At 57.7% G+C, this 57,671-nt stretch carries 48 protein-coding genes and 1 pseudogene (1 of these 49 running past the window's edge); 17 read left to right on the top strand and 32 right to left on the bottom strand.

The genetic code is table 11. The features are described from left to right. The 3 genes from CBB91_RS06035 to CBB91_RS06025 all read right to left on the bottom strand — a co-directional run. Positions 1–564: the 5' portion of a DUF2285 domain-containing protein gene (locus tag CBB91_RS06035; protein WP_273012811.1), read on the bottom strand. 261 nt of this gene lie to the left of the window's left edge; only the first 564 of its 825 coding nucleotides appear in the window; its start codon is at positions 562–564; its stop codon lies off the left edge, out of view. 52 nt (positions 565–616) lie between these two features. Then, positions 617–1,444, bottom strand: coding sequence for a DUF2285 domain-containing protein (locus tag CBB91_RS06030; RefSeq protein WP_273012809.1), 828 nt, complete (start codon positions 1,442–1,444; stop codon positions 617–619). Between the two features lie 185 nt (positions 1,445–1,629). Continuing rightward, positions 1,630–2,229 carry a cation transporter gene (locus tag CBB91_RS06025; RefSeq protein WP_013301506.1) on the bottom strand — a complete coding sequence of 200 codons (600 nt, stop codon included), beginning with the start codon at positions 2,227–2,229 and terminating at the stop codon, positions 1,630–1,632. 544 nt (positions 2,230–2,773) lie between these two features. Here CBB91_RS06025 and CBB91_RS06020 point away from each other — a divergent pair. The 6 genes and pseudogenes from CBB91_RS06020 to CBB91_RS05995 all read left to right on the top strand — a co-directional run. Continuing rightward, complete coding sequence (locus CBB91_RS06020; protein ID WP_273012807.1) at positions 2,774–3,238, top strand: helix-turn-helix domain-containing protein; 465 nt, start codon at positions 2,774–2,776, stop codon at positions 3,236–3,238. Between the two features lie 506 nt (positions 3,239–3,744). Beyond that, complete coding sequence (locus CBB91_RS06015) at positions 3,745–5,040, top strand: TolC family protein (protein WP_273012805.1); 1,296 nt, start codon at positions 3,745–3,747, stop codon at positions 5,038–5,040. Continuing rightward, complete coding sequence (locus tag CBB91_RS06010; RefSeq protein ID WP_273012803.1) at positions 5,037–6,341, top strand: efflux RND transporter periplasmic adaptor subunit; 1,305 nt, start codon at positions 5,037–5,039, stop codon at positions 6,339–6,341. The genes CBB91_RS06015 and CBB91_RS06010 overlap by 4 nt, the downstream gene beginning before the upstream one ends. 12 nt (positions 6,342–6,353) lie before the next feature. Continuing rightward, on the top strand, positions 6,354–9,467 hold the full coding sequence (locus tag CBB91_RS06005; protein ID WP_273012801.1) for a CusA/CzcA family heavy metal efflux RND transporter: 3,114 nt from the start codon (positions 6,354–6,356) through the stop codon (positions 9,465–9,467). Beyond that, on the top strand, positions 9,451–9,699 hold the full coding sequence (locus tag CBB91_RS06000) for a hypothetical protein (protein ID WP_034813609.1): 249 nt from the start codon (positions 9,451–9,453) through the stop codon (positions 9,697–9,699). Before CBB91_RS06005 ends, CBB91_RS06000 begins: the two co-directional genes overlap by 17 nt. Before the next feature lie 72 nt (positions 9,700–9,771). Continuing rightward, positions 9,772–10,178: pseudogene (locus CBB91_RS05995) on the top strand (cation transporter); the annotation flags it as partial. A gap of 9 nt (positions 10,179–10,187) precedes the next feature. Here CBB91_RS05995 and CBB91_RS05990 read toward each other — a convergent pair. Further along, the gene (locus tag CBB91_RS05990) at positions 10,188–10,604 is read right to left on the bottom strand and encodes a helix-turn-helix domain-containing protein (RefSeq protein WP_034798637.1); all 417 of its coding nucleotides are present in this window, start codon (positions 10,602–10,604) and stop codon (positions 10,188–10,190) included. 80 nt (positions 10,605–10,684) lie between these two features. On the opposite strand from CBB91_RS05990, the gene CBB91_RS05985 reads away from it, so the two are divergent. The 5 genes from CBB91_RS05985 (at position 10,685) to CBB91_RS05965 (ending at position 13,682) form a co-directional block, all read left to right on the top strand. After that, positions 10,685–11,059 carry a mercuric transporter MerT family protein gene (locus tag CBB91_RS05985; RefSeq protein WP_034813607.1) on the top strand — a complete coding sequence of 125 codons (375 nt, stop codon included), beginning with the start codon at positions 10,685–10,687 and terminating at the stop codon, positions 11,057–11,059. A 14-nt stretch (positions 11,060–11,073) separates the two neighbouring features. Further along, positions 11,074–11,397 (top strand): heavy metal-associated domain-containing protein, encoded by a 324-nt coding sequence (locus CBB91_RS05980; RefSeq protein ID WP_034798642.1) that lies wholly within the window; start codon positions 11,074–11,076, stop codon positions 11,395–11,397. 43 nt (positions 11,398–11,440) lie between these two features. After that, positions 11,441–11,875 carry an FAD-dependent oxidoreductase gene (locus CBB91_RS05975; protein ID WP_084333201.1) on the top strand — a complete coding sequence of 145 codons (435 nt, stop codon included), beginning with the start codon at positions 11,441–11,443 and terminating at the stop codon, positions 11,873–11,875. Beyond that, the gene (gene merA / locus CBB91_RS05970; protein WP_273012798.1) at positions 11,832–13,283 is read left to right on the top strand and encodes a mercury(II) reductase; all 1,452 of its coding nucleotides are present in this window, start codon (positions 11,832–11,834) and stop codon (positions 13,281–13,283) included. Before CBB91_RS05975 ends, merA begins: the two co-directional genes overlap by 44 nt. Before the next feature lie 60 nt (positions 13,284–13,343). After that, positions 13,344–13,682: a YnfA family protein gene (locus CBB91_RS05965; RefSeq protein WP_084419943.1), complete on the top strand. Its 339-nt coding sequence runs from the start codon at positions 13,344–13,346 to the stop codon at positions 13,680–13,682. A gap of 70 nt (positions 13,683–13,752) precedes the next feature. Here CBB91_RS05965 and CBB91_RS05960 read toward each other — a convergent pair whose 3' ends face one another. The 19 genes from CBB91_RS05960 to CBB91_RS05870 form a co-directional block, all read right to left on the bottom strand. Then, on the bottom strand, positions 13,753–14,196 hold the full coding sequence (locus CBB91_RS05960; RefSeq protein WP_345906740.1) for a copper-binding protein: 444 nt from the start codon (positions 14,194–14,196) through the stop codon (positions 13,753–13,755). A gap of 100 nt (positions 14,197–14,296) precedes the next feature. Further along, on the bottom strand, positions 14,297–14,797 hold the full coding sequence (locus CBB91_RS05955; RefSeq protein WP_084419942.1) for a copper-binding protein: 501 nt from the start codon (positions 14,795–14,797) through the stop codon (positions 14,297–14,299). Between the two features lie 94 nt (positions 14,798–14,891). Next, on the bottom strand, positions 14,892–15,107 hold the full coding sequence (locus tag CBB91_RS05950) for a hypothetical protein (RefSeq protein WP_013301490.1): 216 nt from the start codon (positions 15,105–15,107) through the stop codon (positions 14,892–14,894). After that, entirely contained in the window at positions 15,104–18,319 is a 3,216-nt protein-coding gene (locus tag CBB91_RS05945; protein ID WP_273012792.1) for a CusA/CzcA family heavy metal efflux RND transporter, read from the bottom strand. The genes CBB91_RS05950 and CBB91_RS05945 overlap by 4 nt, the downstream gene beginning before the upstream one ends. Then, complete coding sequence (locus CBB91_RS05940; RefSeq protein WP_273012790.1) at positions 18,312–20,174, bottom strand: efflux RND transporter periplasmic adaptor subunit; 1,863 nt, start codon at positions 20,172–20,174, stop codon at positions 18,312–18,314. Before CBB91_RS05940 ends, CBB91_RS05945 begins: the two co-directional genes overlap by 8 nt. Then, positions 20,171–21,385, bottom strand: coding sequence for a TolC family protein (locus CBB91_RS05935; protein ID WP_273012788.1), 1,215 nt, complete (start codon positions 21,383–21,385; stop codon positions 20,171–20,173). Before CBB91_RS05935 ends, CBB91_RS05940 begins: the two co-directional genes overlap by 4 nt. Before the next feature lie 72 nt (positions 21,386–21,457). Further along, on the bottom strand, positions 21,458–21,877 hold the full coding sequence (locus tag CBB91_RS05930) for a hypothetical protein (protein ID WP_273012786.1): 420 nt from the start codon (positions 21,875–21,877) through the stop codon (positions 21,458–21,460). A gap of 53 nt (positions 21,878–21,930) precedes the next feature. Then, positions 21,931–22,206, bottom strand: a complete 276-nt coding sequence (locus CBB91_RS05925) for a metal-sensitive transcriptional regulator (protein WP_273012784.1) — start codon at positions 22,204–22,206, stop codon at positions 21,931–21,933. A gap of 106 nt (positions 22,207–22,312) precedes the next feature. Further along, positions 22,313–23,668 carry an MBL fold metallo-hydrolase gene (locus tag CBB91_RS05920; RefSeq protein WP_034827466.1) on the bottom strand — a complete coding sequence of 452 codons (1,356 nt, stop codon included), beginning with the start codon at positions 23,666–23,668 and terminating at the stop codon, positions 22,313–22,315. A gap of 54 nt (positions 23,669–23,722) precedes the next feature. Further along, a complete protein-coding gene (locus CBB91_RS05915; protein WP_034827488.1) occupies positions 23,723–24,277 on the bottom strand; it encodes a DUF305 domain-containing protein in 555 nt (184 codons plus the stop codon). A 78-nt stretch (positions 24,278–24,355) separates the two neighbouring features. Continuing rightward, positions 24,356–24,805, bottom strand: a complete 450-nt coding sequence (locus tag CBB91_RS05910; protein ID WP_034827464.1) for an ion channel — start codon at positions 24,803–24,805, stop codon at positions 24,356–24,358. Then, positions 24,802–26,145 carry an APC family permease gene (locus CBB91_RS05905; RefSeq protein WP_273012782.1) on the bottom strand — a complete coding sequence of 448 codons (1,344 nt, stop codon included), beginning with the start codon at positions 26,143–26,145 and terminating at the stop codon, positions 24,802–24,804. Before CBB91_RS05905 ends, CBB91_RS05910 begins: the two co-directional genes overlap by 4 nt. After that, on the bottom strand, positions 26,142–26,642 hold the full coding sequence (locus CBB91_RS05900; RefSeq protein WP_034827461.1) for a DUF411 domain-containing protein: 501 nt from the start codon (positions 26,640–26,642) through the stop codon (positions 26,142–26,144). Before CBB91_RS05900 ends, CBB91_RS05905 begins: the two co-directional genes overlap by 4 nt. 17 nt (positions 26,643–26,659) lie before the next feature. After that, complete coding sequence (locus CBB91_RS05895; RefSeq protein ID WP_084419937.1) at positions 26,660–28,885, bottom strand: copper-translocating P-type ATPase; 2,226 nt, start codon at positions 28,883–28,885, stop codon at positions 26,660–26,662. A 53-nt stretch (positions 28,886–28,938) separates the two neighbouring features. Beyond that, positions 28,939–29,193 (bottom strand): hypothetical protein, encoded by a 255-nt coding sequence (locus CBB91_RS05890; RefSeq protein WP_034798659.1) that lies wholly within the window; start codon positions 29,191–29,193, stop codon positions 28,939–28,941. A gap of 135 nt (positions 29,194–29,328) precedes the next feature. Continuing rightward, positions 29,329–30,423, bottom strand: a complete 1,095-nt coding sequence (locus tag CBB91_RS05885; RefSeq protein ID WP_034827457.1) for a DUF2231 domain-containing protein — start codon at positions 30,421–30,423, stop codon at positions 29,329–29,331. Positions 30,424–30,432: 9 nt separating this feature from the next. Next, a complete protein-coding gene (locus tag CBB91_RS05880) occupies positions 30,433–31,236 on the bottom strand; it encodes a copper resistance protein B (protein ID WP_034813580.1) in 804 nt (267 codons plus the stop codon). After that, positions 31,233–33,074, bottom strand: coding sequence for a copper resistance system multicopper oxidase (locus tag CBB91_RS05875; protein ID WP_034827486.1), 1,842 nt, complete (start codon positions 33,072–33,074; stop codon positions 31,233–31,235). The genes CBB91_RS05880 and CBB91_RS05875 overlap by 4 nt, the downstream gene beginning before the upstream one ends. A 58-nt stretch (positions 33,075–33,132) precedes the next feature. Further along, a complete protein-coding gene (locus CBB91_RS05870) occupies positions 33,133–33,519 on the bottom strand; it encodes a hypothetical protein (RefSeq protein WP_034813575.1) in 387 nt (128 codons plus the stop codon). Between the two features lie 617 nt (positions 33,520–34,136). Here CBB91_RS05870 and CBB91_RS05865 point away from each other — a divergent pair. Both CBB91_RS05865 and CBB91_RS05860 read left to right on the top strand, forming a co-directional pair. Beyond that, positions 34,137–34,730, top strand: coding sequence for a hypothetical protein (locus CBB91_RS05865; protein ID WP_084394437.1), 594 nt, complete (start codon positions 34,137–34,139; stop codon positions 34,728–34,730). Next, entirely contained in the window at positions 34,727–35,668 is a 942-nt protein-coding gene (locus CBB91_RS05860; RefSeq protein ID WP_013301472.1) for a nucleotidyl transferase AbiEii/AbiGii toxin family protein, read from the top strand. The genes CBB91_RS05865 and CBB91_RS05860 overlap by 4 nt, the downstream gene beginning before the upstream one ends. Positions 35,669–35,810: 142 nt before the next feature. Here the strand turns inward: CBB91_RS05860 and CBB91_RS05855 are convergent, their stop codons facing one another. The 3 genes from CBB91_RS05855 to CBB91_RS05845 form a co-directional block, all read right to left on the bottom strand. Next, on the bottom strand, positions 35,811–36,245 hold the full coding sequence (locus CBB91_RS05855; protein WP_273012775.1) for a hotdog fold thioesterase: 435 nt from the start codon (positions 36,243–36,245) through the stop codon (positions 35,811–35,813). Positions 36,246–36,349: 104 nt separating this feature from the next. Continuing rightward, on the bottom strand, positions 36,350–37,216 hold the full coding sequence (locus tag CBB91_RS05850; RefSeq protein WP_273012773.1) for an SDR family NAD(P)-dependent oxidoreductase: 867 nt from the start codon (positions 37,214–37,216) through the stop codon (positions 36,350–36,352). 45 nt (positions 37,217–37,261) lie between these two features. Next, positions 37,262–38,737 (bottom strand): NAD(P)/FAD-dependent oxidoreductase, encoded by a 1,476-nt coding sequence (locus tag CBB91_RS05845; RefSeq protein ID WP_273012771.1) that lies wholly within the window; start codon positions 38,735–38,737, stop codon positions 37,262–37,264. An 85-nt stretch (positions 38,738–38,822) separates the two neighbouring features. Between CBB91_RS05845 and CBB91_RS05840 the strand changes: the two genes are divergently transcribed. Continuing rightward, on the top strand, positions 38,823–40,019 hold the full coding sequence (locus CBB91_RS05840; RefSeq protein WP_273012769.1) for a helix-turn-helix domain-containing protein: 1,197 nt from the start codon (positions 38,823–38,825) through the stop codon (positions 40,017–40,019). A gap of 84 nt (positions 40,020–40,103) precedes the next feature. On the opposite strand, the gene CBB91_RS05835 is transcribed toward CBB91_RS05840, so the two are convergent. From CBB91_RS05835 to CBB91_RS05810, 6 genes are all read right to left on the bottom strand, one after another. Continuing rightward, positions 40,104–42,212, bottom strand: coding sequence for a glycoside hydrolase family 3 C-terminal domain-containing protein (locus CBB91_RS05835; RefSeq protein ID WP_273012768.1), 2,109 nt, complete (start codon positions 42,210–42,212; stop codon positions 40,104–40,106). Between the two features lie 133 nt (positions 42,213–42,345). Then, positions 42,346–45,006: a TonB-dependent receptor gene (locus CBB91_RS05830; RefSeq protein ID WP_273012766.1), complete on the bottom strand. Its 2,661-nt coding sequence runs from the start codon at positions 45,004–45,006 to the stop codon at positions 42,346–42,348. A gap of 238 nt (positions 45,007–45,244) precedes the next feature. Further along, positions 45,245–47,062: a carboxylesterase family protein gene (locus CBB91_RS05825; protein WP_273012764.1), complete on the bottom strand. Its 1,818-nt coding sequence runs from the start codon at positions 47,060–47,062 to the stop codon at positions 45,245–45,247. Between the two features lie 166 nt (positions 47,063–47,228). Further along, positions 47,229–47,837, bottom strand: a complete 609-nt coding sequence (locus CBB91_RS05820; RefSeq protein WP_273012762.1) for a TetR/AcrR family transcriptional regulator — start codon at positions 47,835–47,837, stop codon at positions 47,229–47,231. Positions 47,838–47,883: 46 nt separating this feature from the next. Next, positions 47,884–49,989, bottom strand: coding sequence for a glycoside hydrolase family 3 C-terminal domain-containing protein (locus CBB91_RS05815; RefSeq protein ID WP_273012760.1), 2,106 nt, complete (start codon positions 49,987–49,989; stop codon positions 47,884–47,886). Between the two features lie 18 nt (positions 49,990–50,007). Continuing rightward, positions 50,008–51,396: an MFS transporter gene (locus tag CBB91_RS05810; RefSeq protein ID WP_273012759.1), complete on the bottom strand. Its 1,389-nt coding sequence runs from the start codon at positions 51,394–51,396 to the stop codon at positions 50,008–50,010. Positions 51,397–51,569: 173 nt separating this feature from the next. Between CBB91_RS05810 and CBB91_RS05805 the strand changes: the two genes are divergently transcribed. The 3 genes from CBB91_RS05805 to CBB91_RS05795 all read left to right on the top strand — a co-directional run. Continuing rightward, the gene (locus tag CBB91_RS05805) at positions 51,570–53,426 is read left to right on the top strand and encodes a long-chain-acyl-CoA synthetase (protein WP_273012757.1); all 1,857 of its coding nucleotides are present in this window, start codon (positions 51,570–51,572) and stop codon (positions 53,424–53,426) included. A gap of 74 nt (positions 53,427–53,500) precedes the next feature. Beyond that, complete coding sequence (locus CBB91_RS05800; RefSeq protein WP_273012755.1) at positions 53,501–56,599, top strand: glycosyl hydrolase; 3,099 nt, start codon at positions 53,501–53,503, stop codon at positions 56,597–56,599. A gap of 29 nt (positions 56,600–56,628) precedes the next feature. Continuing rightward, on the top strand, positions 56,629–57,671 hold a 1,043-nt coding region (locus CBB91_RS05795; RefSeq protein ID WP_273012753.1), incomplete at its 3' end, for a hypothetical protein.

Below are 57,671 nucleotides of genomic sequence, written 5' to 3'. Positions count from 1 at the left end.
AATACGCTGAGCCTTGCCGATGACTTTAAGTGTTTCGTCCATGCTCGACACATTATCGATGATCAGTTTCATGCGGACGGGTTCGACGCTGAGTAGTGACAGACCAGAACAAGCGACCTGGATGCTGTGGCCGTGCCCACGGATCATCAGGTATTCCCGGCCGACGCGATCTGTGAGGTGGGTGACTTCACACACATTGATCGTCTGATCGAAAATATCGTCGCGCTCGCTCGGATGACGCGGTACGACCTGCATGGTCAGGGCGCGAGCATAGAGGGCAGGGATCCAGAAGACGTCGGCCTCATAGCCATTCGCGTCTATGTCGGGAAAGAAAACCAAGCCGAATTTCTCAGCGTCGATCTGGTCGCATAGCGGCCGGAGCAGCCGGATGCCATGACAGGCTGGCTTTTCAGATATCTGTGAGTCGCCAGCCCGCAGGGCGGCTTGCCTGAATTCGCTATTTCGCCGAAGAAATTCCCAAGCCCAGCGACTTCTGGAGAGTCGGCAAGTATAGGCGTAGTCATCCAGATCAATACGGACCGAGGGTGTGTCGGCGGGACTCATCAGGTGCCTCCTTCACAAGCGGGTGCTGCAAAAGAGGTGCCAAAATTCTACTTCAGGCTAAAAGAAGCGCGTTTTCGACGGGTCCGAGAAGCGTTGCATAACCGCCGTCCCGCAGGTCACGGCCGCGGGCAAGGGCACGTCTCATCTCGTCTTTCATCGCTCGGCTTGGGCTGTCCCAGGCTTCGCGGGCCCGTTCTTCGCCATATATAAACCGCGCCGTCTCAAAATATGAGAGTTGGGCATCATGACAATCGAGTGCGACCAGTGCATTGCGAAGGGCCAAGGAATGGCGAGTCCATTCCGGGATATCCGCCTCTGCTTGCGGGTCATAGACACGCTGGGCGCGCTGGAGCGTTTTCAGCTTGGCCTGGAATTCGTCGAGACTGTCGATGATGAAGCTGAGCTTGACAGGTTCGCGGGCCAGAAGTGACATGCCCGTGCAGAATACCTGAATGACGCAGCCATTTCCCTTGAGAAGAAATTGTTCGCGGCCGGCGAGGTCGGTGAAGTGCGTTATCCTGCAGATGCCAACAGTGCGATCATAGAATTCACAGGATTCATTAGGACCACTCGGAGAAACTTGCATGTGAACCCGCCTCGGATAGAGACCTCCCGACCAGAACGCGTCGGCTTCAAGGCCGCTATCCTCTGGATCCGGGAAGAAGGCGAGCCCCCATCGCTCAGCAAGCGCCTGAGGGGCTCTAGGGCGCACGAGGGTGATCTGATGGCAGGCGGGAGCGAAACTAAGCTCACTCGCGGAAGGAAGCGACGAGTCCTCAAGAAACCGGCGGTTTCGGCGCAGGAACTCCCAGGCCCATCTGCTGTCTGACAACAACCATGTGTAGTCATAAGCACTTATATGATCTGCCAGCCGGGACATTTGTCCTCGTTTCCCAAGAGATATTCAACTCAACAGGGAAAGCAAATTCAATGCCGGAATAGAAAGTTGATCGAGTAAATATTTGTTACGGTAACGCTTGGGAACCCATCATGCGAGGCCCAGTGACGCTGCGCGCGCACCATTTTGAGAATTTTACGCACTTGTTTCATTCCGGGTTTGGGGCATCATCCTGACTGATGCTTATCAGCATGCGCATCGCGCAGAATATCGATTCCACCATATACCGCAATCGCCGCGACTCCCAATCCGACAAGCAGATCTGGCCAGTTGGACCCAGTCCACAGTACGATTACGCCCGCGAGAATGATCCCCCCATTCGAGATGAAGTCATTGAAACTAAATGTTGTAGCGGCTCGCAGGTTTACATCCTTCTTTTCTATTTTTTTCAAAAGCCAGAGACAGATCAGATTTACAACACCTGCAATCGCGGCCATTGCCAGCATGATGAGACCGAGGGGTTCAGATCCTTCAAAGTATCGACGGATTGCGTCGCCGGCGACGCCGACGGCAAATACAAGAAGCATTCCACCTGACAGTCGAGCGGCGTTGCGTTTCCAGATCTGCGAACGTGTAAGTGCAAGCAGGCTCAAGCCATACACAATCGCGTCCGAGGAATTATCCAGCCCGTTCGCCAGGAGGGCATTGGAGTCGCCGAACCAGCCTGTGACAAAAAAGCCAATGGCTATGAGTATGTTTAGCCATAGTACGATTTGAAGAGTTCGGCGCTCGTCTGACGTCTCGATTTTCAAGTCTTCGCTACCCATCCTATGATTTTACCATGCGTTGTCNGTGAGGGGAGATGCACCGTAAGAATTTTATCGAAGCGTCTCCGTTAGAAAGCTTNGTATTGCGAGCGTATTGAGGATAGCTGGAGTAGCGGTAGGGCCCTGNGGTGGCAAGTGTGCCCTTGGCTCCTGGTGTCTCGTCGAAACCGAACCGGAAATCTGCGCGCCAAACCACCATATTCGCGATGATGAGAGGGGCAAACCCGAGGCCGAATATCGCCCAGCAGGGTACGGGAGCGGTTNCCCTACCTGAAGCCCCAATCGACAGCGCCGCTCCGAAATTCGTGATCGTACCCTTCCAGATGATTGGTGCCACGAAACGCGAATAACGCTGCGGGAGCCAAATTCTCTGCGCGGGGAAGGCTGCAGACCAAATAGGAATCACAGCAACTGCGCCACCTGTGGCAATGCCGAGTATCTGGATTGTCGTATCACCACTCATGTTGCCTCCTGCGCTTGTGTTTTCAGCCGTCAGGGTTATTTCCTGCAGTCTACAGTAACTAGAGGGGCAAGGGGCGCTATCATGGCCTTGATGACGATCGGAAAACTGTCAGGGGCGACGNCCGTAAAAGTCACGACAATCCGCTATTATGAATCCATTGGCCTGCTCGACGAGCCGCAACGCAGCGCAAGCGGACAGCGGTTGTACGCAGGGGCCTCTGTAGAGCGTCTCCGTTTTATACGTCATGCAAGGGATCTGGGGTTTCCCGTCTCAGCGGTAAGGGAACTGATTTCGCTGCAGGTAGAGCCAGGCAGGGAGTGCGTCCTGGTTGACCAGATTGCACGTCGCCAGCTTGACGAGGTTCGCCGCAGGCTGACCCAATTGNAGGCGCTCGAGGCCGAGCTCAAGCGCATGATCCGCGCCTGCGAAGGCGGCAAGATCGGGACCTGCTCTGTACTCGCTGCCCTTGGCCAGCACGAGAATTGCTTGCACGAACAGCATGATGGCGCCGAGGTGCTTGCAGGGCTTCCGTCAAAAGGCGCTTGACCCTCCAGTGACTGGAGGTGCTAAAAAGAGAGTGAGCCTGTTTACCCGATCATAAAAGAAAGTAGCTAGCCCAGCAATCATGTTTCCGTTCCAAGTCATAACGTGTTTACGAAGGTTGCTCGTCATGGTGATGGCGATAGCTTTTGTTATTGCGCCGATGACGGCTGCGGCGGATATCATGCATCCGGGCGATCAGGCCGCAGAGGAATGTTCTACGAGTGAGCTGGCCCAAGATGCCCCTGATAAGGAGCCATCGCATGAAGGTCATGACCATACCGCGCATCAGTGCGGAAGCTGTCATTTCCATCTGATAGGCGGCGGCGATCTAAGCGGCGCTCCGAAGTCTGTCGTGCAGACAAAACATTTGTTGCCTGGCGGTTCTTTTCTCGAGAACCTCCGCCCAGACGGTCTTTACCGTCCTCCTCGCGCCTAGACCAACGACACAGGAATATTTTGCGTGGCTACGGCCTCGCTGTCGTTGAATCTGGACGAGGAAACCAGCAAAAATGAAAATTCTTATATGCAGCGCGATCACCGCGCTCGCCCTGCCGGTCATGGCCGGTACGGCCTATGCGCAAGGGTGTAGTTCTGTCTATGTCGGCGCGACTGACTATGATCAATCCCGACCACTGACGCTCGACGCGGCTATTGCTCGCGCCGCCAATGCTTCGCCTGAAGTTCTGACGGCGGCTCTCGAGGCGAAAGCTTCATCGGCCGACGCCGATCAGGCGAGCCGTTGGCTTAATCCATCTCTGTCTGTCGAAACCGAGAACTTTGCCGGCAGCGGATCGCTTGAAGGCTTCAATGCCTACGAGACGACCCTGGTAGTGGCGCAGACCTTACAGCTTGGCGATAAACGAAGACTTTCCGAGCGGGCCGCCAGAGCTGAAGCCGCATTGGCGAGTGCCGAATGTTCTGTACGAAGCCTNGAAGCTCAGAAACTCGCAGGGGAACTCTATCTGGAACTTCGTGCCGCTTACGACATGGCCGAGGTCGCTCAGGCCTCAGCCGATCTCGCATCCGAGTTCTCCGGCGTCGTCCAGCGCCGCGTGGACGCTGGAGCGTCGGCTCCGCCTGAGTTGCTGCGCGCGCGGGCTGAAGCAGCAGCGCTTCAGGCGGTTGCGGATGGTGCGCGGGGCCAGGTCGAAGCCAAAGGGCTAGCGCTTGCGTCCGTTTGGGGTAGTCCAGAGATCGACTTTGTCTTGTCTGGCACTGCGGAAATCGTAACAGATCCGGCGGGTGGGTCGGCTCAACCAGATTCTGGCGTTCATCCGTCACTTGCGGCGGCTAAGGCCGGAGCGACGGCTCGTAGCGCGGCGACGGACCGGGCCCGCGCCGGCGCATGGCCTGATATAACCGTATCGGCTGGTGTCCGAAGATTTGAGGACACGGGCGATAGCGCGTTTCTGGCGGGTGTCAGTGTTCCTTTGCCGGTCTTTGACCGCAATCAGGACGCAACGCGGGCGGCGGGATTACGTACCCAGAGTGCCGAGCTATCAGCACAGACTGTTGAGGCAAGGTTGCGGGCCGAGCAAGCGAGCCTCGCCGCGCAGGTGCGGGCTGCGAAGTCTCGCTTGCAGCGTCTCGAGGGCGAAGCGCTGCCGCTCGCAGAAGAAGCCTATACAGCTGCGGCAGAGGGCTACCGGGTTGGCAAGTTCGACCTGACCGCCACGCTCGACGCGCGGCGCAGTCTGATTGAAACCCGCGCCGCCGTAATCNATGCCCGGCTGGCGCTCCAGACATACACGCTGCGGTTGCGTGCGCTGATTGGCGCCGCGCCGTTCGAAGGAGAGATCCAATGAAACTGAATTTATTCTATGCGGCGCTGCTTTCGCCAGCGCTTTTGTATCTTNGTGCTTGCGGCAGTGACGCCTCCGATTCGTCTGGTGCAAACCGGACGCCCCCACAAGCCGAAGATGGCCATGACGACCACGAAGACGGTAGTGATGAGGAGCATGAAAGCCATGATGAGGCCGATGGCGACGATCATGAGGGACATGAAGAAGGAGGCGGTCATACCGAACACGAAGGTGAAGGCGGCGATCATGTCGAGCTGACCGCCGAGGAGGCGGAAGCTGCCGGTATCCGGACCGGGCGAGCCCANACCGGAGCGGTTTCGGGCCAGCTGGAACTGCCGGCCGAGATCCGTTTCGATGCGGACCGTGTCGCAAGGGTCTCGCCACAGGTCGAGGGCACCGTTGCCCAACTTTATGCAGGCGAAGGCGATATCGTGAAAGCCGGCGCCACGCTTGCCCGGCTGACCAGTCGTGAACTCGCCGGCNTAAAGGCCGATTATCTGAATGCCCTGAGCGCCGAGCGCCTCGCGCAAGCCGAGCTTGAGCGTGAGGAAAACCTCTGGGAGCAGAAAATCACCGCCGAGGCCGATCTGCAGTCGGCGCGTGCGGCATTCGCCGCAGCCAATGCCGGCCGGGAAGCTGCTGAAAACAGGCTTCATGCGATCGGCATTGGTCATGGCACACTGGACAAGCTTAATGAGGCTGCGGATGGGTCGCTTGCACAAGCCTATGTGACGGCTCCCCTTGCCGGAGAGGTGATTCAGCGGAGCGTTTCTCTTGGAGAAACCGTATCGGCTGGCGGCGCGCCCATCTTTGTCATCATCGATGATAGCGTCGTCTGGGCCGACATCGCCGTCTACAAGGAAGATCTCGGCAAGGTCAGCGAAGGCCAGACTGTGACATTCCAGCAGGAAGATGGCCGCGTCCTGGCCGAAGGGACAATTTCAAATGTCCTGCCTGTCATCAGTGAGGCATCCCGCACCGCGACCGCGCGGGTCATTGTCGACAATGCCGAACACAGGCTGAAGCCCGGTCAGTTCGTAACGGCGCGGATCGACACGGGAGAGGGGCGCCCCGTCGTGCGCGTTCCCTCCGATGCGATTGTCAGTGTTGAAGACAGGATGTCGGTCTTCGTCCCGACGGATGACGGGTTCGAACCGCGCGAGGTCCGGACAGGAGAGAGTGCAGGCAGCTATACCGAGATCATTTCCGGGCTCGAGGCCGACGAAGCATTCGTTGCCGAGGGCGCCTTCACCCTGAAAGCGCAGCTTGAAAAAGACGCTTTCGGCGACGGCCACGCACACTAGGAGACCCGCAAAATGATCAATTTGATGCACCGCCTTGCGGGTGGCCGGCTGCTTGCCGCCATTGCCGCACTCGCCCTNTCGATCGGGGGNCTGTTTGCCTTTCGCAGCCTGCCTGTCGACGCTTTTCCCGATCCCTCACCTTCTCTGGTCCAAGTCTTCACCGAAACTGAAGGCCTGTCGCCCGAAGAGGTCGAACGCTATGTCACCTATCCGATCGAGACGGCCATGTCCGGCCTCCCCAAGGTCGACGAGATCCGCTCGACATCCAATTTTGGCCTGTCTGTCATCAATATCTATTTCGAGGACGGCACGGACGTCTANTTTGCCCGCCAGGTCGTCGGTGAGCGCCTCGGCGAGGCCGCCGACGCCATTCCCGACGGTTTCGGCACACCCAAGATGGGGCCGATTTCGACCGGCCTTGGTATCATCATGTACTATCGGCTCGTCGATGAGACCGGCGAGCGGTCGCTGGTTGAGCTGCGCGAGATTGCCGACTGGATGATCAAGTATCCGCTCCAGTCGGTTGAAGGGGTGACGGAGGTTCTGTCACTAGGGGGTTTCGAGAAGCAGTACCAGGTCCGCCTCGATCCCGATCAGCTGACATCCTATGACCTCAGCGTCGGCGAGGTGATTGCCGCCCTGGAGAGCGCCAATCGGACGGCCGGCGCGCAATTCATCGAAATTGGCGCCGAACAGTACACGGTGCGCGGGGTCGGGCTCGCTCGATCTCTCGATGATCTGCGTGAAACGCCGGTCAAGACCGTGGATGGACGAACCGTCCGCGTCAACGACCTCGGTGAAGTCGCCATCGGCGGCGGCGTCCGGCAGGGGCTCGCAACTGCCAATGGCGAAGGGGAGACCGTCGCCGGTCTCGTCCTGAAACTTTATGGCACAAACACGTCTGAGGTGATCGAGAACGCGCAAGCGCGCTTCGACGAGATCAACCAGTCGCTTCCGGATGGCGTCAAAGCCGTTCCGTATTATGATCAGGGCACGCTGGTGAAAAAGGCGGCTGCGACCGTGACGACCGCGCTCTGGCAGGGCGCGCTCCTGGTCGCCGTCATCGTCTTCCTGTTCCTCGGCGGCTGGCGTCCAAGCCTCGTGGTTGTCATGGCCATACCCTTCTCGGTCGGCTTTGCCTTCATCGCGATGAAATTCCTCGGCATCGGGGCCAATCTGATGACGCTGGGCGGGGTGGCGATCGCCATCGGGATGATGGTCGACGGCGCCATCGTCATCGCCGAGAACGTGGATCGCGGCTTGCGCGAACGACGCGAGGGTGAAGATAGCCGCACGACGGTCGCGCGAGCGAGCGCCGAAGTGATCGCGCCGCTGATTGCTGCCGTCCTCGTGGTGATCATTGTCTTCCTGCCGCTCTTTTCGCTACAGGGCACTGAAGGCAAGACGTTTCGGCCGCTCGCCGCTTCTGCCGCGCTCGCCATGACAGGGTCGCTGATCTATGCCGCGCTCATCGCTCCGGCGATGGCGCTCGGCCTCATGCGTCCGCCCAAGAGCAATAGCCAGGAGAGCGACAGCCGGCTTGTTTCGCTGATCAAGCCGCTTGCGGCCTTCTTCGTCCGGCGACGTCTCGCGGCGGTCGGGCTAGCAGGCGTCCTGCTTCTGGTTGGGGGCCTCTCAGCGACACGCCTTGGCTCGGAGTTCACGCCTGCGCTGGAGGAAGGCGATGTCCTGTTGCGTGTGACGATGGCGCCGTCCATCTCGCTAACCGAAGCAAAGGAAACGTCGACCCGCATCGAGACAAGACTGCTTGAAGCCTTCCCCGAGATCAGTTCCATTGTCAGCCGGATCGGCCGTGGGGAAGTCGGCGCGCATGCCGACCCGGTGAACAGNATCGAGGCCTTCGTGGCGCTCAAACCCCGAAGCGAATGGCGCAATGGCATCAGCCCGGATGAACTCCGGGCGTCGATCTCCGAGAATCTCGGCGGCTTTCCAGGCGTCAGGGTTAATGTCGGCCAGCCAATCGCCATGTCGGTTGATGAGCTCCTGACCGGCACAAAGGCGCAGCTGGCGGTCAAGATCTTCGGTCCGGATACGGAGGTCCTGCTCGAAGGCTCGCAGGACTTGCAGTCCATTCTTCAGGAAATTCCTGGGGCGACCGACGTCCAGGCCGATCAGATCACCGGCGCGCCGCAGCTTGTGGTCTCGCTCAACCGTCCTGCGCTCGGCCGGTATGGACTGAGCGTGGAGGAGGCGCTCGATGCCTTGCGTTCCGGCGTCGGCGGGGCAGAGGCTGGTGCCGTTTTTGAGGGAGTGCGCCAGTTTCCCGTCATCGTGCGCTATGCCGAAGAGGACCGCAACACGCCCGCGGCCATCGGACGGATTATTCTGGAATCGTCCAGCGGCGCACGGGTTCCACTCGAAAGCGTGGCAAACATCAGGGAGATTGTCGGTCCACGTCAGATCACGCGCGAGAATGGTGAGCGATTCATCACCGTTCAGCTCAATGTGAGAGGACGCGATATTGGCAGCTATGTCGCTGATGCGCAGCAATCGGTCGCCAGCCAGCTCGACCTGCCGGCTGGTTATCGCGTCGAATGGGGCGGACAGTTCGAACTCCAGCAGGAAGCGAATGCGCGGTTCGCGGTCGTGATCCCGATCACGCTCGGTATCGTATTCCTGATCCTGCTATTGACGTTCGGGCGCATGAAATCGGCCATCCTGATCCTGCTCAACATTCCGCTGGCGCTGACCGGCGGGGCGATGGCGCTCTGGATTGCAGGCCTGCCGATCTCGGTGCCTGCGACGGTCGGCTTTATTGCCCTGTTCGGTATCGCGCTCGGCAATGGCATGGTGCTGGTCAGTTTCATGGATGATTTTGCCAGGGAGGGCCGTGGTCGCGATGAACTTGCCGTCGAGGCGGCAGGCTTGCGGGCACGTCCTGTGCTGATGACCGCCCTTACGACGGCGCTCGGCCTTGCGCCGCTGCTCTTCGCAAGTGGTGTCGGTGCTGAAGTGCAGCGGCCACTGGCCACGGTGGTCATGGGCGGGCTGGTCTCCTCGACCGTGCTAACTTTGCTGGTGCTACCCGCCCTTCACCGCTGGTTCGCACCAAAGCCCGACGCGCACCATTCCTTGTTGGAGGCCGAGCATGTTCATCCATCGTGAACTTCGCTTCGCGGTCATGTCCGTTTCTCTCGCAGCCCTGGCCGGCTGCGAGAGTCTCGACAACGTGATGGGGGCCCTTTCAAGTGAGCAGGCGGCCAAGGTGCAGGAGGAATGCGGCCTGATACCACCAAAGAGCCGCGTAAAAAACGCGGTACACGCGCGGCGACGCGCGTATCTCGAGTGCAAGCGCAAGGTGCTGGAAGAGGAGGCCGATCCTGAGCCACGCACATGATCATGACGATCTTGATCCCGCGAGCGATGATCGTCGGGTCTCCATTGCCATCTGGTCAATAAGACTGTCATACGGATCACTGATCCGCCCGCCGTTGGTGGCTGGACGATCGTTATTCTTGGCGGTGTTGCGCTGGTCATTGCAGAGCTTACAGCCCTCCTGATCTATTCGGTGCAGAATGGGAGCGTGAATATCCGGGCGCTCCTCCTTCACAATCTGTCCGACGCACTCGCATCTGTAGCCGTGGTTGCGGGCGACGCGCTCATCCTCATCTATGACTGAATACTGTTCGATCCGTTCGTGACGATCGGTATCGCGGTAACATTCTCTGCCTGTCGTTCCGCGAAATCGGCGGGCCGATCCACATGTTGTGGCTAGGCAGTCCGCCGGACATTGACATCGGTACCGTCATTGAGGCGATGCGGAGCGGTGATGGTGTCGTGGATGTCCATCATTTGCATCTCCGGCAGATGCAGGAGCCCCTTTTGTCAGCTATCTTCGAACAGTTTGTCGGTGAGTGCGCAATCGGGTGTTTCAGCGCCGGTGCAACCAGCCATGATCTCGCCGAGCCGTCGATCCATCTGCTTCAGATCGGCGATGCGTTTACGGATATCGCCCCGATGTGCTTCTGCCAGCGCCCTGACCTCCGCGCAGCTCGGCCTGCCATCATTGATGCCAAGTAGCGAGCGTACATCTTCCACGGAGAAGCCGAGGCTGCGGGCTCGCAATATGAAACGCAGTCGTACCTGATCTTCATTCGAATACAGCCGGTGGCCACTTGCCGTGCGGGCTGGTTCGGGCAGCAATTCGATCTTTTCATAATAGCGGATCGTTTCAAGATTGCAGCCGAGCCGCCCGGCCAGTTCAGCCCGTTTGAGTGCTGCTCGCGGCGATGTGATGGCCATGATGAAATACCCGCTTGTGTCTGTACCAACTACAGAGCGTAACGTGATCATGATCAATAAAGCAATGGGAACAGCTGGTCATGGCAGGTACGGAAAACAGCCCAGCAAATGAGCGTCGCTCAAGGTGGCTTGTTGCCGGTGGCATGCTGGGGGCATTCCTTGCATCATCCTGCTGCATCGTGCCGCTTGTGCTGATCAGTCTCGGTGTTTCCGGAGCGTGGATTGGCCAGTTGACGGCGCTGGAACCCTACAAGCCCCTTTTTCTTCTGGTCGCGATCGGATTTCTCGCGGCTGGGTTCTGGGATGTCTATTTTCGAAAAACCAGTGTCTGCGAGGATGGTAGCTATTGCGCCCGTTTGCAGTCGTCAGTCGTCAAGCAGGTCGCCCTGTGGAGCGGCGCGCTTGTCGTGCTGGCGGCCTTGACCATCGATGTATGGGCACCGTTATTTTACTAGCCAGGGAGACAAGTATGAAACGCACATGGATGATCGCCGGACTGGCAGGTCTGGCACTCGCGGGGGGGCTCGCAGTCGCCGGCGCGCAGAATGCTCCGGATGCCTCGGTGGAGGTCGAACAGGCGACAGCCCGTTTTACGATCGGAAACATGACCTGCGCGACATGTCCGATTGCTGTCAGGAAAGCGATGATGCGTGTCGAGGGCGTTAAATCTGTCGATATCGATTATGCGGCCAGGACCGCAGAAGTGGTTTACGATACGGCGGCGACAACGCCTGAGCTGATCGCTGCGGCTTCAACCGATGTAGGATACCCGGCAAGCGTTACGGACGGTTGAACACGCAGCATCTGGAATATCCTGATGAGGCACCTGCCAGTCGATGTTCGCATACATCGTCAGATTTTCACACAAGGCTTTCACTTTGATGTCAAAATGGACTGACCGAAAACTGCTGATAACGGGTCTGGCCGGTACCGTCATTGCGACACCTTCTTGTTTTGCATCAATGAGCATGTGCCTCAGCCCCGGCCGGGTACCAAAAATGGACAGGCTGAACCTTGAAGCTGCCTGCGCCGAGTGCACTCGGCGGGGCATCCAGGTGAACACATCGATGCGTACGAGCGATCCCGCGGTCTTCGCCGCAGGCGAATGCGGCGACAGCGGCCTCAACCTGATCCCGGCCACGCCTCCGACATCGGGTCGATGGTGTGATTTTGAATACTTGATCGAGGCCGCGTCGCCATGCCTGGTCACAAGCCAAGGAAGAAATAATGAATCAAACCGTAAAGACAGGCGATTGCTGCTCCGTCAATAAAAACGGCGACGACAGCTATGACCTCATCGTCATAGGTGCTGGCTCGGCCGGGTTTTCGGCTTCGATTAGCGCGGCCGAGGCCGGCAGGCGCGTGGCCATGGTTGGGCATGGCACCATCGGCGGCACCTGCGTCAATGTCGGCTGCGTGCCGTCCAAGGCGATGATACGGGCCGGTGAAGCGGTGCATGCTGGTACAGCGGCGGCACGGTTTCCGGGCATTGAGCCCTGTGCGCAGAGCGTGGACTGGTCGGCGGTCGTCAAGGGCACGGCCGATCTGGTCGACGAGATGCGCCAGAAAAAATACATCGACCTGCTGCCTTCCTATGAGAATGTCACCTATATCGAGGAAGGTGCCGCACGCCTGATCGAAGGTGGGATTGAGGTCGGCGGGCGGATCATCGCTGCACCGAAGGTTCTGATCGCCACCGGCTCGCGCCCTTTCTTGCCGGAAATTGACGGGATCGAGACCGTGGAGGCGCTGGATTCCTGGGACCTTCTCAGCCTGCCCGATCAGCCCGAAAGCATCCTGGTCCTGGGCGGCGGCTATATTGGCTGTGAACTGGCGCAGATGGCGTCGCGGCTGGGCGTCAAGGTTACACTGGTCACGCGTTCGCGCCTTCTGCCCGGCGTGGAACCGGAAGTGGCCAAGGCGTTGACCGACGCGTTGAAGGCTGAGGGNGTCGCGGTCGAGACCGGCCTGTCCTACCGATCGGTGAGACGGAGTGACGGCGGCGTCACGCTGACAATCGAACGGNGTGGAAAGCCTGTGACCCTCTCCGCGCAGCGGCTTGTGGCCACCACAGGCCGGGTGGCCAATTCCGAAGACCTCGGCTTGCGCGAGTTCGGCATCGAGACCGATGCGCGTGGATCGATCAAGGTCGGAGCCGACATGGCCACAACGCGGCCTGGCGTCTGGGCAGCGGGTGATGTCACCGATCGCGACCAGTTCGTCTACATGGCCGCTTATGGGGCCAAGGTGGCGGCCAACAATGCGCTCGGGCTTCAGGATTTGCGCTATGACAATGCGGCCATGCCCTGGGTCGTGTTCACCGATCCGCAGGTCGCCGGCGTCGGCCTTTCCGAGGTGCAGGCGAAGGCAGCCGGTCATGACGTCAAGGCCAGCGTGCTGACGCTGGACCACGTGGCACGCGCCGCCGCCGCCCGCGATACCCGCGGCGTCATCAAGCTGGTCGCGGATGCGAAGACCGACCGCCTCCTGGGCGGACAGATCGCGGCGCCCGAAGGGTCTGATGCGATTCAGACGCTGGCTATGGCGTTGAAGTTCGGCATGACGAGCAAGGCGCTTGGCGAGACAATTTTTCCATACCTGACAACTGTTGAAGGGTTAAAATTGGCGGCACAGACGTTCGACAAGGACGTGGCGAAGCTTTCATGCTGCGCAGGCTGAAACCAATTTTAACCGCAACGGGGCCTCGCCAGTCCAGCCAGATCAGGAAACGTCCCAGCCATGGATATTCGCGCGACGTTGTTGATCTATGCTGGCGCGGCAGCCGCCGAAATCGCCGGTTGTTTTGCATTCTGGGCCTGGCTGCGGCTTGGAAAGTCCGCTTTCTGGCTGGTTCCGGGGATGATATCCCTTGTTGTATTCGCTTGGCTGCTGACACTGGTGGAAGCGTCTGCAGCCGGGCGCGCCTATGCCGCCTATGGTGGGGTTTACATAACTTCCTCGCTCATCTGGCTATGGACCATTGAGGGGGTTCGTCCCGACCGCTGGGATCTGATAGGGGTTGTAACCTGTCTGATCGGGGCTGCGGTTATTCTTTTTGGTCCGCGCATGCCAGTTTGACACTATGGCGAAACGGGTCTTTATCGTCTTCCCTTTAGCTCGATCGGGGACAGTGCCGGAGTATGCCGCCTTACTGATCTGGAGGGTTGTCCGGATAGACCGTTTCTTGGTCCGGGCAGTCGCGGCCATTCGCGGGAATGCTGCAAATTTCCATGATGCGATGAGAACCGTCCCGGCCCCGTTTGACCTGGAAGATCACGTCATCGCCTTCAGAGAGGTCAGTCAGCTCAAGATCGCCCATTAAAGCGAAACTCATGGTCATCGCGCCCATGGCGATGCCTTCGAAGGGGCCATGGTCGATGGTGACCCGGCCGTCGTCGCGATCAAGGGATGTGATCCTGCCCGTGGCCCGTCCAGTATCGCCGGGCATAGCTTCATCTGCCTGTTCGAACGGTTCAGGCCTGGTCTGGTCCGCAGGGCCGGATGCTGGCGGCGTTCGGCTTTCGGGGTCACTGCAGGCTGTCAGGGAAACGGAACCTAACAAGAAGGCGGTAATCAGAATTCTTTGAGTCATTGGGATTTCCTGGTGAACTAATCGGGAGACGCAGGCATTCCGGCCGCGGAACGCGGCCGGAACCTGATTTACGAATTTTTTGCTTGAAACAGAGGACCGGCTAGTGATCGGTGTCGTCATGATCCTTGCCTGACATGCCGGACATGGATCCGTGTCCGCCCATGTTGCAGTCCATCATGCCGTCGCCTTTCATCATCGACATCATGGATTGCTTGAAAGCATCCGGATCGCCGCCGATCGGCATCATCATGGCGATATCATAATTGTCGCTGTCGTCCTGCTTGAGCATGAAATGGACGTTGTCGCCATTCTCGAATTTGTCGAGCGCAACCATTCCGCCGACCTCGAAGTCCATTGTCATTTCACCCCAGCCGATCTTCTTGATCGGATCGTGTGAAATATTGACGGTTCGGGCATCCAGATCGACGCCGTTAATGACGCCAAAGCCGGGCGCCATGTCGCCGCAGCAGCTCATGCCGGACATGTCCATGTCTTTCATGCTGTCCATTTTCATGCCGGCCTCCTGGGCGAGCGCCGGACCAATCAGGGCCAGTCCGAGGATTGCGCCTGTGACTGCTGTCTTTCTGACGAGGGTTTTCATCGTTTTCTTCCTTTTTGATTGTCAGGCGCGGCTTTCAACAGAGGCCCCCGATGCGCGCCGGGACGGGGGAATAGGGTGGATGGACACGGGACTATTATTTCGACCTCAGATATTTGATGAGGGCAGCGATCCCGAGCAGGAGGAGGAGCACAGCAAGCAGCATGAACACCGTGCCGAACAGGCCGCCACCCATCATGCCGCCGTCGATCATCATTCTGCCTGATGAGCGATCCTGCGCGGCCGCCGGCAGCATGGCGCTACTCAGAAGCAGTGGAAACAAAAGCGGAATTTTCAACAGGTGTCTCGTCATGGTTTTTCTCCTTCGGGGGTGAATGAGCCGGCCCGGTTATCCGGTTCGGCCCGGGGTAAATCTGATGGAATCTGCAGCCCGACCCGGATGTAGTAGATGGCCGGGATCACGATCAGGGAGAGGATGAGGGTTGAGGCCATGCCGCCAAGCATGGGCAGGGCAATCCGGCGCATGACGTCCGATCCGAGGCCGTCGGTCAGGAAGATCGGGGCAAGACCTGCAAAAATGGTCGTGACCGTCATCAACTTCGGCCTGACGCGCATGGCCGCGCCCTTGCTGACAGCTGCGAAAAGCTGGCTCCTGTCAGACGGGTTCGCCTTGCGGACTTCCGCGTCGATATAGAGCAGCATCACGACGGCTGTCTCGACCGCGATGCCGCCCAGGGCGATGAAACCGACCGCGACGGCTACTGACAGATTGTAGCCTGCCAACCAGACGGCCCACATTCCGCCGACCAGGCCGAATGGCAGGCTGGCCATGATGATCAGGGTCCGGTCGAGCCGACCGAAATGTAGCATCAGCAGCAGGAAGATCAGTGCAATCGCAGCTGGAATGGCGATCTTCAGCCGCGCATTCGCTTCCTGCATCTGTTCATACTGTCCGGAGAACTCCACCGCATATCCCGCAGGCAGGTCGACGGCGTTGGCAATCACCTGTCCGGCGTCTGCAACATAGCTGCCCATGTCCCGGTCCGCGATATCGACGAAAACCCAGCCAGTCAGCCTGGCATTTTCCGATCGGATCATTGGCGGGCCTTCCGCATAGGAAATGTCCGCCAGTTCGCTGAGAGGGATATGGGCGCCGGACGGGGCGGGCACGAGTATCTCTTCCAGGTCTGTGGCACTCTCACGAAATGGCCGATCATAGCGCAGGATGATGTCATAGCGTTCCCGGCCCTCGACAGACTGGGAGAGTGTCATGCCGCCCAGGGCGGTTTGGATCACGGACTGGAAGGCTGCCATGTCGATATTCCGCCGGGCGAGTTCGCCCCTATCCGGCGTGATCTCGAGATATTTTCCGCCCATGACCCTGTCGGCGAAGGCCGAGCGCGTTCCGGGTACGTCCGAAATGGCCGCTTCTATGTCCCGGGCAATGGTCTCAATCTCTGTCAGATCATCGCCCGTAACCTTGATGCCAATGGGCGTGCGCACACCTGTTGAAACCATGTCCATGCGAATCTTGATCGGATAGCCCCATGAATTCACGAGGCCGGGCATTTGCAGCTTGGCATCGAGCTCATCGGTGATGTCCTCGACCGTCACACCTGGCCGCCAATCCTCCTTCGGTTTCAGCTTGATCCAGGTCTCGATCATGGTGAGTGGCGCTGGATCGGTTGCGGTATCGGCGCGCCCGGCCTTGCCGAAGACACGATCGACTTCTGGCACGGTCTTGATGACGCGGTTTGTCTGGCCAAGAATCTCCCGCATCTTGGTGGATGACACGCCGGGCAGGGTGGTCGGCATGTAGAGGAGCTCGCCTTCATAAAGGGCCGGCATGAATTCCGAGCCGATCCTCTGGACCGGCACGATGACGGTGGCCGTCAGCGCGAGCGCTAGGGCGACCGTGATCCATTTGAACCTCAGGGCTAGATGGAGCAGCGGTTTGTAGGCCCAGACGAAGAAGGCGTTCAGGGGATTGGCTTCCTCGCGCCGGAACCGACCCCGCATCAGGTACAGCATCAGAACCGGGACAAGTGTCACCGACAGAATGGCCGCGAAGGCCATCGCATAGGTCTTGGTATAGGCAAGAGGACTGAAGAGCCTGAAGCTCTGACCGGTCAGGGCAAAGACGGGCAGGAAGGAGACCGTGATGATGAGGAGTGAAAAGAATATGCCGGGGCCGACTTCCTGAGCCGACTCGACCAGCGCTTGGCGGCGCACGCTCGGATCGGGTTTCGGTCCCAGATCCGCCAGTTTCCGGCTGGCATTCTCGACAAGCACAATCGAGGCGTCGACCATGGCGCCGATCGCGATGGCGATCCCGCCAAGTGACATGATGTTCGCTGTGACACCTTGCCAGGACATGATCAGGAACGCGCCGAGCACTCCGAGCGGCAAGGTGATGATGGCAACCAGAGACGACCTTACATGGAGGAGGAAGATCAGGATGACGAGCGCAACCGCGATGCCTTCCTCGATCAGCTTGTCTTTCAGATAATCGACCGAACCCTCGATGAGTGGCGCGCGGTCATACACAGTGACAATCTCGACACCTTCCGGCAGGCCGCGCTGGAGACTATCAAGTTTCTCCTTCACACGTTCGATCACCGACAGCGCATTCTCGCCATCGCGCATCACCACGATGCCGGACACCGTTTCGCCTTCGCCATTGAGTTCGACAATGCCGCGCCGGAGGGCCGGGCCTTCGACAATCCGGGCGACATGGCTCAGCTGGACGGGGGTGCCATCCTCTGCCTTGACCACGACCTGTTCGAGATCAAGCTTCTCATCGACATAGCCTGATGAGCGGATGACATATTCCGTTTCGCCCTGTTCGAGCACGCGGCCACCGACTTCGCTTGAGGCTGCGCGGACCGCGTCACGGATACGGGTGATCGACAGGTCGTAACTTCTCAGGCGATTGGGATCGAGGAGAACCTGGTATTCCCTGACAAAACCGCCGACCGAGGCGACTTCAGAGACCCCCTCCACACCGGCCAGTTCGAGTTTCAGGAACCAGTCCTGGAGTGAACGCAGCTCGGCGAGATCGGTCTTGCCGGTTTTGTCGACCAAGGCATACTGATAGACCCAGCCAACGCCGGTTGCATCCGGTCCGATCTGGGGTACGGCGCCTTCCGGGAGTTCGGATCCCAGCCGGGACAAGGCTTCGAGAACGCGCGAGCGGGCCCAGTAGAGGTCAACATCATCGTCAAATATGACATACACAAAACTGGTGCCGAACATTGAGGAGCCGCGCACGTCCTTGGTCTTCGGCAGACCGAGAAGGTTCGTCGATAGTGGATAGGTGACGAGGTCCTCGACAATCTGCGGGCTCTGGCCNGGAAAATCGGTNCGAATNATGACCTGGGTATCTGTCAGGTCCGGCACTGCATCGAGCGGCGTGCGCTGGATCGCCATCCACCCGGTCACAGCCAGTGCAGCGGCGAGCATGAGGACGATGAGCTGGTTGGAAACCGACCAGGAGATCAGCTTTGCCACCCATGATTTGGAGGGGTCTTGCCCCGCGAGGTTTCTGTCGTTTCGTTCAGTCATGACTGTCCCCCGAATGCCCAGGGGCCTGGTCAGCGCCAGTCTCGCNGTCATTGGTCGTCATCGACATGCCGGCCATCGGGTTGGGCCAGTCAATCCGTTCGGCTCCATCTGCGCTGTACGGATTGGCTGGTTTCGCTTCTTCCTGCAGCCAGTACCGGCCCGTTGCGGTGTCCCGGTAGAGCACCAGACCAGCCTCGCTGTAATGCTGAGGTGCGCCTTCCAGCAGCCAGGGTTTCAAGGCCTCGACCAGGTCTGAGAGTTGCGTGGCAAGGTCTTCGCGGTCCGTGGCGTTTTGCGCGGCGGCGAGAGCGGTTTGCGTAGCATCCATGACCGGTGCCAGTTTCGTGTTCGCGTAACGGTCCCGCAGCACTGGCACCAGGGCGAGCGCCGGGTCCACGAATAGCGGATCGATGTCATACCCGTCTGTCAGGGCCTCGTGGAAGTAGAGCGCCATGTCAGTGAAGTGATCGATTTCGGCGAGGGCTTTACTGTCCACCGGAATATCGGAGAGCGGTGTTTCCGGACTGGCCGCGCTCGCATCCGGAGCTTCCAGCTTGGCAAGACCTTCTTTCAGGTTGGCTTCGCTATCGAGCAGGAACTGCCCGCTGGCGACGACCATGTCGCCACTTTCCAGACCCGACAGGATTTCGGTCCGGCCATTGGCCGAAATCCCGGTTTGCACGGCGCGTCCGGAGAAGCGGCCATTGCCTTCGGCGATGACGACACGGGCGCCCTCGCTACCAAGCAGAATGGCTTCACTTGGAACCGAAAGACGCGGTCGGCCGCCGATATTCAGCCTTATGTCCGCATAGGCGCCCGGGCGAAGATAGCCCGACACATTGTCCACTTCGATCCGGACGTCGGCTGTACGGGTTTTCGGGTCGATTGTCGGATAGATATAGTCGACCTGGCCTTTACCGGGGGCATCGGGCGCGCTCGGAAAATCGAGTTCGGCCTGCATGCCTGTTTCCACCAGAGGCAAATCGCTCTCCGGCACCGAGGCAATGACCCAGACATCGGCATAGGATTGCAGGCGTAATATAGGCGTGCCGGGTTTGACATAGTCGCCATTGCGGACCTGGAGCTCGGCAACCGTGCCGCCGGCTTCTGCGTAAACTGGAACACGTTCAATGACCTGGCGGGTTTCGGTCAGCCGGTCGATGGCCGCATTCTGCATGCCAAGGGAGCGCAGGCGTTGGCGAACCGACGCGATGCGCGCTTCGTTGCCGATCTTGAACGAGTTCAGATAATCTTTCTGCGCGGCGATCAGGTCCGGACTGTAGATCCGGTAGAGGAGACTGCCGGGGCGGACGGTGTCGCCCTCGGCATTGACCGCCAGATTCTCAATCCAGCCTTCTAGCCGCGAGACGGTAACATTTTCGAGCCGTTCATTGGTCTCGACCGTGCCGAAGGCTCTCAGTACACGGCTGAAATCCCCGGTCTCGGCAGGTGCTGTCCGGATCCCCATGGTCTGGATCATTTCCGGCGAGACGGCCACGCCCGATCCGGTGTCATCGGCATAAACCGGGATGTAATCCATGCCCATGGAATCCTTTTTCGGAACAGGCGAGGTGTCCGGCTTACCCATGGGATGCTTGTAGTACAGGATTTCCCCTGTTGAGCTCGTCGGTTCCTGGGTCTTGTCGGCAGGCACCAGGTCCATGCCACAGATCGGGCAGGTGCCGTCCGGATCGGTCGAAATATAGTGNGGGTGCATGGGGCAGGTGTATCGTTGCGTCTCGCTCGAGGCGTTCGGNTTTTCACCCTGGCCGCCCGGTGATCCGCCCGGTGCGCCGCATGCGGCGAGCAAGAGGGCGGCAGATGCGGTGCCCATTATCAGGAATGTCTTTTTCATTGTGTCACCAGGAGGGCATTCAGGCNTGCGATCGCAGCGGCCTTGCGGGCCGTTTCAGCTTCGATTTCCGCCCGGAGTTTGAGAATGGCGATCTCGCCGTCGATGATCGGCGCATAACCGCCAACACCGGATTCATAAGCAATCAGCTGGGCCTCGACTTCGTCTTCGACGGCAGCAATCTTGACCTGCAGCACGTCGATACTGGCATCGGCCGCGCGTATAATGGCGTCCCGGGACGCATACTGGGCCGCCGCATTCCGCGCGGCAGCCTGGTAGCGTTGCTCGGCGCCGGCCCGCTCAGCNTTTGCGGCGCGCAAGTTCGGTGCCTGCTTCCTTTCGGCCCAGAGCGGAACCGTAAAAGTCACCATACCGGAGACCCAGTCATCCCCCGCGAACATCGCGCCTTCATCGCGCTGTTGATANGTGAGCTGGGCCCCCCATTCTGGCTTCCAGGCCGCGCGGGCCTCGTCGATACCGTAATCGGTAACGCGGACGGCCGCGTCGGCAANNCGNACGGTNTGGAACTCAAGCGCTGCGCCGGACCAGTCTCTTTCAGTCAGGGGAGGGAGGCCGGTCGAAGGGACCAGTCCGACGAGTTCGATCAGGCGCGCATCGGTCTCGGCTTCCTGCCGGTCAAGATCAACAAGCGTCCGGGAAACTTCTGCCCGTTCGCTTTCAATTTCGGCAAGGCGATAGACGGCCGGGCGGCCCGCNTCGATCTCGGCCTCGACAATGTCGACAAGCTCGTCNTATTTGGCGTTTCGCGCTTCGGCGAGGGATCTCTGCCTGGTCAGTCTAGTCTTGTCAGCGAGAAGAGCGATGAGTTCGGCGCGCAAGGCCGCATAACGGGCATCGCGAACCGCCTCGGTCTGTGCTGACATCGCCCGGGCTTCACCGGCGCGGGCTTCACGGCCCGCGAAGCTCGGAAATTGTTGCCGGATACCAACGGCTTTATTGGTCGGCAAGTAACTGTCGAATGAGGGATCGAAAATCGGAANGTTGTTGATCCCGAGGGATACGACNGGGTCCGGGAGTGCGGTTGAGGCGACNGCACGCTCCCGGTCGGCNTCGGCATCGTAACCGAGAGCGGAGAGGCTTGGATGGGCCTCGAGACGGGCTTCAAGCTCGGCAAAGCTCTGAGCGNTGGCAACCGCCGCNAGGGGCACAGCGGCAAACGCTGCGACCAGCAGCATTCTNGAAATGTGGGGCATGATAAAACNGGCTCTTCTGAATTGTGNGANNCGATGACGACGGGCTGCTGTGGCNGCCGCAGGTCATCGCTCTCAATTCAGGAAGCGCTGCTTTAGCGATATTGGCGTGTGCTGGACGATATCCAGCCGAGGTGGAGGCCCGGTCTTTAGCGTTTCGCGCTCTGGCAGGAATGCCTTTGGTGGGTTAGCGAGAACCGCAGCAAATTCTGCGTCTACATTCGCAACAGGTGCAACTGGATTGGCGTCACTGTGCGCCTGGATAAGCATGGGTGCACAGTCGTATCCCGCGGGGCAATCAGACGATGATGCCTGATCTGTATGCCCGGTGTCGGCCATGGCTTCCATCGCCATGTCATNACAGGGNTGATTGCTGCTCATTTCAGTCGGCGCGGTTTCGGAGGNCCCGACCATCAATGGACACGCCATGACCGGATGAGCCGCCATGAAGGCAGCGGCAAACAGTGTCAGGAGGCGGGTCACAAACTGCATCATTGTTCAAATACGTGAAAAGATTAAAACTTTCATTTCAACAAACTGTGAGGCCGCTACTTCTTGCGGCCACCAAGCACAGCAACAAGTTCCTCGACCTTTTCACGCCGGTCATCGACATTGCTTCCGGTCAGGGCATGATCCACACACGTTGCGATATGGTCATCCAGGATAACGGCCTCGAGGCCGACAAGCGCGGCCTTCACAGCCTGCACCTGACGAATGACATCAATACAATACCGNTCGTCGGACACCATCTTCGTGATGCCGCGCACTTGTCCCTCGATGCGGGCAAGCCTTCGGGTCGCGGCCTCTTTGGTTTCAGTCTTCATGGCAAATACCCCATACAGGGTATNCATATGGGGACCTCGTGAAGCAATTTCCAGTCTCTTNATGCGTCAGAAACGAAAGGTTCAGCCCAAGATGGACTGACAGTCATCACTCAATGGCATTTCCAGCTGCGGTCCACGCCTTCATCGAGCCGATATAGACATCGACCTCGGAGAACCCCTTCCGCATGAGCTGCGAGGCGGCAATGGTGGCCCGGGCGCCGCTTCCGCACATGACGGTGACGGGCTTGTCCGGGTCGAGGTCACTGGCCGCATCAGGCAGCTTGCCGACATAAGCGTGCTTGCTGTCCTTGATATGGCCGCTCTCATATTCGTCGATGGCCCGGACATCGAGCAGGGTCCAGCCAGCCGGCGGGTTGTCTACGCGCGCGGCGACGGTTTCGGTATCGACGAAGTCGAGTGTGTCGAGCGGGCCGTTCTGGACCGCCACGGGCATGGCGCCGCTGACAAATCCGCTCACATTGTCGAAGCCGATCCGCTGAAGCGTGGTGGCCGCATCGACCGCCTGGTCGTCATCGCGCGCTACCAGCAGCACCGGTTTGTCGCCTGGCAGCAACCAGCCCGCGAAGGCGGCAAGCATGTCATCCGGGATGCAGAGCGAGCCCGTGCGGTGTCCGCCGGCAAAGTCGAATATGCCACGGACATCGAGGCAGACCGCATCGCCCGGATCGAGCAACCTGGCCGGGGAAGCGGGCAGGGGCGCCGGCGGCGCAGCTTCGGTGCCTTCCATATTGCCCTCTTCCATGCGCCGGAAGTATGGCGGGATGTAGTGGTTCTCGGCTACCTTGGCGTCGATGAAAGCCTCCCGGTCATCGATCTGCAGGCTCGGATTGTTGAGCTTTTCATGGCCGATGGAGGAAAACTCCCGGTCGGCCATGCCCGAGCCACAAACCGAACCGGCGCCATGCGCGGGATAGACGAGGCACTGGTCGCCGAGCCTCATCAGTTTCTCCAGGCTGTCATAGAGCAGGCCGGCGACTTCGCGTTTGCGGTCGGGATAGAAGTCCGTGCGCCCGACATCGCCAATGAACAGGGCATCGCCCGTGAACACGCCAACCGGGCCTTCCTCAAAGCTCTTGTCATAAAGCACGTAGGACAGGCTGTCGTCGGTGTGCCCGGGCGTTTCAAGCACCTTCAGGAGCGCGCCGCCAATCTCGAACGTGTCGCCTTCCCGCGTCTCGGCTGCATACTGGATCGGCTTTTCAGGGTTCGGCCCGTGCCAGACCTTTGCGCCAGTCTCTTCCTTCAGGACAGGGGCGCCTGAGAGCAGGTCCTCGTTCCGGTGGGTTTCGAAGACGTGCTTGATGACAGAGCCTTCCTCACGGGCGAGGTCCAGATAGATGTCGATGTCACGCCGCGGATCGATGACCGCAGCTTCGCCATCGGCGCTCAGGAAGTAGGAAAGGTGGGCAAGGCCCTGTGTCTTGATCTTTTCAAGTCTCATTCTGTTTCGCTCCTTTTCGGGATCGAATGGGTCTGACTGGACGTGGAAGGCGCGTTAGTCCTCCGCGATGGCTGCCCCGGCAGCGTCGTCTGGATTGAGCGTGCCTTCAAAGGGGGGAACGGGGCGGCTCGCCGCCTCCCTTTCCGTCGATGCCGGGCCATTCTCCGCGATGTCGGAAATCAGCCATTCCATTTCCTTGATCTCGCGGCGCTGCGCCGTGATGATCTCGTCGGCAAGCTCGCGCACACGGACATCCTCGATGCCGGCGCGTTCACTTGTCATGATGGCAATGGAGTGGTGGGGGATCATCGCTTTCATGTAGGACCGGTCGTCGACAGTGCTCTGGCTGCGCACCAGCCAGAGGGCCAGGACGAACACGACCGCAGCGCCAATGAAAATGCCGAAATTGATCCGGCTGTCCTTGTACATGTTGAGCATGAAGCTCAGCATCACGACGGCCATCGCGGCGCCCATGATGAAGGCCATGTAGAAGCGCGTTTCGCTCCAGCGAACATGCTCCCACGCATAGGTGTTGAGGTACATCAGCCCAAACATCACGATCATCGATGTGATGATCATTGCGCCAAACCGCCAATAACTGTTCTTCATATCCACTTTCAACATCCTCCTTATACAGTGGTGGGGTATTTCCACGACTAACGGAGAAGTGTGTGAACAGGTTCCGAGTTAATCCGATGCTTGAATTCCGCCTGAAGTTGGACCATCCATTTGGTTTCGCATCAGGAGGAAAATGAAGGATGCCGAGCACGAAATCAGCAGGAAACCATTGAGTGATTCCAGTCCCGCCAGGAACCGCGAATGTCCGGTTGGATAGATATCGCCCAGCCCAAGCGATGTGTAGTTGACGAGGGAGAAATAGAATATGTCCATGAACCCGTCCGCTTCGCCGCCCTTGAAACCACCCAAGTCAAAGGCATCCAGTAGCGTAAAGCTGGTTGCATAGAGCGCTGCCTCAGCGAGGTGCGCCAGGCCTGCACCTACGATACCCGAAACAACGATCGGGAGACCTGAACGCGCTTCATGGTTCAGGCGTCGGTGCAGATGCGCCAGTGCGAGATAATGCACCGTGCTTGCCAGCACAAAAGTGAGCAGTCCGATCAAGGTTGCAATGATCATGAATGGGCTTTGTGCTGGTTGTTTCCGGACTCCTCTCCGGGAGGATTGTCGCGGAGACGTTTCAGAAAGAAATGCTCGAATGAAAAGACTACAACCATGCCGAAAGCCGCGATCAGGATGATGACTGGATCGGCTTGCCACTTCAGGAGGAGGAAGGCGATCAGGACGACGGCATCGAGCGCTATCGCACAGATAAGGATTGCAGGTGCGGCGCCGACATCCTTTCTCAAATGCCGGAAGACGCCCCAATGGATGATGATATCCATGACCAGATAGAAGATTGCGCCAAGCGAAGCGATGCGACTGAGATCGAAGAAAGCCGCGAGCAATCCGGCAGCCACAACCGTATAGACGAGCGTATGACGCTGTACCGTTCCGGGCATGCCGAAATGTCTATGCGGAATCAGGTTCATGTCGGTCAGCATGGCGAGCATGCGGGAGACGGCAAACAAGCTGGCAAGCAGGCCTGAAGCTGTCGCGATGATCGCAATCGTTACTGTGAACCACAATCCATAGTTTCCAAGTGCTGGCCGGGCCGCTTCGGCGAGGGCATAGTCCTTCGCCGCAACAATCTCCGAGACAGTGAGGGTTGATCCGACAGCGAAACAGACAAGGAGATAGATGAAAGTGCAGATCGCAAGTGAGATCATGATGGCCCGCCCGACATTGCGGGTCGGTTGCTTCACCTCGTCGCCACTGTTCGTGATGGTGGTGAATCCCTTATAGGCCAGGATGGCGAGCGCGACGCCGGCCAGGAACCCACCGGCAGATGTGCTGTCAGCGAAACCGTCTGCTGCTGGCTGGAAGCTGAATCCGGCAGCCCNGATCGCAATAAGCGCGAAAATCAGTATGCCACCAATCTTGAGAATAGCCGTGACCTTCGATACGCCGCCGATCACCTGATTACCGGCAATATTTATCACGAAAGCCAGGATAATCAGTCCGATTGCCAGCAAGGGGACGAATATGCCGCCCTCGACGCCAAACAGCTGCAGCGTGTACGTACCGAACGTGCGGGCGACCAGGCTTTCATTGATGATCATCGAGAACGCCATCAGCAGGGCGGCGCTTCCGGTCACGGTAGACGGGCCGTAAGTGCGTTGGAGTATCATCGCGATGCCGCCGGCGCTAGGATACTTGTTGGAGACCTTGATATAGGAATAGGCGCTGAAGCCGCTGATGATGGCTGCCGTGAGGAAGGCGAGCGGAAACAGGTCGCCTGCAAATTCAGCGACCTGACCGGTCAGGGCAAAGATGCCGGCACCGATCATCACGCCCGTCCCCATGGCGACGGTGCCCGCCAGCGTCAGTGACCCTTGCTTGTAGTCATCCTCACTCATGGTCTTGCCTGTTCGGAGACCAATTGCGTTCCCCGATAGGAGGCATATGTCCTGGCATCCTCTCCAGAGAAGATGATGACATCATACCGATCTGGCGCGTTCGGTGTTTCCATGCCGGGAGAGCCTTGCGGCATGCCGGGCACCGAGACGCCGTTGACGTCAGGCTTTTCTTCGAGCAAGCGTCGTATTTCCCGAGCGGGAACGTGACCTTCAACGACATATCCGTCGACTTCTGCGGTATGGCAACTCATCAGTTCATCCCGAACACCAAGCCGTGACCGAATGGGTGTCAGGTCCTCTTCCTCTTTCACGATGACGTAGAAACCCTCGTCATGCAGGTGGTCCACCCAGGCGGCGCAGCAACCGCACCATGGCGTCTTGTGTACAGTGACTGTTTGCGCGTTGGCTGCGGGTGACGCGGAGAAGAGCATCACGCCCGCTATCAGGGCTGCAATCATCAGCGCACCGAGCGCGCTCATAGCAAGTGGTCTGGACATGTCTGTGCTCCGGAAAATTAGAGTTTAAGGGTTCTCAGCCGCAAGGCGTTGCCGATAACAGATACGGAGCTGAAACTCATGGCGGCCGCCGCGATCATCGGGCTCAGTAACAAGCCGAAGAAGGGATACAGAATGCCAGCGGCAACCGGCACGCCAAGCGTATTGTAGAAGAACGCGAAGAACAGGTTCTGGCGGATGTTGCGCATCGTGGCGTGGCTGAGCTCCCGGGCCTTTGCGACCCCGATCAGATCGCCTTTCACAAGCGTTACACCGGCACTCTCCATGGCCACATCGGTTCCGGTTCCCATGGCGATTCCGACATCCGCCTGAGCGAGCGCGGGCGCATCATTTATGCCGTCACCGCACATGGCCACGCGGGCACCGTTCTTCTGGAGTTCGGACACGATCCGATGCTTGTCTTCAGGCGAGACGTCGGCGTGAACCTCATCGATGCCGACCTTGTCGGCGACCGCGCGTGCTGTCGTCTCATTGTCACCTGTCAACATCACAATCTTCAACCCTTCGGCATGAAGACGTCTGATGGCTTCCGGTGTCGTCTCCTTGATCGGGTCCGCCACAGAGACAAGGCCTGCCGGTTTTCCGTCGACGGCGGCGAACATAACCGTCTGGCCTTCGGTGCGGTACTGGTCAGCGCGTGTCCCGAGGTCGTCAGACCAGCCCCCGATCCGCTGCATCATCTTTCTGTTGCCGATGGCGACGGTTTGGCCGTCGACGCTTGCCTGCGCACCTTCGCCAGTGACGGATTCAAATCCGTGCGCATCCTTGTGAGGCGCGCCCTTGCCTTTTGCGCCACGCACGATCGCGTCGGCAAGTGGGTGCTCGCTCAAACGTTCCACCGCGGCTACGAGACTAAGCAACGAGGCTTCGTCGAAGCCTTCGCCTGGCTGGACGCGTACCAGTTCGGGGCGTCCGAGCGTCAACGTCCCGGTCTTGTCGACCACGATCGTATCGACCTTCTCAAGCGTCTCCAACGCTTCAGCATTCTTGATCAGGATGCCGTTGGACGCGCCCTTGCCCGTGCCGACCATGATCGACATCGGGGTTGCCAGACCTAGCGCACAGGGACATGCGATGATCAGGACGGCAACGGCATTCACGATCGCAAAAGCCATCGCCGGGTCGGGTCCGAACACGGCCCACACGACAAAGGTCAGGATTGCAATTCCAATAACAGCCGGAACGAACCAGGCAGCGACGAGATCAGCGAGCCGCTGGATTGGAGCTCGGGACCGCTGAGCGGCGGCAACCATTCGGACAATCTGGGACAAGAGCGTGTCTTCGCCCACATGTGTCGCCTTCATAACGAGCGACCCGGTTCCGTTGACCGTGCCGCCGGTCACACGGGCGCCAGCGGCTTTTTCGACGGGCAGGGGTTCGCCGGTGACCATGGACTCGTCAACCGACCCATGGCCGTCGACGACCTCGCCATCGACCGGGATCTTCTCACCTGGCCGGACCCGCAGCTTGTCGCCAGACTTTACATCCGCGAGATCGACATCCTGTTCGCTGCCATCGTCAGCAATCCTGCGCGCAGTAGCAGGGGCAAGCTCCAGCAGTGCACGAATGGCTCCTGAGGTGGCGTTGCGCGCGCGCAGTTCGAGCACCTGGCCAAGTAAAACCAGCGTAACGATGACGGCGGCCGCCTCGTAGTAGACTGCTACCGCGCCGCCATGCCCACGGAATGAATCGGGAAATATGCCGGGCGCGAATGTTGCGACCAGGGAATAAATATAGGCCACGCCGACGCCCATCGCGATCAGGGTGAACATGTTGAGGTTGCGTCGCTTCACGGATTGCCAGCCGCGCACGAAGAAAGGCCAGCCGGCCCAAACGACAACGGGAGTCGCGATCAGGGCCTGAAGCCAGACACTCCATGTCGGATCAATCCAGTGCCTGAGCGGGCTGCCGGGAATCATTTCGCCCATGACAAAGGCGAGCAGTGGCGCCGAGAAGACAAGGGCGACCCAGAAGCGCCGCGTCATGTCATCCAGTTCGCTGGTATCCTGCTCGGCCGTCACCGTTTCCGGTTCGAGCGCCATGCCGCAGATCGGGCAGCCTGTATTGGCAGTTTCGCGTACCTGCGGATGCATGGGACAGGTCCAGACGGTGCCGGCATAGCCGATCGGAACCTTGTCATAGGCATCATCGGGCTTCTCTGGAGCGGCCTGATCGTTGTGATGGCACGCATGTCCGGAATGGGCGTGAGAAGTGTCGTTGGTCATGGCTCTGACTCTTTCAGCAGGAGTGCTTCACAGGATGAGGGTATGCATCACTTTTATGCGCTGCTGTTTCGGTTGAAGAAGTTGAACAAGGGAACGAACAGAAGGGCGATGTACCAGCCATAGAGATAGCTCTCGACAAGGCCGATCAGGAAACCAGTCAGCGTTCCAAACTCAAATCCGGGCAGTAGATCCTGCCATGCTGGATGCATGTGAAGGCTGGACGGCGTCACACTCCCCCAGCCGACGCACAGCAAATAACTGACGAGCAGGAACAGAGACAGCGAGTGTCCGACGGGGATAATTTTCATTCTGACCTCCAGCGGTCCAGGCAAGAGCAAGTAGGACAGTCATAGTATAATACCCCTAGGGGGTATATTCAATATCATCGCCGCTTGCCGGTTGCTTTTCAACTTGGCCGGCAAGCGGCAGTTTGGATTTCCTCCTTATCGCGGCGCACGGGAGGACGAGTGCGTGTGAATGACCTGCCAGGTGCCGGCGACCTTGCGGAACAGCACCGTTTGTTTCCCGATACGCTCCAGGCGTTCGCCATTGGAGCTGAACGTTCCACTGATCGCTGTGTCCGCGACAGCCCATGCAAAGTCACTTCCCTCGAATTGCACGTCTATATTCGAGAAGTCGAGTTCGAGATCCGGAATGGTATCTTTTTCGGGCTCGACATGATTTTCGACAAGGTCGAGCAGGCCAGTATTCTCGCCGCCTGACTCAAAGTACCGGGCGCCTGACCAGTCGAGAAAGTTCTGTCGGAACAGTTCGCCATCGCCGGTCTCCCAACCGGTTTCGATCGCGGCCATGATATCCAGGATCGCCTGTTCATCAGTCGAGACCGGTTTGGTGTCGTGATGGCCGTCGGAGTTGTCGTGTCCGGCGGGGACCGTGCCTGACATTTCTCGATCAGCTGCACCGTCGGTATGGTCGTGATCATGTCCATCGCCGCTCGCCGATGATCCATCCATCGTGTCGGATGGAGGCGCTCCGTGAGCGTCTTGATGATCGTCTGTTGAATTTACGGTGCCTTGGTCGCCATGACCGGCTCCGCCGCCATGATCATGATCGTGGCCTGGCCCGCTGGCTTCAGGAAGGGTCTGCACGCCAAGTCCGTACTTGTAGACAATTGTGCCTCCCCACCACGCTGTAACCGTCAAAAGACCTGCCACCGCCAGGGCACTGATCGCAAATACCGGGCCGGGCGACGAGGCCCTTCTCAGCCAGCGCCAACCGGCGAGGGCCAGTAATGCGAGGCCCGTGGGAACAGCCCAGTTGCGATGGGTTGTCATCGCTTCATGGGACGGCGCATCGTGAGCAACGCTGTAATAGGCCTGAAACCCGGCCGCGATGGTGGCCAGAACCGCCAAGGCAGCCAATGCCAGCATCCAGTCGGCGGCCGGTCGAAGGCTGTCGCGCCAGCGGCCTGCAGGTACGAGGAGGCCAGCCACATATGCCAAGGCTGCAGATGTGCCGAGGGCATAGGTAAAATGCACCAGCACGGGGTGAATATTGGGTTCTATGAAACCGCCCATTTTGTTCTCCTAATACCAGGTCCGCAGGCCCACGAGAAAGACGATATCGTCGCCTTCACCGCCTGCGGCTTTGATCATGTCGCGTGTCTCACCGAAGGCGCTTTGCCATTCGACGCCGACATAAGGCGCAAACTCCCTCCTGATTTCATAACGAAGCCGCAAGCCGGCATCGAGTGTGCTAAGTCCCGCGCCCGTTTCCCTTTCCGGTATGTCCTGCGCGGAAAGATTTGCTTCGATCCGAGGCTGCAAGATCAACCGCTGGGTCAGGAGCAACTCATATTCAGCCTCGATGCGGGCCGTTACATCGCCTTTTTCACTGAGAAAGGCGGAAGCGTCGACTTCGAACCAGTAGGGCGCCAGACCATTCAGTGCGACGACCCCATGCGCGAGACTATCCGGTTCGATGTCGTAGCGAACGCCCGCCTGAACATTCCAGAAAGGCGCAACCGCGCGGGAATAGAGCGCCTGGATCTCGGCATCATCCACGCCCTCTCCATTCAGAGAGGCGCGGCCCTCGCTCTTGAACCAGAGCTTGTTGATATCGCCCCCATACCAAGCCTGTCCGTTCCAGTACAAACTGTCGCCCTCGTCAGACATCTGAGCCTCGAGCTGGTTGAAGAGGATGTAGAAGCTCTTCTGGTCTCCGCCTTCCGCAAGAACGTCCCGGCGAGCGTCCGCCATTGCATCCTCGCCGTAGATGGCGTCGGCCTGATCCCAGGGCGGGGTTTGATTTGTGTCTTCCGCGAACGCGCTGCCGGTCGCGTAGAGCGCGAAGCCGAGGAGGAGAGGGGCTGCCAAATTCGGTTTCATCATGATTTTCCCTCCCCATGGTTCATGCCGTGATGGTCCATGGGCATATTCATCTGACCTGCCGGCATTTTTTCAGCTGGTGTCGTATCGTCTGCTGGCGGAATGACGCTGACGACCTGCATCATGCCAGCGTGCATGTGGTAAAGCAGATGGCAGTGGAACGCCCAGTCACCGACATGTTCTGCGGTGATGTCGACGCTGACCCTGTCTGCAGGCTTGACCGTTACTGTGTGCTTGCGCGGCATGTGATGACCACCGCCATTCACGAGATCGAAAAACATGCCGTGCAAATGGATCGGGTGTGGCATCATTGTATCGTTTACGAGCGTCAGGCGAACACGTTCACCCTCGTAGAACTTGATTGACTCGGTTACCTCGGAGAATTTTACACCGTCGAACGACCACATGTAGCGTTCCATGTTCGACGTCAGATGAATGACAATTTCGCGGCCAGGCGGGCGATGGTCCTCATTCATGTCGAGCGCGCGAAGCTGGTTGTAGGTGAGCGTGCGGTGGGGGACATCATCAAGCCCGAGACCGGGTTCGCCCAAGCGGCTCATCGTCATGCCTGATACTTTTGCGACACCGGGGCCGCGCTCTATATCTGCTTCAATCTTGACGGGCTGGACCGCCGGACCATGAGGATCGGGCATCATCGACATGGCACCCATGTCGTGGCCTTTCATGTCGTCCCCGGCCGTCGCGGTGTCCGGACCATGATCCATTCTCCCCATGCCTGACATGCCCGCCATGTCTCCATGGGCCATTCCCATGTCCCGCATGGTCAGCATCGGCACAGCTCGAAGCGCAGGCGCATCGACCCGCATACCGGCNCGCGGGCCGAGCGTGGCGACGGCCTGGCCGGAGCGGTCGATCGATTCGGCAACAAAGGCGTAGGCGCGCGCTTCGGTCGGCGCGATGATGACATCATACGTCTCGGCCACGCCCATCTGGAACTCGTCGGTCTCAACCGGCTGGACATTCAGACCGTCGGCCTGGACCACCGTCATCGGCAAGCCCGGGAGGCGGACATTGAAGAGGGTCATGGCGGAGGCGTTGATAATGCGCAGGCGAACCCGCTCGCCCGGCTGGAAGACCATATTGAAATTATCGGCCGTCGAATGGCCATTGATCAGGTAGGTGTAGGTTTCGCCGGTCACGTCTGCGAGATCGCGCGGGCTCATTCGCATCTGCCCCCACATGCCGCCAAGTCCGGTTGGGTTCGACAGGGTCGGGCGGTTGAAATTCAGGCTCTCGGCATTCTTCTTGAGCTTGTCGAAGATCCGGTGCGGATGCGTGAAACTCCAGTCGCTGAGGACGAGNACATATTCCCGGTCATAAGCCACTGGGTCTGTACCTGCCGGATCTATGACGATCGGACCGTAATGGCCGAGTTGTTCCTGCAGACCAGAATGGGAGTGATACCAGTAAGTGCCATTTTGCGGCACCTTGAACTGATATTTGAACGTTTCGCCCGGTTTGATGCCCGGGAAGCTGACGCCCGGCACGCCGTCCATATGGAAGGGGACAAGCAGTCCGTGCCAATGGATCGAAGTGTCTTCGGCAAGCCGGTTGGTGACGTTCATTGTAACGTCATCGCCCTCGCGCAACCGCAAGAGCGGACCGGGAAGTGTGCCATTGATTCCGGTTGCCATACCGACTTTGCCGTTGAGCCTGACCGGGAACTGCCCGATTTCGAGGTCGAAGCGCGTGCCCGAAAGTGAGGGCACACCAAGGTTTCCGTTGCTGGAAGATTTTGCCCAAGCGGGCAGGAGGCTGCTTGCCCCCAAGGTTGCGCCGGTGCCGAGCACCGTCTGCAACATACGTCGTCTGTTCAACATAATCGTCTCCATGAGGTGAATTTATGCAATCGGGCTGCTAATGCAGCGACGCACGAAATCAGCTCAGGGAACGCACCTTTAATGTGACTGGCGTTTGTTGCAGCAGGTAACTTCGGACCTCAGGCCAGGGCGTGCGGACATTGACGACGCGCTTCCATGCGTGTTGCCATGAGGGTGTAGCAAGCCCGATGGGCGTCGTATCGCCTAATACGTGCTGGACCGGGTTCGCCGTCTTGTCGGCTTGGGCGACCGTTGCTGTCTGAAGCTTGCAGTGATCAGTCTCATCATCGCAGGGCGCCTCAGGCCCATCGGCGGGCGCCTGGTGAGAATGAGCGGTGAACTCGGTTGCCATGCTATTCGTCGCCGACATATCGACGGGACACGCGCAGAGCACCTGCGACAGGCTGAAAAATACCGTCACGAGAGTTGCGACAACAAAGTTCATGACTACCACTTATACCCCATAGGGGTTTAAATCAAGAAAGAACCTCTGAGCACTCAAGGTTTGTCGTAACGGAGCAGGATCAACCCAGACCCGCGGGTCAGTCCCGAGCGAAAAGTTGCATGGCTACGCTCCAGCGCGAATTTGAACGGCCAGCAAATCATGTTAGCGATGNGAATGTCGNTGATAGGCAGCGTCGAACTTTGACAACACGAAAGGGCTGCACCACAGTTTGCACTACAAATTGCAAACAATCTGCACAACAAGCGAAGTTTCGAGCGCCATAGTGCGTTGAATTAATTTAATTTCAAGCACGATTACCGGGCGCGTCACTCGCGGTTCGGAATCCATTGTCGGCTCTTGGCGAAAGGGCAACCTGGTTTCGCTGCGTACGAGCTTCAATTCATAAATAAATTGGACCCCAGACCCTTTTGTTTAGTACNGATTGTGCCATTCCGGTGATTAAGAGACCTGCTTCCTCATTCTATAAAACATCGTAAAATCAATATCTTGCACCTGTGTCGAGAGTATTTATTGTCTTTGTTGTGCATGACTTTTTAATAAGAAATGTTGCATAATATGGAGCATGACCCCTATATTGTGGGTGATGGAGACAGAACATGACCGCGCTTGCAAAACTAAAAAGGAAATTGCGCCCCGGACAGGTGTACCGGCGCAAGGAGCTTGCGACCTGGTCAAACGCTGTCGATCGACATGTTGGACAGCTGCTTGACGAAGGACGCCTCGAAAAGGTTGGGGCAGGGCTCTATATGGCTCCGAAGAAAACTCGGTTCGGGCAGGCACCCGCCAAGCCGGAGAAGCTGGTTGAGTCATTCCTGGGGGATGACCGGTTTCTTATGGTTTCGCCAAACGCCTATAACAGCCTCGAATTGGGAACGACGCAGCTCTACAATGAGCCGGTAGTTTATAATCGCAAACGGCACGGCCATTTCGAGCTGGATGGCCGACGCTATGACTTCCGCATGCGGACCTCTGTTCCTTCAAACCTCAGCGAAGAATTCCTCCTGGTGGATCTGTTGCACAACCTCGATCGGCTTCCCGAGGAAAAGGCAGCAGTGCTTCCCAAGGCACTTAGGCGTGCGCGACGTATGGACCGCGCGCGACTGTCACGTGCGGTGAAGGATTTCGGATCGGCGCGGGCTGCAAGGCTCCTCAAGCCTGTATTGAACCCTGATCAGGCAACCGCCGCGTGACCCTCCTGCACGCACTGCCTGATTTTGCCGACCTCATCGCTGTTGCTGCGCGAAACAACACTATCGATCCGGGCCTCATCGAAAAAGACTACTGGTTGATGCACTGCCTCTGGGGACTGCAGCAGCTTGACTATAAGTTTGAGCTGAAAGGCGGAACTTCGCTGTCAAAGGGATACGGCCTCATCGACCGTTTTTCGGAAGACATCGACATCCTGATCCACCCAGAGACCGACCTCCAGTATGGCCCAAACCACAACAAGCCTGCGCAGGTAAAGGCGCGTCTCGAATTCTTCAACGGTCTGGCCGAAGCCATCAAAATTCCTGGCATTATCGAAGTGGTCCGCGACGAAGAGTTCGACGACACACGCCACTATCGCGGCGCAGGCATTCGATTGAAGTATGAGTCGGTGAATCCACTGCCAGAAGGGCTGAAGGCAGGCATCCTGCTCGAAGTCGGGTTCGACCAGGTGGCGCCGAACCGGCCATGTACGATTTCGTCCTGGGCTTACGAACTTGCAGTCGAGAGTGGGATTGCAGACCTGACCGACACCCGCGCGGTCGATGTGCCTTGCTATGAGCCGGGCTATACTTTTGTCGAAAAGCTCCAGACCATCTCAACGAAATTCCGAAAGCAGCAGGCGGACGGCGACATGCCTGTCAATTTCATGCGCCACTATTATGACGTGTACTGCCTGCTCGCTGACGCCTCAGTGAAAGAGTTCATCGGAACAGACGCGTACAAGGACCACAAGGCCAAAAGGTTCCGCAAGGCAGATGAACCGGACCTCACCAGGAACGAAGCCTTTCTGTTGAGCGACGCAGAAACGCGAAAGGCGTACGCGGACGCTTATGCGAAGTCACGAGCGCTTTACTACAGGGAGCCTGCACTCTTTGACGATATTCTGGCACGCATCAGCCGGCGCCTGCCGGAACTTTGAATGATCGTTGCTCGCAGGGAAACCTCTAACCCTCTGAAATAAAAGGAATTACTAGCTTACTCTTTTGTTGGGTGCGCCCTCCCGCACCCAACAAGCCCCTGATATCCTCGCGGATTTCGGGGGCTTTTCCTTTGGTGCTTGTTCAGGCGCGTTTGGCCGGGATGACCGCTACGGTAAATCGCGAAATACAGACCANTCGACCGTCCTCNTCCACGATGCGGATAGACCAGATCTGAGTTGTTCGGCCCAGCGCCTCTGGGGTTGCCNTCGCATACACGTATCCGCTCATGACCGGGCGGATATGGTTGGCATTGATTTCAAGACCGACACCGACTTGTTCACCGGAATCAAGCGTGAGGTTGGCCGCAATCGAGCCAATGGTTTCTGCCAGGGCCACTGACGCGCCACCATGCAGNCGGCCGTGAGGCTGAACCGTGCGGCCATCAACAGGCATCCTGGCGGTCAGCGAATTTTCTGTTGCGTCAATGACTTCGATCCCGAGGTGTTCAACCAGGGTAGGTGTCTCGTAATGTGTGAGNTNTTGCGGTTGNGGGACCCCATTNTTCCAGATCGACATGTGTGATGCTCCGAAACTTGATGCTTTCGAAGCAGACTTAGCAAACAGATTCAGGCGCGTCGCCGATGCCCCAAAGGCAAGCAGGTTGGAGGGGTGCCGTGAATTCAGGCTTTGGAAGTGAGCTTGCGTTGAATGCGTTTCGTCGCGTTGGAAATGATCTTCGGATAGGATGCGGGCAGTAGACGTGCGAGCCGGTCCAAATGCTTGGCCTGCGGCGTGACAATGATACGGCACTTGCCCTTGGCAACGCCGTTGAGGATATCCATCGCCGCGGCATCCGCTGGATAAGTCAGGAATTTCTTTTCGTAGACCGACAGCACTTTCAAAGCCTGCTCGCGTTCTTCTGGCGTCATCTTTGCGAGATCTGCTTCCTTCGCTTTGGCGATGTTGGTTTTGACGCCGCCAGGGTGGACCACGACCACCTGCAGATTCGCGCCGGAAAACAGGGCGTCCGTCCGGATGGCTTCTGTAAGGCCACGGACTGCAAACTTGGTCGTGCAATAGATGGCGACGTTCGGCTGTGCGACGAGGCCATTCAGACTGGAGATATTGACGAGAATCCCTGAACCGCTGCTTTCCAGGTGGGGCATGAAGGCGCGCGAGGCGTGCAGAACCCCCATCAGGTTGATGTCGATGACTTTCTGGATGGTTTCCAAAGGCGTGTCGGCTATGGAACGTCCGCCACCGGATATTCCGGCATTGTTGTAAAGTTGGTGGATTGCGCCAAACTTGCTGAGAATGGCATCGGGGTAGGCATAGATCGCAGCGCTGTCGGACACGTCCAGAATTTGACTGTGCAGTTGCACGCCCTCTGCGTGCAGCATCTGTTGGGTTTCATCGAGGCCGACAGGGTCAATGTCCGAAATTGCCAGACGAGCGCCGGCGCGAGCCAGTGCGAGGGCCAACTCCCGACCGATACCACTGCCGGCACCGGTGACGACGCAAGTCTTGCCTGCATATGTCTTGATCATCTGACGTATCCTGAATGTCTTGAGCTGGATTGGCGGTTGGAATGGCTAGAAAAGCTCCAGGGCCGGGTCGATAACCTTGCCCCGTTTGAACAGGGCAATATCTGTCGTGTAGTCAGACGACATCTCCCACGGATAATCATCTCCCTGTTTCGGCATTGAAGCGACCGCGCGTTTGACGTAGCCGGCGCCAAAATCCATCAAGGGCCGTGTAACGATCTCCCCTTCAGGGCGTCGAGGAATGCAGACTGTTTTGCCCTGGCGGTCCATTTCCTTCAGCAGTTTGCAGAGATAGCCGCACACCAGCCCAACTTTTAAAGTCCAGGAGGAATTGGTGTAGCCGATCGCGAAACTGTAGTTTGGGATACCGTCGAGCATCAGGCCTTTGAAAACCAGGTGATCAGATACGTCGACCGGTTTTCCGTCTACGGTGAAGTCGATGCCGCCCATCATCTTTAGCTTCAGGCCGGTCGCAATGATGATCGCATCTGCATCTACATGTTCGCCCGACTTCATCTGAATTCCGGCAGGTGTAAACCGTTCAATATGACCGGTCACGATAGATGCCCGCCCGGCAGAAATATCCTTGAAGAAGTCGGCATCTGGAACAGCGCAGAGCCTTTGGTCCCACGGATTGTAAGGTGGCTTGAAATGCACATCTACGGGATAGTCGGCTGGCAGATGTTGGCGGTTCAGCTTACGGATCAGCCGTCGCGCGCGGTCAGGGAATTTCTGGCAATACAGATAGAACCAGCGCTGTACGCGCGTGTTTTTCCAACGGGTCAGCCCATAGGCGACCTTGGGCGGCAACCATTTTTTCAACCAAAGCGCCACCTTGTCCTGTTTGGGGCGCGGCATGATATAGGTCGGGGTGCGTTGGACCTGAACGACNTGTGCAGCCNTGTCTGTCATGGAGGGNACCAGCGTGACCGCGGTGGCTCCACTTCCGATTATGGCAACGCGCTTTCCGGAATAGTCGAAGTCTTCAGGCCAGAATTGAGGGTGGATCTTGGGGCCGTGAAAGGCATCCTCATCCTCGAACGCTGGTCGGAAGCCTTCGTCATAGTCATAGTAACCGGTCGCGCCGAAAAGCCAGCGGCATTTGCGGGTCTCGCGCGCGCCGGTCTGGCTGTTTTCGATTGTGACTGTCCACAACGCTTCATCACTTTCCCACGACGCGCTGACGACTTTCCGATTATAGGAGATCCGCTCCAGCACGTTGTGCTCNTCGGCGGCTTCNTTGAGATAGGACATGATCTCCTCGGCCGATGCGAGGGCGTTCGGACTGGTCCAGGGTTTGAAGTCGTAGGAGAAGGTGTAGAGATCGGAGTCCGAGCGGATGCCTGGATATTTGAACAAGTCCCAGGTCCCGCCAAACGTCTCACGCGCTTCCACAATTTCCCAGCTCTCGCCGGGCAGTTCACGCTGCAGGTAGCACGCGCAGCCAATTCCAGAGATACCAGCACCGATGATCAGCACATCAATCGGTTCAACAGAGAAAGCGGGATCGGTTTCAATTGGCATAGAGGCCTCCATCGGACCACACGATCTCTCAGTTCTGTGTGAAATGGGATGTGCACATCATACCTTTTCGGGGTATAGTGAGTGCATGATGAACAGTTTTGATGAGCGCGTGGACGAGCTATTGCGACAAGGCGCAGAGCGTGTGCTGAAGGCGCCGCAATCCTGGCGCGATGAGGTGGGCAAGGCCGTGGTCACCGCTATCGAGTCGGACAATTTGCCCTTCGTTGAAAGCGTCATCCGGCGAGAAAACCTGATTGGCGTAATGCACTGGGCCAATTCCATTCTGTCAGATCCGAACGGGCCGATCACACCGGTTATCTCTTCGGAATTGTACGCCATCATTCGCGAGCAAGTGCGCAAGGGAGAACTTGATATTTCGCTGAACGGGTATCGGGTTGCGCAGAATATCACCTGGCGCCGCTGGATGCGGATCGTCTTTGACCTGACATCTGACAAACACGAGCTTCAGGCCGTTCTGGATCGTTCGGCGCGCAGCATTGGTGACTATACTGATGCGGCTTTAGCGATCCTCTCGAGATTCATCGATGCAGAACGGGCTGAACTCGCGAAAGGGGCGCCGGCTTTACAGCGAGAAGTGCTGCAACAGGTATTGAGCGGGAAATTGGGGGATCCGTTTTCCGCTGGTCAAAGGCTGGGGTATCGTTTTGATCGCAGCCACACAGTTGTTCGAATTTGGGCGATGGATGTGCAGCCTGATAGCGCCCTGGTAAACCGCGCGACAGATCAGATAGTACAGGTTCTGGGGCACGCGCCGGGGCTGCGCGTTGAGGAGGGCGAAAGCTCCATATTTCTTTGCTTTGACAAGCAGATCCAGGCTGCTGAATTGGAGTCAGAGTGTCCGGACGGCGTAATGGTGGCGATCGGACGTTTGGGGCAGGGGTTTGCCGGGTTTCTGGAAAGTGCAAACTCTGCGCGCATTGTGCGCAATATTCTCGCGGGGGCGCGGAATGGGCGACGCGTTGCGGACCATGATCTGGTCAGGCTTCAAACAGTCTTGATCCCGGATGATGGCGCGTTNCAGCGGTTTGCGTCTGATGTCCTCGGAGACTTGCTCAGGGCGCCGGAGGATTTGAAGCGCAACCTCCTCACATATCTGAAACAGGGCTGTAATGCGGCGTATACGGCCGACCAGCTTGGCATTCACCGAAATACGCTCAATCGGCAATTGGACCGGGTGAATGATTTGCTTCCTCAGGCCTTGGGAGACGGCAACCGTATGAACATCGCTGTCGCGCTCGAAGGCTTGCTTTGGCGGCCGTAGGATTGGCGGTCAGGAAGGATCAATGTCGATCAGCAGTGGAGCAAGCCCACCCGTTGAGCCACGTTCTCAGGCTAGCCCTCGAAATCATATCGTCACGCTGGCATTCAGCAGAGCTGCCGGATCGCTGGTTCCGCCGACATGGATCGTGTGCGTGCCCGGCTCGATCCGCCAAGTGCCGGTGCTGGTATCATAGTATTTCAACTGTTCCAGCGGCACGTGGAAACGGATTGTCTTTCGTGCCCCGGGGGCAAGGGTAGTACGTTCAAAGCCGCGCAACAATTTGTTCGGGCGATACACCAGATCCCCCGGGAAGCCGATGTAGAGCTGAGAAATTTCTGTTCCGGCGGTGTCGCCCGTGTTGACCAACGTGACTTCGGCATCGATCCCTTCCGCCGTAGTGCGAGCCTTCAGGGCGCGGTAGCTGAACTGTGTGTACGACAGGCCATGGCCGAACCAGAACATCGGCTCGGTTTCCGTGCTCTNAAGAAGCGTATATCCGTGGAGTGGGCCGTATTCGATCTCATCAGCATCTGGATCAAAGAACGGGTAATCGGCTTCTGAATACGCAACCGAGAAGGGCAGCTTTCCGGAGGGATTTACTTCGCCATAGAGGAGGTTTGCCAGTGCAGTGCCGCCTTCCATACCCGCATAGAAAGTTTGCAAGATGGCTCCCGCCTTATCGGCCCAATCACAAATGATTGCCGATCCGCAAACAAGCACGACGATTGTGTTCGGGTTATTCTCGGTGACCGTGTCAACAAGCGCCTGCTGATGGTCGGGCAGGCGTAGTTTGCGCCGGTCTCCACCGCGATCCTTACCGCTCCCGAGAGGTCCGGCGTTTTCGACGGACTTTTCTTTAGATGTCTCGGATTGCGTGCTCAGATTTCCTGGNATGTACTCGCCTTCGTCATCTGCNGTGGTGCCGACAATNACGATTGCGATCTCGGCATCCCGCGCTGCGGCGGCAGCTTGTTCGAGATCGGTTTCGTCGCCGGCCAAAGTCAGGTCGCGTCCGACATATGTGGAAAGACCTTGAAGGGGCGTAACCACATGAGGCGGCCTGACCGTGGAGGAACCGTGATCCCCCGTATTGGCGATTGTCGCCAAGCTACCGAAAACCGAGACGTTGCTGGATTTCCTGAGAGGCAGGACGCCATTATTGGTCAGAAGCACAGCGGATTTTTCAGCTGCTTCTCGCGCTAGCGCTACATGCTCCTCATTTGCCACCATATCAATCGTGTAGGCTTCAAATGGATCTTCAGCCGCTAGAAGTTTGTAGGCAGTGGTCAGGATTCGCCGACAGGCCGTGTCGATTACACTCGGTGCGACCGCGCCTTTCTTGACAGACTTGATGAGGTTTTGCCCGAAATAGATCGGCTCCGGGTTTTCTACGTCGAGCCCCGCAGCCGCTCCATAAGGTTTGTATACGCCGAAAATCCAGTCTGAGTGGACGAAGCCTTCAAAACCCCATTCACCACGCAGGATGTTTGTGAGCAGGTCGTGATTTTGGCCGCAATACTCACCATTCATCTTGTTGTACGCACTCATCACCGTTGCGCAGCCGGAGTCGAGTACGCGTTTAAAATGGGGCAAGTAGACTTCGCGCAACGTCCGGTCATCGACTTTGACATCGACCTTGAAACGCGAGTTCTCGATTGAATTTACAGCGAAATGTTTGACCGTTGCGGCGACATTGTGGGTCTGGATACCTGTGGACAATGCTGCCCCCATCTCACCGAGATGATAAGGGTCTTCCCCATAGGTTTCCTGCGCGCGGCCCCATCCCGGATGGCGCAGCAGATTGATGCACACCGCGCCGGAAAGATTGCAATCCTGGGCGCGGATTTCCTTGCCCATTGCCTCGCCAATGCGTTGTTCCAGGTCGCAGTCCCAACTTGCGCCGCGGGCCATCGTTGTGGGGAAACACGTTGAATTGCCGCGGGCTACGCCGCGAGGGCCATCTGTAAAGTAAAAGGCTGGTGCGCCCAGCCGTTCGCATCCGCCACCTGCCTGGTAAGGTTCTGCGCCCCAGCGATTATTGGTTCGTTGCATGGACTCCATGAATCCCCGTCCAGACATCATGGCGACTTTTTCTTCGAGGGTTGCGTCCTTGATGACGCCTTCAACCATCTCCCGAATTTCAGCCTCGCTGAGGCCTTTCCGGGGGGCGTAGTTTGGGGGGGTGTCGCTCAAGGGAAGCTCCTTGATGTTTGTGGGAGGACGTAACTGGAGATGGGGTGACGGAAAAAAGGGAGTTTGCATCCGGTATGGACGCAAACTCCGTCAAGTTTTGGAGATTTGACTGCCTTTCTCCATTTGGGACCGATTAGAACTTTGCTTTCAGGCCGAGATAGATAACGCGACCGAGGGTGGACCCGTTCGCGAAGCCATCACCATCCGCGAAGAATGGTGGATCTTCGTCGATGAGATTGTCGACATTCAGCGTCAGTTTGAGTTCGTCGACATAGTCCGGCGTCGGCAAATCGTAGCCAGCATAGTAGTTGACAGTCGTGAAGCCGTCCACGCTAGCTGTCGGGTTTGCGTCGTATCCGGAGTTATGATTGATGCGGACGGTCGTATCAAAGCGGTCTGCATGCCAGCCGAACGTGGCAACAGCTTTCAGCCGACTGACGCCAAATTCCAGTCCATCGGAGGCAGATGCGCCTTCGAAGGGGGTAACATCGCGATTGAGCGCATAGGTTCCGCCGAGGCTGGAATAGAAGGCGCCCATGTCGGTCGGGTGCAAGTAGCTGACTTCGAAATCAAGGCCATCAGTTTCGACTGAACCGAGATTAATTCGGCGCGCGTCCAGAACGACGTATGGAGAAGATGTTGCGAACACGGTGGCGATGTTCGGCAGCCCTTCGACCCGAAGGTCGCCCGCACGTGCCAGCACCTGCTCAAGTGTCGGATTGATATCGTACAAGCTATCATANGCCGGCGTCAGGAAGAATGCTGGCTCAAGAATAGGCGGCACAGCGATCTGGTTCTTGAAGTCCACCTTGTAGTAGGTCAGGCTTGTGCGCCATCCCTCAAATGCGCCGCTTGAAGGGGCCCAGTCGAAACCGATGGTCATCGTGTCAGCTTCCTGAGGCTTTATGTCAGGATTTGACCCAGCGACCACGACCGTGGGACGGAACAGGTCGGTCGGCAGCGAGTCCGGGGCGCGTACCGGGCTGACCGGAATGATTTGATAGCGCAGATCTGCCCCGCCGACAGAGTCGTTTAGCGAAGGCGCATTGAACGATGTGCCGACGGATCCGCGAATGGTCAGATCCTCAATTGGCTTGTAGTTGAAACCGACTTGCGGATTTGTCGTGTCACCCGCATCACTGTAGGAGTCGTGACGGGCTGCCAAGGACACCTCAAGGCTACCGGTGCCGGAGTCTTCAGACAGGATCGGAACCAGAACTTCTCCGAAGAAGGAGGTGATCTCGCGAGAAGGGTTTGCTTCATAGCGCGTTGGATCACTGCGTGTTCCTTCCAGGATTGCGGCGTCCAGAGATTCCTCGGTGTATTCCGCGCCCACTGCCAGCTTGACGGTTCCGGCCGGCAATTCGAACGCATCGCCGTCCAATACGGACCGGATCTGGAACAATTCCTGTTCTGAAACGCCGCCCGTTGTGTAGTCACGCAAAGCTGCGAGAACTGCCGGATTTGTTTGGCTGAGATCATAGGGGTTCAGCGCAGTTAGTGGGTTTGAGGAAGCCAGCGCTGCGGCTTGAAGCGCCGGGTTGATCTTGGGTTCGAGGATCTCATTGTCGCTCTTACCGTAATTCAGTGACGAGGTTAGATTCCAGGAATTATTGATCTTCCAGGNNAGTTTNGGNGTNATNCCCCATGCACTCAGGTTTGTCGTGAATTCTTCCGTATTAGTCCCAAAGACTTCGTCATAACTGAAGCTAACCTGGTGGGCGGGCTCTCCTACAATGGTCTGGAAAAACGGGTTGGCTGCGGTAATCAGGCCGCTGCCGCTGAGGCCTGTTCCCAGAAGCAGTCCTCCACCTTGGTTGGTGACTTCGCGGTCTGAGTAATAAGCCGTAACGTCGAATACGAGAGACTCACCAAATGACTGGGTGAGGTTGGCGAAAGCACGTGTGTTTTCCTGTTCGGGATACAGGGTCGTGAAGTCAGTCTCAGCGCAACGGTTCTCGCCCGGCAGGCGGTTTGGCAGAAAGAAATTGATGTCGCCAAGCGTAATATGTCCGGGCGAACAATTCAAAACACGGAAGTCATCGCCACCGCGAGACGTATGGTCCTGCTGAACATAGTCGCGATCTCGACCGTATACTTCATCATTATTCGTATGGTTGAGCGTGATGTACGCATCACCTGACTCCCATACCTTACCGAGTGAGAGAGAGGCGTCAGAGGATTTGTACTTGTCGCCGAAACCGTGCCGGTAGCTGGCTTCAATACCGTCAATCTCGTTTCGTGTGATGAAGTTGATCACGCCGCCGACAGCGTCAGAACCATAGGTGGCCGACCCACCATTCGCGACAACTTCCAGGCGGCCCAGAACTTCTGGTGCAATCGTTGTGACATCTGGCGCAGATTGTAGCGCGCCTGAGCCGACCAGCCGGTGGCCATTGAGAAGCGTCAGTGTAGTGTCTGACCCGGCGTTTCCAAGATTTCGGATGTTGGGTCGCGGGAATGGTACGCCGACATTGCCTAGTGCGGTTGGCAGCGTATTGAAGGTGTTCGTCACCTGCGGAACGCGGGCCAGCAGGTCGATGGAAGATGCCGGTGCGATCTCGGCAATGGCTTCCTGATCTATGCTGAGCACGTTTGCACCAACTGGGCTGACGCCGCGAAGCAATGTGCCAGTAGAAACCGTAACCGTGACGGTATCGAGTTCTCGAGAGTCCTCATCAGTGACCGCAGGTGGCATATCGGTGGCGTCCTGTGCCATTGCGATAGGCGCGACGAATCCCGTGCTCGCCAGAGCGACAGACGAAAGTAACAGCTTGCGCTGGATGTTTCCCATAATTTTCCTCCCTTCGCACAACGTGTGCGGGGCCGTTGGCCCATCTTTTCTAATCCGCTGTCCGACGTTGCGTTCAGCAGCTGATTTCGTGAGGGGACGATGCTCCGAAACCTAAAAACATGTCAAGTGCAATCTTTTTGGCTTGGGCGAGTTTTTAAGTAATGTGTGGCAGGTGTGGCAGAGATGTGGAGGGTGGCCCCAGGCTGGAGCGCGATTCCGCTCCAGCCTGGTTTCGTGGTCAGGAGTTGCAATGATCAGCCTGGTAGGCTTCCCAAGGCTCCATTTCACCGCCAACGATGTTCATGATTTCCAGTGCCATATCAGCGGTTTTGCATCGCACACTCTGCTTGCGAAAGCGCTTGTCATCCTGGAAGGCTTCGAATAATTCCTCGGCTGATGGAATATCGTGGATCATTCGGACGCCGCCATCCTTCTCTGTGTCAAGGATCATCAGTCGGTCCGTGTCATCACCTCGTTTCCAGGCGGACCATTCTGGTAATGTGCCGGAGCGACCTTTGCCGGGGGCGCCTTCATAGGCGAAATTGGCCCAGTACTCCATCATTTTTCCGGATAGCGATTCGCGGCCAGCCCTGTTTTTCTTGTTGAAAAACACGCCCATCGGGTCTCCGACCTTGTCATCAAAACCGCCAATAACGAATGGGATCTCGAGTGAATGAGAAGCACCAACCAGGAAGCTCACATCCGTTGTGAACGCTTTGCCTTGCTCGTCCCAATCAAACCGGTACGTGTAGACAGGCGATGACCGATGACGTGTCCAGTAATCAGCCACTTCTTCGACCCCATGATAAGACCAGAGGGCATTCGGATAGTATCCGTATGCGGTGTAGGCTTTCTTGTTTTTTGGCCAGAATGCGATGTTGAAGAAATTGCCGACCATTTCCTTGTCGACGAACGCTATGCCTTTGAATTCATCCTTCGTGGTGCCGACCATCAGGGGCACATCCCGCATTTCGGAGCCGTTGATGAGGGCATTGCGAATGCCTTCTTCTGGCAAGGCAACGCCGTCGTGGGAAATATCGACCGGATTGATCAACCCAGCTGCGTCTACCGCGATGGGGAGCTTCTTGTAGGCGTCAAAGATCTCAGCGGGCGACATTGCCCGAAGGCGCGTGGCCAACTCCTCAGGACTCATGGAGTCCTGGGGGGGGAGACTGCCCATATCGACCAAGTGAGCGACAAATTCTTGTGACGCAGCGCCCCGCCGACGCGCTTCGTTGGCGGGGCCATCAACAGCATCCTGATAGGACGTACTGCGAAACCCGCCGCTCTGGACGATCGCCTTATGGAACAGGTCTTCGGTAAGTGGCGAAGAAATCAATGCGGCGACGTTAAACGCGCCGGCCGATTGGCCGAATACGGTTACGTTGTTCGGATCTCCACCAAACGCGCCGATGTTCTTCTGTATCCATTCGAGGGCGGCAATCTGGTCCAGCGTGCCAAAATTCATGGAACGGTCGAGATCTGTTTCGGCCGTCGACACGATCGAAGGATGCCCGAACCACCCCATCATGGCGAGGCGGTAATTGATGCCCACAACGACAACATCTTGTGATTGAGCCAAGCGACCCATTTCGTATTGTCCGGCATAGCCCCAGACATTGGCGCCGCCGTGGATCCAGACCATGACCGGCTTGGGCTCACTGTCCGAATTCGATGGGGCCCAAACGTTCAGATACAAGCAGTCTTCTTTTCCCGCGAGCTCGCCTTCTTCGCGATCGGGCTCAAAACTGCTGGTCAGCTGAGCGCAGCGGTTGAAGGGAAAGGTGGCTTCGAGTGGCGTGTCCCATGCCTCGACCGGGCGAGGCGCACGCCACCTCAGGTCTCCGACTGGTGGAGCCGCAAAAGGAATTCCGTACCAAGCGAAAGCATCGTCACGACCCCGTGTTCCGACAACTTCGCCATCAGCCAATGTGACGCGCGTCGCTTCGTCCAGTTCGTAGGTCAAAGCAGGGGCCTCGGAATTGGTCTTGTCGCCACAAGCCCCAAGGGCCAGGCCCGCAATGAGGGCGATAGATAATGTTCGAATGCGTTTCATATTCTCCCCAGAGATTGTCTGTTTCTGATCTGCGGGGAGGATACACTCAAAACATTTCAATGGAAATGTTTTTATCGAAAAACAGTACGCTTNTNTNCGACNTCNANTTCTTGAACANTAGCNTCCGNTGCGCACCAGNACAGCCATGACAGCATCNATGTGCTGCTCAATNGCTGGAGTTNTTTTGCAGNTCGAGTTTGTGGAGAAGCTTGATTTCCTTGGAGAGGACAAAGGGCATCTGACACATTGAAACGATAATGTAGAACATCGAAACCGGTGGCAGATCGGGCAGCAGTCCTGATTTGATCTGTTTCTGNGTTTCCTTCATCAGGATCTTGTGGGCAGGCTTGATGAAGTTTTCTGCCATCCACTCGAGCCGCGGGCCGCCGCGCACGGATTCTGAAATCATGATGCGTGCATGGTCAGGGTTGTTTGCCGAATAGCGGATNTAGCGCGACAGGAACTCCCGCATGCTTTTGACGGGATNTTTTATGTTCAAAAGCTCCGTGCCGTCCTCACCATAGACGTCCATGCGTAGCTGGTGGAACATCGTCTCGATGGTTTTCTTCCAGAGCTCTTCTTTCGTGCCAAAATGATAGCGGATCGCGCCATGCGTCGCGCCAGCCTCGTCCGCAATGTCGCGCGTGTTGGCCCCGTCATATCCGCGTTCCGCGAAGGTTTTCATCGCGACTTCAATGATTCGGGCGCGCGTCTCGATGGCTCGTGCTTGCACGGGTTGCTGGGGTGTTTTCGTGGCCGTTTTCGAATTTGTCATGCAAATTCCTTACACTGGCTTTGGGCTGGGGACCATATGGCAATCTTCATGAGTCGTCTGCCGGCTCTGTTTCAAAGCGAACGGTGCGGGTGAGTGCGTCTTCGCAGTTCGCGCCGATATGTGCCGTATGACCAACAGGTTCGACTTGCCAGGACCGTGAGGTCTCGTCGTAATAGGCCAGGTCCTGATGGGTCACGGAAAAGGCGACGGTTTTTGTTTCGCCCGGGCGAAGGAATAGTTTTTCAAAACCTCGAAGCAGTTTGACGGGGCGGTCGATCAGGCTCTCGCCAAAGCCGATGTAGAATTGCACGGTTTCGGTGCCGGGTTTGTCGCCCGTGTTTGTAACATCGATCTCGAATGTTGGCAGTTTGTCGCCCTTTGTCGCTCTGATGTCGCCATATGTGAATTCAGTGTAGCCAAGGCCGAAGCCGAACGGGAAGGCCGCACGCTGCCCGGATTTTTCCAGCAGCGTGTAACCGTGGTAAAGACCGTATTTGATGTCGTCTGCTTCGGCATCGAAGAATGGCAAATGGTCCGCATCGGTCGGAATTGTGAATGGCAGGCGTCCTTCCGGATTGATGTCGCCAAAAATGGCCGAGGCAAAGGCGTTGCCGCCTTCCATGCCGGGGTACCATGTCATCATGATTGCCGCAGGTTTGTTGCGCCAGGATTCCATGATGACCGCGCTACCGGACATTACGCCAACCAGCAGACGGTCATTCGCATCCGACAGNTTAGCGATCATGTCTTCGTCGGATTTCAGNAGATTGAGGGACGATCGATCACCGCCGCGCGATGGCATTTGTTTGTCCGGGTCCAGACCTTCCAGGGCTTCATTTCCGGGGATAAACTCTCCTTCATCCTCCCAGGTATAGCCAACAATGGCGATCACCACGTCAGCAGCCTTTGCGCATTCGATCATGCGTGCCGGGTCAGATCCGTCGTCAAATACAATCTGCGTGTCTGGTCCGGCGGCAGATTTCAGGCCGTCGAGGATCGTAACCGCATAGGGCGGGTTCACGCTGGATGAGCCGCGATCACCGAGATTCACTTCGGCGGCAAGTTTGCCGATCACAGCGATTGTTTGCGCCTTGTCGCGATCAAGCGGGAGCAGNCCGTCATTTTTCAGGAGGACGAAACTTTTCCCGGCGACTTCGCGCGANAACTGGATATGGGCGTCGCAGGCAAGGTCTTCTTCGGAATAGGTTCTGGGATCGTCGGCGCGCGCGAATGTGAACTGGGTGCGCAGAATGCGCGTCACCGCTTCGTCGACATGTGCCTCATCCACTTCCCCGCGTTCGACAGCGCCTTCGAGGTTGCTGCCATAGAAAATTCCTTCGGGCATCTCGACATCCAGACCAGCCGTAACTGCGTCGGCGCCGTAACATCCTTTCACCCAGTCAGAGTGGACGAACCCTCTGAAGCCCCATTGCTCTTTCAGAATATTCCGCAGCAACGGAACGCTGTGGGCGCAATAGTCGCCATTGATCTTGTTATAGGCGCTCATGACGGACGCGCAGCCTGACATCAGCACACGTTTGAAATGCGGCAGGTAGACTTCATGCAATGCGCGGTCGGTGACGCGCACATCAACCTTGAAACGCGAGTTTTCGATGCTGTTGACTGCAAAGTGTTTTGCGGTGGCGATGATGTTGTGGGTCTGAAGTCCCTCTGTGAGCGCTGCGCCCATTTCACCGAGGTGCACGGGGTCTTCGCCATAGGTTTCCTGTGCGCGGCCCCAAGCCGGATGGCGCAGCAAGTTGATGCAGACGGCACCGGATATTGAGGCGCCAAGCGCGCGCGCTTCAATCGCGATGGCTTCACCCACGCGGCGTTCAATGTCGCGATCCCAGGTCGCTCCGCGCGCCATGGTGACTGGAAAGCAGGTGGTATTCCGCTTGTGTCGCGCGCCTCTCGGCCCATCGCAGAAGTATAGTGACGGAATATCGTGACGTTCATTGCCGCTGCCCGCTGGATAGGCGCGTTGACCGAACTGTCGATTTTCCTCGCCAAAGAACTTCTCGAAGAAGCCGTGTCCTGACAGCATCTTCACCTTCTCGGTCAGAGACAAGTCATCGACGATGGATTTGACTTCCTGCTCAAGAGCCGGGTCCAGAGGGGCCGTGTTGAAGTCTTTGTGTGCATTGACCATAGGGCGTGCGAGGTCCTTTTACTGAGAGTCGGAATGGCTTTCGCGCAGCTCGATGTCACGGACGATCTCTCGGTGTCGCGCCTGGTCGAGCTTGTAGTTGAGGATCAGGACGAGACAGATGATCGCCGCCATGAAAGGGATGACAGAAATCATGAGCTTTAGGCCCAGCAGCGCCTGTGGCGTCTGCTCCTGATTGGCGACATATCCGAAAGCATCGAGCAGGAAGCCGCTGAACAGGGTGGCAACGCCAAGCGACAGTTTCTGTGCAAATGCGATTGCGCCGAAAACAAGCGATTCAGACCGAACGCCGGTTTTCCATTCGCCATATTCAACCGTGTCAGGAAGCGTGGACCAGACACTGACATAACTTGCCGATGATCCGATCGCCCCGAAGATCAGGATCAGCGTAACGACGAGAGCCGTCTCCACGGGATTAAAGAAAAGTAGCGCCGTCGTGATGGCTGAAATGGAGGCGCCACACGCCCAGACGGCCCGTTTGCCTATCCGCCGGGAGAGAAAGCCCCAGATCGGCACACAGAACATTACCATCAAAGTGATGCTGAACATCACCACGCCGAACAGGTGTTCGGCATTCAGATTGTATTTCAGGTAATACAACATCGCCTTGCCAGCGATGGTGGAGCCGATACCCCCGATGACTGTCGTGGCGAAGACGATCCAGAATGCGGAGTTCTGTCGCATCATGCGGGCTTGGTCCCGCAGGGCTGCGGATGGCTCGTTCTGGTCAATATCAGGCTCGCGCGTGAAGACGGCACATGCCAGGACGGCGGCGGCGCCGAGCGCGGCGTACACCATTGCCAGGCGTTCAAAACCAAGCTTGAGGTCCCCGCCGCCGAGCACCGCAGCGCCGTCTCGTGTGAATGCAGCGATCAGGATGCCGGCGGTGGTGGCAAATACCATTCTGTAGACTGCCAGCGCGCTTCGCTCGTTCGGGTCCTTCGTCATGCGAGCCGACAAGGATCCATAAGGAACACTGACAACTGTGTAGAAAGTTCGGAAAATGATCTGCGTGGCAAAGGCGTAAAGCGCCAACGCACCCAGTTCGAGATTGCCGGTCCTGAACATGAACATGAAGGACAGGCCGAGCGGAATTGCGCCAAGGAAAAGATAGGGGCGGAAGCGGCCAAGCCTTGTGCGGGTGCGGTCCGCGAGCAGGCCGACGAGTGGGTCTGTCACTGCATCCCAGAGCATCGCGCCGAAGATCACGAGTCCGGCCATGAAGTTCGGCAGGCCCGCGACATCAGTATAGAAGAACATGGCGAAAAGATTCGTCATGTTCCAGAAAATATTGATGCCGAAATCGCCGAGGCCAAACCCGGCTCTGCGTCCGAAGCCGATTTGGGTGGCGGGCGAGACCGATAGGCCCTGAGACGCAATAGAGTTCATAAAGTGCCAATGTCGGCGCAAGCGGCCGACATCCTCCCGTAAATATTTTTGCCAAGCCTGTTGCCGACCGGTTCAAACAGAAATAATTTCAATTGGAGAAAATTACAATTGCCATTTGTGATCTGTTGCGCGAGCTTAGCGATCAGATAAAAAGATTACAAGTGGAGAAAAAAGTGGAGGAAGCTTTGGATTTGTCGCTTGCGAAGCGGGGTGCCAAGCCTGCGGACCAATCTGATCGTCGTGATGGCGGCGCACTTTCCCGCTTGTGGAAGCAGATTGTCTATACGGCAAAGCTCCGACANATCGATCAGGACACCAAAGCTTTCACGCCGCTTGGGTCGGTGCTGATCCCGGATGTGCTTGAAGACACGGTTGATCGCTTCGCTGACAACACCGCTTTTATCTTTGANGGCGCGCGCTCCACCTATGCAGACCTTGAGGCGCGGGCGAACAGGATAGCGGCCTGGGGGCAGAATATNGGGCTGNAGCCCGGAGACACGGTCGCCCTGTTCATGGACAACCGACCGGACTATGTCGCGGTGTGGTTCGGCCTGTCGAAGATTGGTGTGATAACGGCGCTGATCAATTCGCANCTGTCTGGCACCGGCCTGACGCATTGTCTTAANGTGGCTGAAGCCANGGCAATCATTACCTGTCAGGAGCTGGACGCCCGTGTGCGGGACATTCGCGCCGATCTGGTAGACAGCACTGTGCCTGTCGAAATTCTTGATCCGGGCAGCACGTTCTCCAACTGGCTCGAAACTCTTTCCTCGGATCGCCCTGACCGATCTCAAAGGGATNCCTTGCGGGGCAAGGATGTCGCGCTTCTNATCTACACNTCCGGCACCACTGGCCTGCCCAAGGCNGCGAAGATGACCCATGCGCGATGCCTGATCATGATGCGCAGTTTCGCGACCCCGTGCCAGGTCGGGCCTGATGATGTGATCTACGAGACGCTCCCGCTCTATCACGGGACAACCGGCGTCTGCGGTGTGGGCATTGCGTTGACCACGGGGGCCGCAATCCTCTTGCGTCGCAAATTCTCGGCCAGCGCCTTCTGGAANGANGCCCGCGAGTATGGCGCGACCATGTTCATCTATGTTGGAGAGCTTGGGCGGTTCCTGATGAACCAGCCACCCAGCGACGCGGAGCGGACGCACAAGATGACCCGCGGCCTCGGGAATGGCATGCGGCCTGATGTTTGGCGGCAATTTGTAAACCGAACGGGCATCAAGCAATTGTTCGAATTCTACGGATCAACAGAAGGTAATATCTCTCTCATCAATCTGGATGGAACGATTGGGTCGGTGGGCTGTGTNCCTCCCATCATCCGTAAGCAGATGTTGATAAGGATCGTGAAGACCGACCCANTTACAGGTGAGATCCTTCGTGCGCCTGACGGCCTCTGCATGGAGGCAGATATAGACGAGCCCGGCGAGGCCATTGGTGCAATCAAGCAGACGGAAACCCGCAACAGNTTTGAGGGGTATAGCGACAAATCCGCGACTGAGAAGAANATCCTGCGCAATGTATTTGAAGCAAATGATGCNTGGTTCCGTTCGGGTGACCTGATGCGCCGGGACAGGATGGGACGTTTCTATTTTGTGGACCGGGTTGGCGATACATTCCGCTGGAAGTCGGAAAATGTATCGACCACAGAGGTCGCGGAAGTGATGTCCCATGTTCCGGGGGTGACCATTGCCAATGTGTTCGGCGTGCCCGTCCCAGGGTTTGACGGCAAAGCGGGAATGGCGGCTGTGTCGGTCGATGAGACGTTCTCAGTGGNATCTGTATACGAAGAGATTGCAAAGNATTTGCCGTCATATGCACGGCCCGTCTTTCTGCGTATCGTCGACGGCCACNACACAACGGGGACGTTGAAGCTGTCCAAAGTGGATTTGGTCAAGCAGGGCATTGACCGGCTTGCGAACGTGGATGGCGTTTTCATTCTGGACGAACGGGAAAAGAGCTACAGGCCGTACACCATCTCGGACCGGGATGCGCTGGCCGAGGGTGCGCTGCGCCTTTGACGGCGTGGCATACCTGCTGAACAATCATTGCTGGCCGGATCAACTGCCAGCCGACAAAACACGAGGGAAGAAACATGGGCCGGATATTGAAGTGGCTGGGAATCGGCATCGGGGCGCTTGTCGTGCTTGCACTGCTCGCGGTGGCGATTGGCTGGTTCTGGCTGAATGGCAAGATCAAATCCCATATGACGCTTCCGGATAATAATCCCGAGGTGAGCAGTTTGCTGGAGTATCGGGAGCAGGTCAGCGCACCAAAAAGCGCGATCAATCTCAGCTATGAACTGGACCTGACCCAACCGGGAGCCCTGACCCATCCGCCGGAGGAGCGCCGGCCGTGGACCCGGTGGTGGTGGCCCGGTGGAGATGTTTCGGCCGAGACGGCATGCGCGCAGCTAGCAGCCTTTGATGCCAAAGGGTTTGGCGGCGTCGAGATTCAGGCGTTCGCAGCGGGACTCGATATTGATTCAGACGAAATCCAGGCAAGTATTCGATCGTTCGGATCAGATGAATTCAANGCCGAACTCTCCGAGGTCATGGCGTGTGCATCANACCTGAACTTCGATTTGTACCTGAACCATCTGAGCGGTTGGCCGGCAGGTGGTCCACAGGTGCCGGTTGATGAAGGACTTCGGGAATTGCGTTTCTCCGAGAAGACGGTTTCCGGTGGTCGAGAGGTCAGTTTTGATCTGCCAGCACCGAAAGCGGGCTTTGGGGACCATCTGATGGCCTATGGCGAGATGGCGTTCAGCCATGCGTCGCCCGGGGCAGACCTGAACAATTTTGTGCCCGAGCTGGGCCAGCTGGTAAGCGTCGTCGCGGCCAAAAAGATTGGCGGAAAGCGAGACGGAAGTCCGATGGTTGCGACCGACACTGTAGAGCTGGACGGTGCAACAGCTATTGTCCTGACAGACCGCGTTGTGGATGGTCGGCTGTCNTGGGATGCGCCTGAAGGCGAATGGGTCATTGTNGCNGCGTGGAGCCAGCCCTCCGGATCTGCACCGGTTCTTGTGGCCGGGGATTCTTCCGGCTTCGTTGTGGACCATCTGGATACAGAAATCCTGAGCGGGCACTACGCCTACGCGTTTGGGGAGCGCACAGGTTTGAGCGCGCATTATGGCGAGGGGTTCACCGGTTTCTTCAATGACAGTATCGAATTTATGGCAGACCGCTTGGGCACGCCTGATATTCTGGAGGAGTTCGAGAGCCGTCGGGGATATGATCTTGAGCCCCATATTCCTGCTGTCTTCGTCGATGTGCGCGANAATTTCTATGTGCGAGACGTGGCTCGGGTCTACGCGGCACCAAGCTTCAAACTAACAGGAAACGACGAGCGCATTCGCTTCGATTATCAGAAGACAATTTCTGATCTCCTNGTGGATCGCTTCGTTGGGGGGAGCGCGGATTGGGCAGAGGNCCGGGGCTTGCTGTCCAAGGGCCAAAGCTANGGAATGGATTTGGATGCGATTCAGGCACTTGGTCGCAATCACATTCCGGAGATGGAGCAATTGTATGGCGGCGGTTCGGAGTTCTCGTTGAAGCTCGCGGGAGCTGCGGGACTGCTCTATGACCGACCAGTTATCGCAAGCGAATCCTTTGTGTGGTCGGANATGGGCTATGCNGTTTCNCCGGCACGGATCAAGGCGGCCGCAGACAAGCTGTTCCTGTCTGGCGTAAACCAGATTCTCTATCATGGNGTGCCCTATGATTCCGATCGGCCAGAATATGCAGAGGCATTCGGTGAAATGGGCTGGCACCCCTTCCACGGAANTGGCGGAGAGTTCAANTATTCCGGAAACTATGGGCCAGAATCCTCAATNTGGAATACGTTGGAAGAGATCAACACCTANCTGGTCNGTTCACAGAACCTTCTACAGGCAGGTAAGCCAGATGCTGACGTCCTGATCTATTATCCATTCCTCGGATTCCCGAGTGAGCTGTCCATCAGCGAGCAAGCAAAGGATCTGTTCCTCTTCATGGGCGCTATGCCCGACGAAGTCGACCGCGCTGATAAAGAGGCAGGTGGCAGCATTCCCTTCGTCAAGCTGCCTGAGATCGAGAAACTGGAAAGCACGCTTTGGCTCGAACGCCTCATGCCGATCGTGAAAGAACTGGATGAGCGTGGCATTACATGGACCTGGGTAAATGATGACGCACTCACGCATCGTCTCGATACGCTCAATACGCTCAATACGGACCAGAAAATCCTGTTGTTTGATGCGCCGTGGATCGAGCTGGAATCGGCCCAGGCGCTTGCGGCCATATCGGATCGCGTCGCTATCATGGGGCGCACACCAACCCGTCAGCCAGGTTATTTGGATCATCAGGTGAGAGATGCCCAAATCGCCGACATAATGCGCGTGCTGGAAGCCAACCGTACATTGTCGGATGCGGGCGCGTTGCAAGCCTGGGCGAAAGGAAACTTCGTCTTTGCCGGGGCGAGCACTGTACGCCGGGTTACCCGTGTTCAGTCGGATGATAGCGCAATTCACTTCCTCTCAAACCAGAGTGCGACGGCGACCCGCGTGACTGTGGACGTGACGCTGGATGAGGGTAGCAGTCTCTATGCATTTGATCCGAAAACAGGTCAGACATTCAAATTTGAGGAGGCCAGCCAAGGGCAGGTCGAGCTTGCCTTTCCGGCTCTGGCGTCTCTCTTCCTGATCGAGACGCCCGGCGAACTGCCCGGCGCTGTCGTCTACGAGTCGTTGCCCATTGGCGAAGGCATTTCATTGACAGAGTGGTCGCTGAAGGCTGGCACCTTTGAGGCCGAGTTGGAGTTTCCGCTCGTTGATGCGGCAAGCCTTGAAGGATTTCGTGACGAAGGGACGGGGCTTGTCTATTCAACCACCACTTCTGTGTCCGAGATCCCGGGTCCGATCTATCTGGTGATGGAGCGCGTCGAAGGTAGCGTGGCGATTTCGGTGAATGGAAGCGACTTGGGACGGCTTGTCCTGCCACCGTATGAGATCGATATCTCCTCCGCGCTTCACGCAGGCGAGAACCAGATCATGCTGACCGTAACGCCGCCTCGGTTCCACGAACTGGTTGCGCGAGCAGAGTCCGGTGAAGAACCGAAAATGGAATTCATGGCAGGGCTTGGAGAGAAGAAGCATCCAAAGATCGGATTGATCGGTGATGTTCGCCTTGTCACTCAATCTATTCCAAATCCCTGATTTCAAATAAGCTCCGGGGAGGGAGTTTTATGAAAAAACGTCGTATTGCGAAGTACATTCTGATTGGCGTGGCCGTTCTCTTTATGGTGGGCTTCCTGTGGCAGAGGATCAGCCGGATGGAAACTTTCGAGAAGAAAGCGGAAGAGATCAATCCGAACATTACTGCCGTTGTGGAACCAGCTGTCATGCCGGCCCACGTATCTGCGCCTATACGCGTCAGAATTGCCTTTCCGGATGGTCTCAAGCGCGGTTCGAATATCAGTACGCAGCTGCCCAATGCTGCGCTGACCTATGACCTCAGCTACTCGCTTACCAAAACCTTGCAGAAGCCAGCTTCCATTGTAGACGTGATCGGCGTCGCGATCGGCTACATATTTACGGGCCGGGCTGACACGCGGGAGATCATGCTCTGGGACACGGTCACCGTTACGTCGCCCGATGCACCGAAGGCGAAATTCAGTCTTCGCATCCGCAGGCTGCAGTTTGACGATGTGGGAAAGGCGGCGGCAGAGCGTCACGGCCAGCGGGTCACGGCCGTGCTGAAGGGCGCGGACATTCCGCCCGGCGGCGAAGTCGTCATGACCTATTCCACTACCACGCCCTGGGTCGCCAGTGGGGCATTTCCGGTGCGCGTGGATGTGAACAAGGTTCGCATGGCACAGGACCCGACCTTTGTCGTAGAGGCAGGATCGACAGCGTCCCGGCAAGTCATCGTGCCGTCATCTGTACGGCCGGGTGAGCCGTTCAAGGTAGAGATCATTTCACGCGACAAGTATGACAATCTATCCGCCAGCGAAGACAGCGTGAATCTATCGCTGGACGGAGAGATCCTTGATGAGATGATCCTGTACACGGGACGTGCTGAACGCGTCGTCACTCTGGACGAACCTGGCGTCTATCGGTTCGATGTCAGTGGCACCTTGTCCAATCCCGTTCGGATTACGGACACGCCGAACGGACCGTGGTGGGGAGACCTGCACTCTCACAATGCCTGGAGCGCGGACGCGCTGAGCTCGCTTGCGGATCCTGATCATTATACATATGCGCGAGATGTCTCCGCGCTCGACTATGC

It is taken from the genome of Hyphomonas sp. TMED31 (assembly GCF_002172815.1).
Classification (GTDB): Bacteria; Pseudomonadota; Alphaproteobacteria; order Caulobacterales; family Hyphomonadaceae; genus Hyphomonas; species Hyphomonas atlantica.
The sequence above is the reverse complement of the archived record's forward strand: the minus strand, read 5'-3'. Positions and strand labels throughout refer to the sequence as shown.

Excerpts from the sequence above, each read along its gene's own strand:
- CBB91_RS06030 (WP_273012809.1), bottom strand. The coding sequence starts at position 1,444 with ATGTCCCGGCTGGCAGATCATATAAGTGCTTATGACTACACATGGTTG.
- CBB91_RS06025 (WP_013301506.1), bottom strand. The coding sequence starts at position 2,229 with ATGGGTAGCGAAGACTTGAAAATCGAGACGTCAGACGAGCGCCGAACT.
- CBB91_RS06000 (WP_034813609.1), top strand. The coding sequence starts at position 9,451 with ATGTTCATCCATCGTGAACTTCGCTTCGCGGTCATGTCCGTTTCTCTC.
- CBB91_RS05990 (WP_034798637.1), bottom strand. The coding sequence starts at position 10,604 with ATGGCCATCACATCGCCGCGAGCAGCACTCAAACGGGCTGAACTGGCC.
- CBB91_RS05985 (WP_034813607.1), top strand. The coding sequence starts at position 10,685 with ATGGCAGGTACGGAAAACAGCCCAGCAAATGAGCGTCGCTCAAGGTGG.
- CBB91_RS05980 (WP_034798642.1), top strand. The coding sequence starts at position 11,074 with ATGAAACGCACATGGATGATCGCCGGACTGGCAGGTCTGGCACTCGCG.
- CBB91_RS05975 (WP_084333201.1), top strand. The coding sequence starts at position 11,441 with ATGTTCGCATACATCGTCAGATTTTCACACAAGGCTTTCACTTTGATG.
- CBB91_RS05965 (WP_084419943.1), top strand. The coding sequence starts at position 13,344 with ATGGATATTCGCGCGACGTTGTTGATCTATGCTGGCGCGGCAGCCGCC.
- CBB91_RS05960 (WP_345906740.1), bottom strand. The coding sequence starts at position 14,196 with ATGACTCAAAGAATTCTGATTACCGCCTTCTTGTTAGGTTCCGTTTCC.
- CBB91_RS05955 (WP_084419942.1), bottom strand. The coding sequence starts at position 14,797 with ATGAAAACCCTCGTCAGAAAGACAGCAGTCACAGGCGCAATCCTCGGA.
- CBB91_RS05950 (WP_013301490.1), bottom strand. The coding sequence starts at position 15,107 with ATGACGAGACACCTGTTGAAAATTCCGCTTTTGTTTCCACTGCTTCTG.
- CBB91_RS05920 (WP_034827466.1), bottom strand. The coding sequence starts at position 23,668 with ATGAGACTTGAAAAGATCAAGACACAGGGCCTTGCCCACCTTTCCTAC.
- CBB91_RS05915 (WP_034827488.1), bottom strand. The coding sequence starts at position 24,277 with ATGAAGAACAGTTATTGGCGGTTTGGCGCAATGATCATCACATCGATG.
- CBB91_RS05910 (WP_034827464.1), bottom strand. The coding sequence starts at position 24,805 with ATGATCATTGCAACCTTGATCGGACTGCTCACTTTTGTGCTGGCAAGC.
- CBB91_RS05900 (WP_034827461.1), bottom strand. The coding sequence starts at position 26,642 with ATGTCCAGACCACTTGCTATGAGCGCGCTCGGTGCGCTGATGATTGCA.
- CBB91_RS05895 (WP_084419937.1), bottom strand. The coding sequence starts at position 28,885 with ATGACCAACGACACTTCTCACGCCCATTCCGGACATGCGTGCCATCAC.
- CBB91_RS05890 (WP_034798659.1), bottom strand. The coding sequence starts at position 29,193 with ATGAAAATTATCCCCGTCGGACACTCGCTGTCTCTGTTCCTGCTCGTC.
- CBB91_RS05885 (WP_034827457.1), bottom strand. The coding sequence starts at position 30,423 with ATGGGCGGTTTCATAGAACCCAATATTCACCCCGTGCTGGTGCATTTT.
- CBB91_RS05880 (WP_034813580.1), bottom strand. The coding sequence starts at position 31,236 with ATGATGAAACCGAATTTGGCAGCCCCTCTCCTCCTCGGCTTCGCGCTC.
- CBB91_RS05870 (WP_034813575.1), bottom strand. The coding sequence starts at position 33,519 with ATGAACTTTGTTGTCGCAACTCTCGTGACGGTATTTTTCAGCCTGTCG.
- CBB91_RS05865 (WP_084394437.1), top strand. The coding sequence starts at position 34,137 with ATGACCGCGCTTGCAAAACTAAAAAGGAAATTGCGCCCCGGACAGGTG.
- CBB91_RS05850 (WP_273012773.1), bottom strand. The coding sequence starts at position 37,216 with ATGATCAAGACATATGCAGGCAAGACTTGCGTCGTCACCGGTGCCGGC.
- CBB91_RS05825 (WP_273012764.1), bottom strand. The coding sequence starts at position 47,062 with ATGAAACGCATTCGAACATTATCTATCGCCCTCATTGCGGGCCTGGCC.
- CBB91_RS05810 (WP_273012759.1), bottom strand. The coding sequence starts at position 51,396 with ATGAACTCTATTGCGTCTCAGGGCCTATCGGTCTCGCCCGCCACCCAA.